General features: G+C 65.8%; 51 protein-coding genes (1 of these 51 running past the window's edge). 23 read left to right on the top strand and 28 right to left on the bottom strand.

Annotated features, from left to right (window positions below):
• Positions 1-3059, bottom strand: the 5' portion of a protein-coding gene (locus HMPREF3227_RS09295) for a DNA-directed RNA polymerase subunit beta (RefSeq protein WP_066492948.1). 439 nt of this gene lie to the left of the window's left edge; 3059 of the gene's 3498 nt are visible here — the first part of the coding sequence; its start codon is at positions 3057-3059; the stop codon falls past the left edge of the window.
• A gap of 418 nt (positions 3060-3477) precedes the next feature.
• Between HMPREF3227_RS09295 and HMPREF3227_RS09290 the strand changes: the two genes are divergently transcribed.
• Positions 3478-4452: a cell envelope lipid trafficking protein PgfA gene (locus tag HMPREF3227_RS09290; RefSeq protein ID WP_066512455.1), complete on the top strand. Its 975-nt coding sequence runs from the start codon at positions 3478-3480 to the stop codon at positions 4450-4452.
• A 76-nt stretch (positions 4453-4528) separates the two neighbouring features.
• On the opposite strand, the gene HMPREF3227_RS09285 is transcribed toward HMPREF3227_RS09290, so the two are convergent.
• The 12 genes from HMPREF3227_RS09285 to dacB form a co-directional block, all read right to left on the bottom strand.
• On the bottom strand, positions 4529-5386 hold the full coding sequence (locus tag HMPREF3227_RS09285) for a pantoate--beta-alanine ligase (protein WP_066512452.1): 858 nt from the start codon (positions 5384-5386) through the stop codon (positions 4529-4531).
• On the bottom strand, positions 5383-6051 hold the full coding sequence (locus HMPREF3227_RS09280) for a 6PGD fold domain-containing protein (RefSeq protein ID WP_066512449.1): 669 nt from the start codon (positions 6049-6051) through the stop codon (positions 5383-5385). The genes HMPREF3227_RS09285 and HMPREF3227_RS09280 overlap by 4 nt, the downstream gene beginning before the upstream one ends.
• The gene (locus HMPREF3227_RS09275) at positions 6052-7191 is read right to left on the bottom strand and encodes a DUF6779 domain-containing protein (RefSeq protein WP_066512442.1); all 1140 of its coding nucleotides are present in this window, start codon (positions 7189-7191) and stop codon (positions 6052-6054) included.
• Positions 7192-7466: 275 nt separating this feature from the next.
• On the bottom strand, positions 7467-7937 hold the full coding sequence (locus HMPREF3227_RS09270; protein WP_066512440.1) for a DUF3180 domain-containing protein: 471 nt from the start codon (positions 7935-7937) through the stop codon (positions 7467-7469).
• Complete coding sequence (gene folK, locus HMPREF3227_RS09265) at positions 7938-8423, bottom strand: 2-amino-4-hydroxy-6-hydroxymethyldihydropteridine diphosphokinase (RefSeq protein WP_066512434.1); 486 nt, start codon at positions 8421-8423, stop codon at positions 7938-7940.
• A gap of 3 nt (positions 8424-8426) precedes the next feature.
• The gene (gene folB / locus HMPREF3227_RS09260) at positions 8427-8798 is read right to left on the bottom strand and encodes a dihydroneopterin aldolase (RefSeq protein ID WP_066512430.1); all 372 of its coding nucleotides are present in this window, start codon (positions 8796-8798) and stop codon (positions 8427-8429) included.
• Positions 8798-9742, bottom strand: a complete 945-nt coding sequence (gene folP / locus HMPREF3227_RS09255; protein WP_066492926.1) for a dihydropteroate synthase — start codon at positions 9740-9742, stop codon at positions 8798-8800. Before folP ends, folB begins: the two co-directional genes overlap by 1 nt.
• A gap of 92 nt (positions 9743-9834) precedes the next feature.
• A complete protein-coding gene (folE, locus tag HMPREF3227_RS09250) occupies positions 9835-10497 on the bottom strand; it encodes a GTP cyclohydrolase I FolE (RefSeq protein ID WP_082723330.1) in 663 nt (220 codons plus the stop codon).
• Complete coding sequence (gene ftsH / locus HMPREF3227_RS09245) at positions 10490-12946, bottom strand: ATP-dependent zinc metalloprotease FtsH (RefSeq protein ID WP_066512429.1); 2457 nt, start codon at positions 12944-12946, stop codon at positions 10490-10492. The genes folE and ftsH overlap by 8 nt, the downstream gene beginning before the upstream one ends.
• A gap of 12 nt (positions 12947-12958) precedes the next feature.
• Entirely contained in the window at positions 12959-13543 is a 585-nt protein-coding gene (gene hpt, locus HMPREF3227_RS09240; RefSeq protein WP_066492923.1) for a hypoxanthine phosphoribosyltransferase, read from the bottom strand.
• Between the two features lie 21 nt (positions 13544-13564).
• Positions 13565-14464 carry a tRNA lysidine(34) synthetase TilS gene (gene tilS, locus HMPREF3227_RS09235; RefSeq protein WP_066512427.1) on the bottom strand — a complete coding sequence of 300 codons (900 nt, stop codon included), beginning with the start codon at positions 14462-14464 and terminating at the stop codon, positions 13565-13567.
• Positions 14464-15750, bottom strand: a complete 1287-nt coding sequence (dacB, locus tag HMPREF3227_RS09230; protein WP_066512424.1) for a D-alanyl-D-alanine carboxypeptidase/D-alanyl-D-alanine endopeptidase — start codon at positions 15748-15750, stop codon at positions 14464-14466. Before dacB ends, tilS begins: the two co-directional genes overlap by 1 nt.
• 66 nt (positions 15751-15816) lie before the next feature.
• On the opposite strand from dacB, the gene HMPREF3227_RS09225 reads away from it, so the two are divergent.
• Positions 15817-16290, top strand: coding sequence for an inorganic diphosphatase (locus tag HMPREF3227_RS09225; RefSeq protein WP_066492918.1), 474 nt, complete (start codon positions 15817-15819; stop codon positions 16288-16290).
• Between the two features lie 43 nt (positions 16291-16333).
• Here the strand turns inward: HMPREF3227_RS09225 and HMPREF3227_RS09220 are convergent, their stop codons facing one another.
• The gene (locus HMPREF3227_RS09220; RefSeq protein WP_141629088.1) at positions 16334-17131 is read right to left on the bottom strand and encodes an endonuclease domain-containing protein; all 798 of its coding nucleotides are present in this window, start codon (positions 17129-17131) and stop codon (positions 16334-16336) included.
• Between HMPREF3227_RS09220 and HMPREF3227_RS13355 the strand changes: the two genes are divergently transcribed.
• The 5 genes from HMPREF3227_RS13355 to HMPREF3227_RS09200 all read left to right on the top strand — a co-directional run bounded on the left by HMPREF3227_RS13355 (position 17130) and on the right by HMPREF3227_RS09200 (position 23648).
• A complete protein-coding gene (locus tag HMPREF3227_RS13355) occupies positions 17130-17351 on the top strand; it encodes a hypothetical protein (protein ID WP_156452988.1) in 222 nt (73 codons plus the stop codon). The two genes, HMPREF3227_RS09220 and HMPREF3227_RS13355, sit on opposite strands and share 2 nt — an antisense overlap.
• A gap of 488 nt (positions 17352-17839) precedes the next feature.
• Positions 17840-18130, top strand: coding sequence for a rhodanese-like domain-containing protein (locus tag HMPREF3227_RS09215; protein ID WP_066492914.1), 291 nt, complete (start codon positions 17840-17842; stop codon positions 18128-18130).
• Positions 18131-18180: 50 nt separating this feature from the next.
• A complete protein-coding gene (locus HMPREF3227_RS09210) occupies positions 18181-18639 on the top strand; it encodes a MarR family winged helix-turn-helix transcriptional regulator (protein ID WP_066512420.1) in 459 nt (152 codons plus the stop codon).
• Positions 18640-22554 (top strand): Pls/PosA family non-ribosomal peptide synthetase, encoded by a 3915-nt coding sequence (locus HMPREF3227_RS09205; RefSeq protein ID WP_082750322.1) that lies wholly within the window; start codon positions 18640-18642, stop codon positions 22552-22554.
• A 77-nt stretch (positions 22555-22631) separates the two neighbouring features.
• A complete protein-coding gene (locus HMPREF3227_RS09200; RefSeq protein WP_066512418.1) occupies positions 22632-23648 on the top strand; it encodes a CaiB/BaiF CoA transferase family protein in 1017 nt (338 codons plus the stop codon).
• A gap of 64 nt (positions 23649-23712) precedes the next feature.
• Here the strand turns inward: HMPREF3227_RS09200 and HMPREF3227_RS09195 are convergent, their stop codons facing one another.
• The 5 genes from HMPREF3227_RS09195 to HMPREF3227_RS09175 form a co-directional block, all read right to left on the bottom strand.
• The gene (locus HMPREF3227_RS09195) at positions 23713-23994 is read right to left on the bottom strand and encodes a hypothetical protein (RefSeq protein WP_066492908.1); all 282 of its coding nucleotides are present in this window, start codon (positions 23992-23994) and stop codon (positions 23713-23715) included.
• A 257-nt stretch (positions 23995-24251) separates the two neighbouring features.
• A complete protein-coding gene (gene ppk2, locus HMPREF3227_RS09190; RefSeq protein WP_066512415.1) occupies positions 24252-25151 on the bottom strand; it encodes a polyphosphate kinase 2 in 900 nt (299 codons plus the stop codon).
• Positions 25152-25504: 353 nt separating this feature from the next.
• Positions 25505-25690: a PorH family porin gene (locus tag HMPREF3227_RS09185; protein ID WP_066512412.1), complete on the bottom strand. Its 186-nt coding sequence runs from the start codon at positions 25688-25690 to the stop codon at positions 25505-25507.
• 667 nt (positions 25691-26357) lie between these two features.
• Complete coding sequence (groL, locus tag HMPREF3227_RS09180; protein WP_066512408.1) at positions 26358-27998, bottom strand: chaperonin GroEL; 1641 nt, start codon at positions 27996-27998, stop codon at positions 26358-26360.
• A gap of 280 nt (positions 27999-28278) precedes the next feature.
• Complete coding sequence (locus tag HMPREF3227_RS09175) at positions 28279-30267, bottom strand: OPT family oligopeptide transporter (protein WP_066492902.1); 1989 nt, start codon at positions 30265-30267, stop codon at positions 28279-28281.
• Between the two features lie 85 nt (positions 30268-30352).
• Between HMPREF3227_RS09175 and HMPREF3227_RS09170 the strand changes: the two genes are divergently transcribed.
• The 8 genes from HMPREF3227_RS09170 (at position 30353) to HMPREF3227_RS09135 (ending at position 39628) form a co-directional block, all read left to right on the top strand.
• A complete protein-coding gene (locus HMPREF3227_RS09170; RefSeq protein WP_066512403.1) occupies positions 30353-31723 on the top strand; it encodes a dipeptidase in 1371 nt (456 codons plus the stop codon).
• A 195-nt stretch (positions 31724-31918) separates the two neighbouring features.
• Positions 31919-34894, top strand: a complete 2976-nt coding sequence (locus tag HMPREF3227_RS09165; protein ID WP_066512398.1) for a Na+/H+ antiporter subunit A — start codon at positions 31919-31921, stop codon at positions 34892-34894.
• Positions 34891-35433, top strand: coding sequence for a Na(+)/H(+) antiporter subunit C (locus HMPREF3227_RS09160; RefSeq protein ID WP_066512393.1), 543 nt, complete (start codon positions 34891-34893; stop codon positions 35431-35433). The genes HMPREF3227_RS09165 and HMPREF3227_RS09160 overlap by 4 nt, the downstream gene beginning before the upstream one ends.
• Positions 35426-37210, top strand: coding sequence for a Na+/H+ antiporter subunit D (locus HMPREF3227_RS09155; protein ID WP_066512387.1), 1785 nt, complete (start codon positions 35426-35428; stop codon positions 37208-37210). Before HMPREF3227_RS09160 ends, HMPREF3227_RS09155 begins: the two co-directional genes overlap by 8 nt.
• Positions 37207-37761 carry a Na+/H+ antiporter subunit E gene (locus HMPREF3227_RS09150; RefSeq protein ID WP_066492892.1) on the top strand — a complete coding sequence of 185 codons (555 nt, stop codon included), beginning with the start codon at positions 37207-37209 and terminating at the stop codon, positions 37759-37761. The genes HMPREF3227_RS09155 and HMPREF3227_RS09150 overlap by 4 nt, the downstream gene beginning before the upstream one ends.
• Positions 37762-38037, top strand: coding sequence for a monovalent cation/H+ antiporter complex subunit F (locus HMPREF3227_RS09145; protein WP_066492890.1), 276 nt, complete (start codon positions 37762-37764; stop codon positions 38035-38037).
• Positions 38034-38402 (top strand): monovalent cation/H(+) antiporter subunit G, encoded by a 369-nt coding sequence (locus HMPREF3227_RS09140; RefSeq protein WP_066492889.1) that lies wholly within the window; start codon positions 38034-38036, stop codon positions 38400-38402. The genes HMPREF3227_RS09145 and HMPREF3227_RS09140 overlap by 4 nt, the downstream gene beginning before the upstream one ends.
• A gap of 11 nt (positions 38403-38413) precedes the next feature.
• Positions 38414-39628, top strand: coding sequence for a glycosyltransferase 87 family protein (locus HMPREF3227_RS09135; RefSeq protein ID WP_066512381.1), 1215 nt, complete (start codon positions 38414-38416; stop codon positions 39626-39628).
• Positions 39629-39634: 6 nt separating this feature from the next.
• On the opposite strand, the gene HMPREF3227_RS09130 is transcribed toward HMPREF3227_RS09135, so the two are convergent.
• From HMPREF3227_RS09130 to HMPREF3227_RS09120, 3 genes are read right to left on the bottom strand one after another with little or no spacing between them, the layout of a single operon-like run.
• Positions 39635-40774, bottom strand: a complete 1140-nt coding sequence (locus HMPREF3227_RS09130; protein ID WP_066512376.1) for a glutamate--cysteine ligase — start codon at positions 40772-40774, stop codon at positions 39635-39637.
• Positions 40775-40789: 15 nt separating this feature from the next.
• Positions 40790-41458, bottom strand: coding sequence for a LytR C-terminal domain-containing protein (locus HMPREF3227_RS09125; RefSeq protein ID WP_141629094.1), 669 nt, complete (start codon positions 41456-41458; stop codon positions 40790-40792).
• Between the two features lie 10 nt (positions 41459-41468).
• On the bottom strand, positions 41469-41747 hold the full coding sequence (locus HMPREF3227_RS09120; protein ID WP_181734613.1) for a DUF3263 domain-containing protein: 279 nt from the start codon (positions 41745-41747) through the stop codon (positions 41469-41471).
• On the opposite strand from HMPREF3227_RS09120, the gene HMPREF3227_RS09115 reads away from it, so the two are divergent.
• Both HMPREF3227_RS09115 and HMPREF3227_RS09110 read left to right on the top strand, forming a co-directional pair.
• Entirely contained in the window at positions 41746-42360 is a 615-nt protein-coding gene (locus HMPREF3227_RS09115) for a peptide deformylase (protein ID WP_066512360.1), read from the top strand. The genes HMPREF3227_RS09120 and HMPREF3227_RS09115 overlap by 2 nt on opposite strands.
• A gap of 12 nt (positions 42361-42372) precedes the next feature.
• Entirely contained in the window at positions 42373-43395 is a 1023-nt protein-coding gene (locus HMPREF3227_RS09110; protein WP_066512357.1) for an N-acetylglutamate synthase, CG3035 family, read from the top strand.
• 132 nt (positions 43396-43527) lie between these two features.
• On the opposite strand, the gene HMPREF3227_RS09105 is transcribed toward HMPREF3227_RS09110, so the two are convergent.
• Complete coding sequence (locus HMPREF3227_RS09105; protein WP_066512352.1) at positions 43528-45039, bottom strand: HNH endonuclease signature motif containing protein; 1512 nt, start codon at positions 45037-45039, stop codon at positions 43528-43530.
• A 144-nt stretch (positions 45040-45183) separates the two neighbouring features.
• Here HMPREF3227_RS09105 and HMPREF3227_RS09100 point away from each other — a divergent pair, with 144 nt between their 5' ends.
• Positions 45184-45975: an exodeoxyribonuclease III gene (locus tag HMPREF3227_RS09100; RefSeq protein ID WP_066492875.1), complete on the top strand. Its 792-nt coding sequence runs from the start codon at positions 45184-45186 to the stop codon at positions 45973-45975.
• On the top strand, positions 45975-47432 hold the full coding sequence (locus HMPREF3227_RS09095; protein ID WP_066512345.1) for a phospholipase D-like domain-containing protein: 1458 nt from the start codon (positions 45975-45977) through the stop codon (positions 47430-47432). The genes HMPREF3227_RS09100 and HMPREF3227_RS09095 overlap by 1 nt, the downstream gene beginning before the upstream one ends.
• 14 nt (positions 47433-47446) lie before the next feature.
• Here the strand turns inward: HMPREF3227_RS09095 and HMPREF3227_RS09090 are convergent, their stop codons facing one another.
• The 4 genes from HMPREF3227_RS09090 to HMPREF3227_RS09075 are packed head-to-tail and all read right to left on the bottom strand — an operon-like array spanning position 47447 to position 50816.
• Positions 47447-48628 (bottom strand): multidrug effflux MFS transporter, encoded by a 1182-nt coding sequence (locus HMPREF3227_RS09090; RefSeq protein WP_066492872.1) that lies wholly within the window; start codon positions 48626-48628, stop codon positions 47447-47449.
• Positions 48625-49389 (bottom strand): ABC transporter permease, encoded by a 765-nt coding sequence (locus tag HMPREF3227_RS09085; protein ID WP_066492869.1) that lies wholly within the window; start codon positions 49387-49389, stop codon positions 48625-48627. The genes HMPREF3227_RS09090 and HMPREF3227_RS09085 overlap by 4 nt, the downstream gene beginning before the upstream one ends.
• Positions 49379-50326: an ABC transporter ATP-binding protein gene (locus HMPREF3227_RS09080; protein ID WP_066492868.1), complete on the bottom strand. Its 948-nt coding sequence runs from the start codon at positions 50324-50326 to the stop codon at positions 49379-49381. Before HMPREF3227_RS09080 ends, HMPREF3227_RS09085 begins: the two co-directional genes overlap by 11 nt.
• A gap of 10 nt (positions 50327-50336) precedes the next feature.
• On the bottom strand, positions 50337-50816 hold the full coding sequence (locus HMPREF3227_RS09075) for an NUDIX domain-containing protein (RefSeq protein WP_066492968.1): 480 nt from the start codon (positions 50814-50816) through the stop codon (positions 50337-50339).
• A 50-nt stretch (positions 50817-50866) separates the two neighbouring features.
• Between HMPREF3227_RS09075 and HMPREF3227_RS09070 the strand changes: the two genes are divergently transcribed.
• From HMPREF3227_RS09070 to HMPREF3227_RS13905, 4 genes are read left to right on the top strand one after another with little or no spacing between them, the layout of a single operon-like run.
• The gene (locus tag HMPREF3227_RS09070; protein ID WP_066512342.1) at positions 50867-52249 is read left to right on the top strand and encodes a hypothetical protein; all 1383 of its coding nucleotides are present in this window, start codon (positions 50867-50869) and stop codon (positions 52247-52249) included.
• Positions 52249-53259 carry a glutamate ABC transporter substrate-binding protein gene (locus tag HMPREF3227_RS09065; RefSeq protein WP_066492865.1) on the top strand — a complete coding sequence of 337 codons (1011 nt, stop codon included), beginning with the start codon at positions 52249-52251 and terminating at the stop codon, positions 53257-53259. The genes HMPREF3227_RS09070 and HMPREF3227_RS09065 overlap by 1 nt, the downstream gene beginning before the upstream one ends.
• Positions 53256-55703 carry a serine/threonine protein kinase gene (locus HMPREF3227_RS09060; RefSeq protein WP_066492861.1) on the top strand — a complete coding sequence of 816 codons (2448 nt, stop codon included), beginning with the start codon at positions 53256-53258 and terminating at the stop codon, positions 55701-55703. Before HMPREF3227_RS09065 ends, HMPREF3227_RS09060 begins: the two co-directional genes overlap by 4 nt.
• Before the next feature lie 44 nt (positions 55704-55747).
• On the top strand, positions 55748-55879 hold the full coding sequence (locus tag HMPREF3227_RS13905) for a hypothetical protein (protein WP_255357139.1): 132 nt from the start codon (positions 55748-55750) through the stop codon (positions 55877-55879).
• Positions 55880-55983: 104 nt separating this feature from the next.
• Here HMPREF3227_RS13905 and HMPREF3227_RS09055 read toward each other — a convergent pair.
• Positions 55984-56378, bottom strand: a 395-nt coding sequence (locus HMPREF3227_RS09055) for an HNH endonuclease signature motif containing protein (protein ID WP_197429523.1), incomplete at its 5' end; no start/stop codon positions are given.

The following is a 56378-nucleotide window of genomic DNA, read 5'->3' as shown; positions in this document are numbered from 1 at the left end:
AGCATGTACATGTAGCCGACGGAAACCGGGTACTTGTACGGCTCGCCGGAGCGGCCGTCGAAGAGGCGGGCCTTGCCGTGCTCATCAACCATGACGTCGCCGTCACGGTTCGGCTTCGAGGAAGCCAGCAGGCGGGAGATCTCCTCGTTGGAGGCACCGTCGAAGACCGGGGTTGCGGTGAGCGACTCCGGCGGAACGTCGTAAAGCTCCTCCGGCAGCTTCTTCAGCAGGTCAGCGTTAGCCGGATCGTCGACGTCGACCTTCCAGCCAGCGTGTGCCAGCCAGCCGAGATGAACCTCGAGGACCTGGCCGATGTTCATACGACGCGGGACACCGTGGGTGTTGAGGATGATGTCGACCGGGGTGCCATCCTCCATGAACGGCATATCCTCCGGCGGCAGGATCTTGCCCACGACACCCTTGTTGCCGTGGCGGCCGGCGAGCTTATCGCCATCCTGGACCTTGCGCTTCTGAGCGACGTAGACGCGGATCATCTCGTTCACGCCCGGCGCCAGCTCATCGTCATCCTCGCGGGAGAAGCGAGCAACGCCGATGACCTTGCCTACCTCACCGTGCGGAACCTTCATGGAGGTGTCGCGGACCTCGCGAGCCTTCTCACCGAAGATGGCGCGCAGCAGGCGCTCTTCCGGCGTGAGCTCGGTCTCGCCCTTCGGGGTGACCTTACCGACCAGGATGTCGCCCGGGCGGACGTCCGCACCGATGCGAATGATGCCGCGGTCGTCGAGGTCGCGCAGGACGTCCTCGGAGACGTTCGGGATTTCACGGGTGATTTCCTCGGCACCGAGCTTGGTGTCGCGGGCATCGATCTCGTGCTCCTCGATGTGGATAGAGGTCAGGATGTCCTCTTCCACGACGCGCTGGTTGAGGATGATGGCGTCCTCGTAGTTGTGGCCTTCCCACGGCATGAACGCCACGAGAAGGTTGCGGCCCAGCGACATTTCGCCGTTGTGGGTACCCGGACCATCAGCCAGCACCTGGCCTGCCTCGACGCGGTCGCCGAGGGAGACGAGCGGGGTCTGGTTGTAGTTCGTGCCCTGGTTGGTGCGCTCGAACTTGCGCAGGACGTAGGTGTCACGCACACCCTCGTCATCCATGATGGTGATCATGTCTGCGGAGACGTTCTCGACCACGCCGGCCTTCGGGGTGATGATGACGTCACCCGCGTCGTAGGCCGCGCGCAGCTCCATGCCGGTACCGACGTACGCGGCCTCGGAGCGCAGCAGCGGCACAGCCTGACGCTGCATGTTCGCACCCATGAGGGCGCGGTTAGCGTCGTCGTGCTCGAGGAACGGAATCATGGCCGTTGCAACGGAGACCATCTGGCGCGGGGACACGTCCACGTAATCGACGCCGGAAGCGTCGGTCACTCCGATATCGCCGTCCTTGAGGCGGACCTCAATACGGGTTTCGGTGATCGTGCCGTCAGCGTCGTGCTCGACCTCGGCCTGCGCAATTGCGTAACGGTCCTCTTCATCAGCGGTGAGGTACTCGACTTGGCCGGTGATCTTGCCGTCAACGACCTTGTTGTACGGGGTCTCGATGAAGCCGAAGGCGTTGACGCGTGCGTACGACGCGAGCGAGCCGATGAGGCCAATGTTCGGACCCTCGGGAGTCTCGATCGGGCACATGCGGCCGTAGTGCGACGGGTGAACGTCGCGGACCTCAATGCCGGCGCGCTCACGCGACAGGCCGCCCGGGCCCAGTGCGGAGAGGCGACGCTTGTGCGTGAGACCAGACAGCGAGTTGTTGTGGTCCATGAACTGCGACAGCTGGGAGGTACCGAAGAACTCGCGGATAGCCGCGGAGACCGGACGGACGTTGATCAGCGAAGTAGGGGTGATGGACTCGGCATCCTGGGTGGTCATGCGCTCGCGCACGACGCGCTCCATACGGGACAGGCCCACGCGAACCTGGTTCTGGATGAGCTCGCCCACGGTGCGCAGACGACGGTTACCGAAGTGGTCGATGTCGTCCGTGTGGAGAGGGATCATCTCGCCGTTCGGCGCCTTCATCTCGCGCTCGCCCGCGTGCAGGCGCACGAGGTACTCGAGGGTGACAGCGATGTCTTCCTCGGTCAGGGTCATGAGACCGTCGTGGTCGCCGCCCAGGCCCAGCTTGCGGTTGACCTTGTAACGGCCGACCTTAGCGAGGTCATAACGCTTCGCACGGAAGAAGGAGTTCTCCAGCAGGGAGGTCGCAAGGTCGCGGGTGGGCTGCTCGCCCGGGCGCTGCTTGCGGTAGATCTCCAGCAGAGCCTCATCGGTGTTGGACACACCGTCGGACTCGAGGGTAGACATCATGAGCTCGGAGAAGCCGAAGCGCTCGCGGATCTGCTCTTCGGTCCACCCCAGGGCCTTGAGCAGCACCGTCACCGGCTGGCGACGCTTGCGGTCGATACGGACGCCGACGGTGTCGCGCTTGTCCACGTCGAACTCGAGCCATGCACCGCGGGACGGGATGACCTTGACGGCGTGGAGCGGACGCTCCGTGGACTTATCGATGGAGCGGTCGAAGTAGACGCCCGGGGAACGCACCAGCTGGGAGACGATGACACGCTCGGTGCCGTTGACGATGAAGGTGCCCTTCTCCGTCATCATCGGGAAATCGCCGATGAACACCGTCTGGGTCTTGATCTCCTGGGTGTCATTGTTGATGAACTCTGCCGTCACATAAAGCGGCGCAGAGTAGTTAATGTCCTTTTCCTTGCATTCGTCGACGGTGTATTTCACCGGCTCGAAACGCGGCTCAGACAGGGACAGCGACATATTGCCGGAGTAGTCCTGGATGGGCGAAAGCTCTTCCAGGATGTCTTCCAGGCCGCTGGTCACGCGGGCGTCGGCGCCGCGCTCCTCCTGCTGCTTGGCGCGCCACTCGGGCGTGCCAATGAGCCAGGCGTAGGAATCAATTTGTACGTCGAGGAGGCCCGGAAGCGAAATGGGTTCGCTGATTTTCGCGAACGAGTAACGCTTCGGGGCTCCGGGAATATTAGCCACTGACTTGGTCTGGCGCGAGACTGCCAAGATGGGTCCTTCCAGCACCTCACGCGGAACCGGGATTCAACCACTCCGTTGCTGTGATTGGCCCGAAACCGCTGGTAGATTTAGCAATTGGTCTGCTGTGGAATCACTGTAAGAAAAGAGCACAAAATCACCTTGTCAAATGGGTTTTTGTACAAGGTGTCAGCGCACATCTGAAAATGATTCCAGCGCAACGAACTAGCATAGTTGAATTTCCGCCTATTGTCCAGCCCCACACATGGGTGCGACAAGGCGGTACTGGACCGCGCGGGGCGGCCATCTCACTTCACGCACGGGGCGCAGACTCTCGTCGCGCCGTCTCATGCGGTGTGCACTTCGGAAATATACCACCGCCCCCTGGAACCGATCCAAGACACGCCGGTCAGGGCCCGCCGTGGCACTTTCAGCCGTGACCGCCCGGCCGCTAGGATGGAACACCATGTTGCCAACCTCCCGCGTCGCCTCCGCCCTCCTGCTCGGAGTAGGTGTCGCCGGCCTTTCCGCCGGTCTCGCCGCTCCGGCCTTCATCGAGGCCGAGCCCACTCTGCCGCTCGATCTGGAGCACACGACGTGGACAATGACGGACGAGAACGCCACCACGCGCCTCCTCCAGGACGGCCGCCAGCTCCAGGTACCCGTCACCGCGCAATGGCACGTCGCGCTCCAGGAGCCCGCGGATGACGAGCAGGTCACCCTCCGCGTCGGCTCGTCGTGGATGCGCTCGAGCCTGCAGGAGGAAAAGGACCGCCTCATCACCGCGCAGGTCTGGTCCTACCCCATCGATCGCCTCACTGGCGACGCGCTTGCCGATGCCGCCGTGTCCCACACCATGGCTACTCCCGTCAGCACCGTTCCGGTCACCGGCCTGTGGTGGAAGTTCCCCGCCGGCGCGGAGAAAACCTCCTACGACGTATTCGATGAGACGCTGCGCGACTCCGCCCCCGCCGTCTTCGAAGAAGAGATGGAGATGGATGGGCGCACCGTCTATCGCTACCACCAGGACATCGAGCCCACGAACGTGGCAAAGAAGTACAACACCTATCAGACCATGCTCTCCGGCGAGGACGGCACGGAGTACCTCTTCCACTCCGCCCAGCGTGACTTCTACGTAGACAAAGTCTCAGGCATGATCGTGGACCTCGACGTATCCATCAAGGACTTCTACGCCAAGGACGACGGCGTGGAGACCCAGAACGCACTCACGTTCAACTCCTCCATCTCCGAGGAAGACACCCAAGCGTTCCTCGAGCAGACCAAGAAGTTCCACCACACGAACCTCATCCACTGGATCCGCTGGGGCCTCCTCGGTGCCGGCGCGCTCATCACGCTCATCGCACTCCTGGGCATCTTCGGCGTCTTTGGCACGCGCTCGCCCAAGCAGCCAAAGCCTGCCGCAGCCCCCGCCGCCGAGTAGCGAGGAAACTCACGACAACGAAGCCGTCAGATCCGCGTGGATCTAACGGCTTCGTTGTTCTGAAATCCAGCTCTGGCTAGGCCTGGTCTTCTTCGGCGCGTGCGGCCTCGCGCTGCGCTTCCTGCTGCGCCTCGTATTCCTCGAGATTCCGGAAGCCGATGCCCAGCGGCAGGCCCACGTTGTCGATGAGCCGCACGCCGCCCACGGTCGCCGCGACAAGGAGGCGGGCGTCACCCTGTTCCGGCGCCGGTCCCAAGTCACGGCCGCGGACCTCGAGGTACTCGGGCTCCACCCCGGCCGCCCCGAGCACGGAGCGCGCCACGTCGAGGACAGCCTCCGCGCCGTGCTCCGCGGCATGGGCCCCAGCGGTGAGCGCCGCCGAGAGCGCCTCCGCCTGCTCGCGCGCGTCCTCGGCCACGCCCGCGTTGCGCAGGCTCATCGCCACCCCGTCCGGCATACGGACCGTAGGCACGCCCTGCAGGCGCACGCCCAGGTGCAGATCGTGGAGCGCCGCGTTGAGCGCGAGCAGCTCCTCGTAGTCTTTCTCCCCCGCCACGACGTCCGTCGCGCCCACGGCATTGATGAGCCGCAGCGCGCGCATGAGCGACGTCGCGAGTTCTGTCGTGTTTTCCAGGCCGTGGTCGACGGGCAGGACAAGCGTGCGCGGCGCGTCCGGGACGTAGACCCACACGACGTCGACGCCTTCGCGCGCGAGCAGCTCCTGGTCACCCTCTCCCAGCGTTTCCACCGCAACAATGACGATGCCGCCACGAATGGCCTCGGCCGCTCGGACGAGCGCCACGTGGCCTGCGTGAATGCCAGAACCCAGGGGGACAAGGACGATGGGCTTGCCCAGCTTTTTATAGGCCCGCGCAACCAACGCGACGCGAGACTCGTCGTCGAGGACCGTCGCCACGCCCAATTCGAAGCTCATCTGTTTTCCTCCTGTAGTGCCCACATCTCAATATCCTCAGCCTCTTCGACCTCGCCGAAGCGCCGCGCGACCTCCAAGTAGGAGCGCCGCAGACCCGGCTCGTGAATGTAGCCGTAGCCATCAATGACCTCCGCAGGGTCAATGTCCGCGCCCGGCTGAGTCTCCTCGTCCATGAGGAGCTCGACCTCCCGGCGCGCATCCGCGGTGAGCCGCGCGAGCATCTTCGCATACGCGACCCGGCTGGCCAACGTCGCACGCTCCGCATCGGTCTTCGCGATGGCGGTCGCGCCCATCTCTCCGAGCAGCAGCCCGGCGATGGTCTCCCCGAGCTCATCGAGCGTCGTCACGGCCCAGCGATTCACGCTCACGGGTGCGGCCGCCACGACCACGGCGCCGCGCGTCTCCAACGGGTCGAGGACCTGCACACCTGCGGCGAGCGCGGTGTGAATAACGATCTGCCCGTTCGCGATGTAGGTCTCCACGGCCTCGACAGCGCGCGGCAGCTGCGTCGCGTGGATAGCGAGGATGAGTGCCTCGACTTCCGCACAATCCGTGAGGGCGTCAATGCGCACGAGCGCGTGCCCAGCCGCAGCCAGCCCGGCCGCTAGCTCCTGGCCCGCCGCCGAGTCACCGAAGATCCCAATCCGCATGCGCGGTGCGGGCATCTACTTCCCCTTCTTCATCTGGGCCATGAGCTCCGCCACGGAGACCGCGCCCTCGCGGCCAGCGTCGCTGCGGCGACGGCCACGGCGTCCCGCAGCGGCCGCAGCGTCAGCCTTCTTCGCGTCCTGCGCTGAGTCCTGCGCTGAGTCCTGCCCGGCATCCTGTGCAGCGTCTGCGGCCTTGGCGTCCTGCGCCGTGGCCGGCTCCGTCTTCTTCGCCGCGGAATGCGCCGTGGTGGAGGCCTTCGGCGTCACGTTCGTGTCCACGCCGCCCTGGTCCCAGCGCACGGCCTGGAAGGAACCGGTGCTAAAGGTCGACTCGGGGCTGCGCTGCGTAGAGAACGTCGGCGCGTGCGGCGTCTGCTCAGAAACGAAGGACGCCGCGGACGCGGCCTGAGGCTTCGACGCAGTGTCCGCCTGAGGCGCGGATGCGGATGCAGATGAAGCAGCAGCAGTCTCCGGTGCCTCATGCGCACCGTGGCGACGGGTCGGAGTATCGGTGCCGGCGGCCTCGCGCTCGCGGATGAGCTCGGAGAGCGGGTTGTCGTGGCGCGAGCTGGCGCTGGGCTGGGTGCCGACGCGGCCCGCGATGGCATCGGCAGACGGCGCACCCGCGGAAGACTGGGTGAAGGCGACCTTGGGCTCCTCCGTCGCGCCGACCTTGTACTCAATCTCCGCAATGCGGCGGGCCTCGGCGTAGAGAGCGGCCGGCTCGTAGGTGAAGTCGCGGCCGGAGAGCTCCTCAAGCTGCGTGCGGATCTGTTGCAGCTCGTGCTTGATATCGGCAAGCAGCTCCGAATCGCCAGGCGTGGCGCCCTCAAGCGCGGACTTCTCGGCGCGGAGCTTATCCAGCTCGGCGGTGTAGAGCTCCTCGCGCAGGACGAGCTCCTGCTCGCGTTGCGCGGTCTCGCGGCGGTAGCGGGTAACGAGGAAGAAGCCCAGCACGGCGGCCCACAACGCGGCGACGAGCGCGAGCTTCATCGCTGCGGCAGAGCCCGAGATCAGCATCAAGATGGTCGCGACGACGGCGAGGACCACGAGCGCAATGAGCGCCCAGTGTGCGCGGGTGGTCGCGGTTCCGGACTCGGGCGCGGACTGCGCGCCGTCTTTGTCCGGGAATTCCTGCTGCTGTGTGGAAGTCATGGTCACCAACCTACCGTGTGCGTCCTTCGTGCCCGCACGCCCCACCCGCATGGATGGCAGGGCCTACGCGCATGTCCTAAGCCTTAAACCCTACCGCGTTTCCTCCCCCACAGTGCCCTTGAGCCGGGCGTGCCCACACACGGGGATGCACCCCCATTCGCGGACGCTTCGTGGTCGTGCGTCTCACCGACGCAGGTTCCAGGCACACAACGCGGTCCAGCACAAGGCCGTCGAGGTCCTCACCCGCACCGAGCGTGACGTCCTGCGCTAGGTGTCTACGCCGCCGCCCCATCCGCGGGCGGCGGTACCTCGCAGTAGCGTTCGAGGACAACGCCAGCCACCGCCATGGCAGCGCCGCCCAGCAGGCTGGCGAGAACACCGGGGACGTCCTCGGCCGCAGCCACGAGCTCGTGGGCATGCGGAATGACGTACACGGCCACGCCCGCATACGCCGCGCCCACGATGGCGCCGGTCCACGCGGACGCCTTGCCCAGCAGCATGAAGTTGGTAATCGTCATGGGGTTGAGCTGCGAGGTATCCAGCCCAATGCCGTGCGTATCGTCCTTCTTTGCTTCGCGCACGCGCCACGCCAGCACCGCGCACACAATGGCCATGAGCCACAGCGTGATGGAGACGGTGAGCGGGATGGTTCCCATGTAGCCGTAGAGCCGCGGGATAACGATGGCGACGGCGGCCGCCACAAACACGGCGGTGCCACTAAGCGCAGGCAAAGACGTACGTTGCATCTAGAGCTCCTCGATGGGCCCCAAGGGACGAATGGCAGCGACCTCTTCTGGGTCAAGATCCGCGATAAGCGTGTCTAGCGGGGTGCCCGCCAGCGTCGCATCAGGATCCGCCGCCAGCCACGGCACGAGCACGAAGGCGCGCTCGCGGGCATACGGGTGCGGAACCACAAGGCGCGGGTCCGTCGACGTAAACGACGAGATGTCCACGATGTCCACGTCCAGCGTGCGCGGACCCCACTTCTGGATGCGCTTGCGCTCCGCCGCCGCCTCGAGGCGCTGGCCACGACGCAGCAGACCGAGCGGCGTTTCTTCAACCTCGACGATGAGCACGGCATTCAAGAACTCGTCTTGGTTCTCCACGCCCCACGGCGGGGTGGCATAGACCGGCGAGGCCGCCACAATCTGGCCGGCGAACTCGTCAAAGACGCTGCGCAGCAGCGCCACGCGATCGTCCATGTTGGACCCGATAGACAGGACTGCGCGCATGCTTTACTTCCCCTTTCGGGAACGGCGCGCCACGACCGCGACATCGCCAAACGTGCGCGGGATGGGCGCCTTGGGTTTATGAATGGTGACCTCTACAGCATAAAGCTCTTCAAAGCGTCGCATGGCGGCATTGGCCACGTCCGTGGCGACCGTCTCGATGAGGTCCCGCGCAGGTCCCTCCACGACCTCCGCCGCGACCTCTGCGAGCTCCGCGTAATTGATGGTCTTTGTGAGGTCATCGTCCGCCGCCGCCTCCGCAAAGTTGAGCCAGCACGTGATATCCACGATAAACGGCTGCCCCGTGCGCTTCTCCTCGTCAAAGACACCGTGGTAGCCGAAGCACTCCAGGCCGGTGAGTTCAATACGGTCTGCCATTATTTCGCCTTTCCTAGCGCCGTCGTTGCTACTGTCCCGTGGTCCGCACCGTTCGCATAGCTTCCCGATGCCCCCTCTCCTCCCGCGTAGTCCTTCCCCCGCGCCCAGGCTGCCGCCACATCCACGGCATCGCGCGAGGCACCCACCTCGTGGACGCGCACGCCCCACGCGCCGAGGTGCGCCGAAATCGCCGTCACCGCCGCCGTCGCCGGGTCTGCAAGCAGCGGATTGGACTCCGCGCCGCGGTCCGCACGCACGGCGGCGAGGAAGCGCTTGCGCGAGGCTCCCACGAGCAACGGGAACGGTCCGTCCAGGAATTCCGGCAGCGCGTGGAGCAGCGCCCAGTTATCCTGTGGGCTCTTCGCAAACCCCAAACCCGGGTCGAGCACAATCGCGTCCTCGCGCACGCCCGCCTTTACCGCGGCCGCGACGAGTTCGTCGAAGACCTGGTGCACATCGCGCACGACATCCCCGCCGTGGTTCGCGGTGCCCGCCGCGGAGCCAAACTTCTCAGTCCGCCAGTGCATGAGGCACACCGTCCGGCCCGCATCCGCCATCGCGGCGAACATCTCCGGATCCGCGAGGCCGCCCGAGACGTCGTTGACCATATCCACGCCCGCTGCAGCCGCCGCGGCCGCCGTCGCCGCACGCATGGTGTCCACAGACGTGCGAATACCCTCCGCATGCAGCGCCTCGATCACCGGCACGACGCGCTCGATCTCGTCGCGCTCCTCCACGCGCACCGCGCCCGGACGCGTGGACTCACCGCCCACGTCGATCATGTCCGCGCCCGCCGCGACGAGCTCGCGCGCGTGCGCAATCGCCGTCTCGTGGTTTAACCATCGCCCGCCATCGGAGAACGAGTCCTCCGTGACGTTGACGATTCCCATGACCAACGTCCTCCCCGGGACACTCACATCACTCACGCGGGCTGCCGGCTGCATGTTCTTCCTTTCGTTCAAAGCTGTCAAAGCATTCACGTCGCACTGCATGTACTTAAAAGCGGCCACACGCTCACGCGTCCGGCCGCCTGGGATTAACTGCGGATAAGGCTCATCACTTCCGCGCGCGAGGCGGCGTTCTTCTTAAAGCCGCCGCGCACCGCCGAGGTCGTCGTGGTCGAGCCCGGCTTACGGATGCCGCGCGCCGCCATGCACAAGTGCTCGCACTCGATGACCACGATGGCCGACTGCGCGCCGAGCTTGTCCATGAGCGCGTTCGCAATCTGGCTCGTGAGCCTCTCCTGCACCTGCGGGCGCTTAGCGTACATATCCGCCAAACGCGCCAGCTTCGACAGGCCGGTCACGTGGCCGTCCTTGCCCGGGATGTACCCGATGTGCGCCTTGCCGTAGAACGGCAGCAAGTGATGCTCGCACGTCGAATAAATCGGGATATCACGCACGAGCACGAGCTCCTGGTGGCCCTCCGCGAACGTCTTCGCCAGCACCGCCGTCGGGTCCTCATGCAGGCCCGCGAACGTCTCGCGGTACGCCCGCGCCACTCGCGCCGGCGTTTCCTGCAGACCCTCGCGGTCCGGGTCTTCGCCCACCGCAATGAGCAGCTCACGCACCGCGGCCTCCGCGCGCTCCTGGTCGAACGCACGCACCGCCGGGATGTCCGGGGTCGCGCCGCCCTCCGCTGCGTCGGTCAGGGCCTCGGTCAGGGCGTCGCTCCCAGCGGTAGCCTCCGGATTAGTCATTCTTCTCTCCCTTGCTGTCCGCGGAGCCATCGGCGTATGGATTCTTCGGCGCGTCCTGGCTGCCCCACGGGCGTGCCCAGTCGCGCGGAAGCTCCTTGGTCTCTTCCGGCTGCGCGTCCTCAGCGCTCGGCTTGTGGTGGCGACCCCGCGGCGCGGCGTCGCGCACGACCGGAATCTCCGTCGTCTTATCGGTGCTCGGGCTCGGCTTCACCGGCTCCGAAGGCTCAACAACCTCCGGCTCGGAGGCAACCGTGGACGGCTCCGAAGCGGAAGCCTCGGGCGCGGGAGCCTCCGGTGCCGGCGCGGCGGGGGCATCGGCAAGCTCGATCGGCTCTTGGGTGGACTCGGGCTCGGTGCCCTCGGTGTAATCGTCGACGATATCGCCGGCGTCGCGGCCGAAGTTAAAGCCGTATTCCTCGTCGTCGCCGACGGCCAGAACCTTGCCGGCCAGGCGGCGCTCGCGTGCGGCGCGAGTGGCGTCGAGCAGGGTGCGGCGCTTGGGCAGCACCTCGCCGCGCTCTTCGGCAAGCTCGACCGGAGTCTTAATGGGCTCGCGGCCAGCCTGCTGCGGGAAGCGCTCGTCTTCGCCCTCGAAGACGTCGAAGGACTCGCGCGGCACGATGCCGTCGAAGACGCCCTCGAGGTCCGGGCGGCGCAGCGTCTCCTTTTCGAGGAGCAGCTCCACCAGCTTATCCAGGTAATCGCGGTGCTCCGCAAGGATGGCGTAGGCCTGTTCGTGCGCACGGTCGAGCAGGTAGTGCATCTGCTCGTCGATGCGCTTGGCGACGTCGTCCGAGTACTCGATGGAGCCGCCGGCCCCACCGTAGGCAAACGGGTCTCCCTGTTCCTGACCGTACTTCACGGTGCCAAGCTCCGGGCTAAAGCCGTACTCGGTGAGCATGGCACGCGCGATCTTCGTGGCGTTCTCGATATCCGAGGACGCACCCGTGGTAGGCGCGCCGAAGACGAGCTCCTCCGCGGCACGCCCGCCCAGGGCGAAGACGAGGCGCGCGAAGAGTTCGTCGCGCGTGTACATGCCCTTGTCGTCTTCCTGGGACGTCATGGCGTGGCCGCCGGTGCGACCACGCGCGAGGATGGTCACCTTATACACGCGCTCGATGTCTTTCATCGCCCACGCGGCGAGCGTGTGGCCGCCCTCGTGGTACGCGGTGACCTTCTTCTCGTGCTCGGAGATGATCTTGGACTGGCGGCGCGGGCCGCCCACCACGCGGTCCGTGGCCTCTTCCAACGCGTCCGCCGTAATGACATTTCCGCCGATGCGCGCCGTGAGCAGCGCCGCCTCGTTGAGGACGTTCGCCAGGTCCGCGCCGGACATACCGGCGGTACGCTTGGCCAGCTGCTTGACGTCGACATCTTTCGCCAAAGGTTTACCTTTGGCGTGGACCTCGAGAATCTTCTCGCGGCCGGCAAGATCCGGGTTGGTCACCGGGATCTGGCGGTCGAAGCGGCCCGGGCGCAGCAGCGCCTGGTCGAGGACGTCCGGGCGGTTGGTCGCCGCGATGAGGATGACGCCTTCGCGGTCGCCGAAGCCGTCCATCTCCACGAGGAGCTGGTTCAAAGTCTGCTCGCGCTCATCGTGGCCGCCGCCGGTACTAGCGCCACCGCGAGAACGACCCACGGCGTCGATCTCGTCAATGAAGACGATGCACGGCGACTGCGCCTTGGCCTGCTTGAACAGGTCGCGCACGCGGGAGGCACCGACACCGACGAACATCTCCACGAAGTCAGAGCCCGAGATGGAGAAGAACGGCACGCCCGCCTCGCCTGCGACGGCGCGCGCGAGCAGTGTCTTACCGGTGCCCGGAGGGCCGTAGAGCAGGACGCCGCGCGGAATCTTCGCGCCGAGCGCGTGGTAGCGTTCCGGGTCCTCGAGGAAGTCCTTGATCTCCATGAGCTCTTCCACGGCCTCGTCCGCACCGGCCACGTCCTCAAACGTGTTGGTGGGCATGTCCTTGGTGAGCTCCTTGGCCTTGGAGCCGCCAATGCCGAACAGGCCACCGGCGCCGCCCTGCATGCGCGACATAAAGAAGAAGAGCAGACCGAAGACGATGAGCATGGGCAGGATGAAAGAAATCATCGAGCCGATGAAGGACTCCTGCGTCACCTTGGTCTGGTACTTCTCCGCGCCGGAATCCTTCACGGCGTTGAAGACCTGCTCGGTGGCGCGGGCCGGGTACTTGGCGATGACCTCTTCGACGCCGTCGCGCTCCTCGACCCTGACGGGTTCGCGCAGCTTGAGACGAACCTGCTGCTCGCGGTCATCGATCTGGGCTTCCGCGACATTCTTGTCCTGCAATTGGGTCAACGCCACGGAGGTGTCGACCTGCATGTAGGAACGCGAGTCATTAGTAAAGAACGTAAACGCGTACAGCGCGATGAGCACGAGGCCCGCGATCGCGCCGTAGCGGACGATGCTGGAATTTTTCATTAAGAAGAGAGTCTAGTCCGAATATACTTCCGGCTTCAGCGTGCCCACGAACGGCAGGTCGCGGTAGTGCTCCGCGTAGTCGAGGCCGTAGCCCACGACAAACTCGTTGGGGATGTCGAAGCCGACGTCAAACATGTCAATCTCCACCTTGACAACCTCTGGCTTGCGCAGCAGCGTCACCACGTCAAGGTTGCGCGGGCGGCGGCCCTGCAGGTTGCGGATGAGCCAGCTGAGCGTGAGACCAGAGTCGATGATGTCCTCGACGATGAGGACGTCCTTACCCTGAATATCGCGGTCGAGGTCTTTCAAGATACGCACGACGCCCGAGCTCGACGTCGCGTTGCCGTAGGAGGACACCGCCATGAATTCCTGCTGGGACGGAATGCTGAGCGCACGCGCGAAGTCGGAGAGGAAGAACACCGCACCCTTGAGCACGCACACGAGGATGAGGTCTTCCTCGTTATCCGCGTACTTCGCGGAGACCTTGTCCGCCATCTCCTGCACGCGGGCTTTGATGGTCGCTTCGTCGAGAAGGACGGCTTCGAGGTCGTCGCCGTACGGGTTAGCCGGGACCCGAAAGTCCTTGGTGTCATGCATGAGGGGCTGGCTCCTTGGTTTTTACAGCTGATGCAATAGTGCCAGTTTGCCACCAACGCGCCTGACTTCCAACCTTGCGCCCACCGCAATGCCACCCTGGCCATGCCAATCCGTACACAGCTTTCCGATGCCCTCAATCCCCCACCCCGTCACCGGCGCCCCCGACGCCTGGAGCCAGGCGGCAATCGCGCGGCGGCGGCGCGCCGCAGGCAGGGCTGCGAGCTCGGCGCAATCATCGGTCGGCGCCGTATCTAACGCCACGTCGTCGTCCACCGTCTGCGCGGCCGCGCGCGCCAACGGGGCGACGGCGTCGCCGCCCACGATGTCGCCGAGCAACGGCAGGACTTCGCGGCGAATACGCACCCGCCGGAAGTCCGCGCGCTCGTTGTGCGGGTCGCGCCACGGCTCGACGCCAAGTTCTCTGCATGCGCCCTCCGTGTCAGCCCGGCGCGCCTCGAGCAGCGGGCGCAGCACCACACAGCCTTCGATCTCGGCGCGCGGCGCCATCCCGCCAGTCTGCCCCCGCAGGGCGGTGAGCAGCAGGGTCTCGGCCTGGTCCTCGGCGGTATGCGCGACGCAGACCGGCACGCCCTCGGCCGCGAGCGCTCGGTACCGCGCGACCCGCGCCTCCGCCTCGCCGCGCCCGGCGTCGACGGCGACGACCTTCGCGGCGAGTCCCCACGCGCGTGCCTGGCGCGCCGCCTCCTCCGAGACCGCGCGCGAGCCCTCCTGCAGCTGATGGTCGACGCACACGGCAACGATCTCGCCCCGCTTTTCCGCGGCGAGTGCCGCCGCCAACGCCAGCGAATCCGGCCCGCCCGACAGTCCCACGGAAAGCCGCGGATGCTCACGCGCGACGGACCGCACGGCCGCGCGCAGCCGCGCGAAATGCGGCGACTTCCGCGGCCAGAACGGACCCACTAGAACTCCCGCAAAGCCGAAGCCAGCTCATCCTGTGCCGCGCGCGCGGCCAGGATGTCGCCGTCGTTGACGAGGAACGCAAACGCAAAGACATGGCCCGACTGCCCCGGCACGATGCCCGTCAGCGCCGAGGTCCCCGTGAGCGTGCCCGTCTTCGCGCGCACGTAGCCGCGTCCCGCGAGATCCGTATACCGCGTGTACAGCGTGCCGTCGCCGCCGGCCACCGGCAGATAGCCAAGCAGCGGGCGCAGCGCGTCCTCCGTCGCCGCCTGGTTCATGATTCCCGCGAGCACGTCCGCCGGGATGCGGTTCACCTCGCTCAAGCCCGAGTTGTCTGCGATAAAGACCTGCGAGGTATCGACGCCGTGCTCGCCGAGCACCTCGAGCGTCGCCTCCGCAGCGCCCGCAAACGATGCCTCCTTGCCGCGCGCGACGGCGAGTTCGCGGCCGATAGCCTCGGCCATGACGTTATCCGAGTCCTTCCCGGCCTCCTCGGCGCGCACGGACAGCGGCTCGGACTCGATGGTCGCGACGGGTGCGGCGGCATCGGGAGCCTCGCTCATGCCCACCGTCGTCACGCCCAGGCGCTTGGCCAGCAGGTTCGCCACGTCGAGCGCCGGAGTGTGGCTGCGCGGCACGTCGCCCGTCGCCGCGCCCAGGCGTCCGCCGAAAACCATGGCCGGCTGCATCGGCGCGACGAAGCCGCCATCGACATTCTCCGGATCCCACCCCTTCGCCTGATCGTCGCCGGCCCACGCGCGTGTGTCGATGAACACCCCGCTCACCTCGGGCATGGCTTCCTTGATCTGCGCGGCCGCGGCGTCGAGTTGCGCGAGCGTGAGCCACACGTCGCCCGCGGCCTTGATGATGACCGCGTTATTGTCTCCGCGCACGATCTCCGTCGTAATCCGGTCATCCTCGCCCAGCTCCCACGTCGCCGCCGCGAGCGTGAGCACCTTCGTGCTCGACGCCGGAAGCAGCGCCTTAGCCCCGTCCTGGTCCCACACGACCTCCCCCGTCGCTGTGTCGATGACCTGGCCGCCGAAGTTACCCAAAGCCTCGTTATCGCGCGCAAGCTCGGTGAGGCGGCCTGCGACGTCGCCCAAAGGGGCATCGGCAGGCTGGGCGGGCTGGAGCGGATTCGCCGGCGCCGGCGCCTCAAAGGCCTGGCCGTGATCCAGGTCCCCGTAGGTGCGCTGGACCGCCACACCGGTCGCCGCCGTCGCCGCCACGGCCACAGCCACGACGCCGGCTGCGGACCACCACCACACACGCTTTGTACTCATTGCCTTAACCCTAGCGGGTATGATGTGAGCAGCAAACGCTAACCACTACTGACATGGAGGACAACCGTGAACGTTGAAGTCACCGTCGAGATCCCTAAGGGCTCCCGTAACAAGTACGAGGTCGACCACGAGACCGGCAAGGTTTACCTCGACCGCTACCTGTTTACCCCGATGGCCTACCCGGCTGACTACGGCTTCATCGACCAGACCCTCGGCGAAGACGGCGACCCGCTCGACGCCCTCGTCATCCTCCCGGAGCCGGTGTTCCCGGGCGTTATCGTAGAGGCTCGCATCCTCGGCGTATTCAAGATGACGGACGAGGCTGGCGGCGACGACAAGCTCCTCTGCGTCATCGACGACCCGCGCTGGGAGCGCTACCAGGACATCAACGATGTTGAGCAGTCCATCAAGGACGAGATCGAGCACTTCTTCGTCCACTACAAGGACCTGGAGCCCAACAAGGAAGTCACCGGCTCCGGCTGGGGCGACAAGGCCGAGGCTGAGAAGATCCTGCAGGAAGCTATCGAGCGCCACAAGTAAATCTTCGCTCTTACCCCGCTCCTTGGAGCGGGGTTTTCGCGTTTTAGTAGTCGCGGATCGGCCCGTCGAAGCCTCGAAATACGACGTGCCACGCGCTCGCGAGCTTATGCGCCCACGCGTTCCAATTCGGTGTGCGAGCCGTGGAGACCTGCTCCACGATCTCGTCGAGGTGGTGCGCGACGCAGCTGCCTGTATACCGCAGCGTCGTCCAGCCGCGCAGGACCGCGTCATTATTCTTCCAGTGGTCACGCACCACGGCTTGGCGGTCTTTGTGGAAGTCGAAGCCGTTGATCTCGATGGCGATCTTTTCCTTGGGCAGCACGAGGTCCCAGAAGTACGGGCCAATCTGGACGTTGCTCTCCACCTCGAGCCCACGCGCTTTAAGGGCGTGCGCCACCGTGATTTCCGCGCCGGAGTCCGTAAACAACGCGGCCGTTTTAAGGAACACGCGGCACTTCTTGGGCAGCGTGCCCACGTAGCTCAGGTGCCGCTCGAGCCGGTCCCGCCCGGTGCGGCCTGCGTACACCTTCTCCAGCAGCGCGTGTGCTTCCGGCTTCTCCATGACGCGCGTGGCGAGCACCGGCGTATGGACTCTGTGTCCAAGGAAATCGTGTGCGTTGAGGACCGTCGTGCGGTGGGCGACATAGTAGTCCGACTTTGCCATCAACCGTGGTGTTGCTACATCGAGCGGAAACGTAAGCGGTTGTTGCGCATAAATCTGCGCAGCGGTTCGGCCTGTGAAAACCGCCGTCGGATATTTCTCGGCAATGGCCTGGGCGACTATAGCCGGAGTGAGTTCGTTGTCGACGTAAAATCCTTTAGCAATACGGTGGCGTTGCATGTATTCCTCCCCCGAGATTTTTCAGTTGCCACTGCACAATAACTGGATTCCGACGGCCTCGCAGTGCAAGTCTTCCAGTTCGTTGCGAAAATTCATTCTAAATGGCAAGGAAATTTCTGATTTTCGCAAGGAACCAGGACGTTTGTGTGAGTTCCTTGCGAAAATCCTTTTGCCACAAGAATTTTGGGTGGTGTTTTCGCAAGGAACGGCCCGCGACTAAAGGGAGCCCACCCACTCAATGGAATTGGAGTCGCCATCGTATGGCCTTGGCCCCAGACGGTCTCGAACTCGACGTTGCGGTCCATCATGCCAAGGGCGAGTGCCAGGTTCATCTCGGTCGTCGCCGCGGTGTCGCCTTGTTTGATACCGGTGTGGATACGCCAGTTGGGTGCTGCCTCGGAGGAGTCGTAGCTAGAGGACGTGGGGGCTGTCTGGGAAGCGAGCCCGGCGTGCTCCCCGGGATGATGACCTTGTAAGACCAATCCGGGGCGCCATCCTTCCACGCGGCGGCGAGAACGTAGATGCCGAGCGTCTCGATGTCCGCTGCCTGCGGCGAAGAACAGTAGTAGACGTCGTTGTTGTCGTCGCGCTGGCAAGGCCGGTCACGGCCCAAAAAGGAACGTCGGTACATGATTTTTATTTAAGCCCGATCGGACACTACCCATAAGTCTGAAACGAGCATTCACACGAAAAGGTAGGCTAGCCCGCATGAAAGAAGTAGAACCGAAGGACGTGCCGCAAGGCGCGCAGCTTATCGATGTCCGCGAAAACGACGAGTGGAACCAGGTCCATGCCGCGGGTGCCACCCACATTCCGATGGGCGAGGTGCCGCAGCGCTACGCAGAGATCGATCCAGACAAGGACATCTACGTCATTTGCGCGGCAGGCGGCCGCTCGGCGCAGGTGGCGGAGTACCTCGAGCAGGCGCTCGGCTGGGACGCAATCAACGTCGCAGGCGGCACGAATGCTTGGGTTAGCCAGGGTCTGCCTACGGAGTAGCGCCGCCGAATAATTGGCTTCAACCCATCATTTGGGCTTAGTATGGTGGTATGTCTTCCACGAAAACCCACCCGATTCCTACCGCTCTGCTGGAGTCCCCGTCGTTTCAGCTCGAGCGCCTTCGCCGCCGCGTCCGCGATATGGTCGAGGCTCAGCTGAATTCGCAGGAGACGACTCTGCGCGAATTTTGGGTACTCACGTGCCTCGTCGAGGAGTCCGCGGCGAGCCAGTCTCACCTGTCTGACACGCTGGCTATCGACGCCTCGGACATGGTGCGCCTCATCGACGCCCTCGAGCAACGTGGCTGGGCCAAGCGCGAGCGCGACCCCCGCGATCGCCGCCGCCAAATCGTCGCCTCCACGAAGAAGGGCACGAAGGCCCACGGCCAGCTCGCAGAGCTCGTCACGGCTGCCGAGGACGAGGCGCTCGACGCCTCCACAAATAAGCAGCTCAAGCACCTGCGCAAGCTCGCGACCTCCATCATCTCGGCGGGGGAGGACGATTCCTAAATGGAGCCGCGCCACGCGTTGCCCGAAGATCCCCGTGATGAGCACCAGCCCGGAGCGGGGATTATTCATGTGCCCGAGTCCTATCTCCTGCGCGAGGAGGCCGCCCCGCCCCGCACGCTCGTCGACATCGTCCGCACCACGGCTGGGCTCTACCCCGACGCCGCAGCCATTGATGACGGCGAGGTCCTCACCTACGCCGAATTGCTTGCCGATGCCACCGCCTGGGCCGCCGAACTTTCGGCCCAGGGGATTGGGCGCGGCCATCGCATCGGCGTGCGCATGACCTCGGGTAGGAAGGAACTCTACCTCGCGATTTTGGCGACGCTCTTCGCGGGCGCCGCCTACGTGCCTGTCGACGCAGACGATCCGGACGAGCGCGCCGAGATGGTCTTCGGCGAGGCCGCCATTGACGGCATCTTCACCGACGAGGGCTTCCGTCGTTTAACTCCGGACGCGCACGCGGCCGGCGAGCCGCGCCCTGAGGATGACGCGTGGATCATCTTCACCTCGGGCTCGACGGGCAAGCCGAAGGGCGTGGCTGTGAGCCACCGCTCCGCCGCCGCGTTCGTGGACGCTGAGGCTTCGATTTTTCTAGCGGACCACCCTGGTGGTCCCCTAGGACCAGATGACCGCGTGCTTGCGGGCCTGTCCGTCGCCTTCGACGCGAGCTGTGAGGAAATGTGGCTCGCATGGGGCCACGGCGGCTGCCTTGTCCCGGCGCCACGCTCGCTCGTGCGCTCCGGCATGGATCTCGGCCCCTGGCTCATCCGCCGCGACATCACGGTGGTCTCCACCGTCCCGACCCTCGCGGGTCTGTGGCCCGCAGAGGCCCTCGACCACGTGCGCCTGCTCATCGTCGGCGGCGAAGCCTGTTCGCAAGAGCTCGTCGACCGCCTGGCGACCGAGGACCGCGAGATGTGGAATACCTACGGCCCCACGGAGGCCACCGTCGTGTCCTCGGCGGCGAGGCTCCTGCCTGGCCAGCCAGTGGGCATCGGGAAGCCTTTGCGCGGCTGGGACCTGGCGGTCGTGGATACCGAGGGGTTTCCCGTACAGATGGGCCAGGTGGGCGAGCTCGTCATCGCCGGCGTGGGTCTTGCGCGCTACCTCGACCCGGTCAAGGACGCCGAAAAGTACGCGCCGCTCGAGTCCATGGCGTGGGAGCGCGCATACCGCTCGGGCGACCACGTGCGCCTCGAAGAGGACGGCTTGTACTTCGTGGGTCGCGTCGACGACCAGGTGAAGATCGGCGGCCGCCGCATCGAGCTCGGCGAGGTCGAGGCCAACGTCGCGGCCCTGCCGAATGTCTACAACTCGGCCGTCGCGGTGCAGTCCACGGCTGGCGGCGAGAAGGTCCTCGTGGGCTATGTCTCGCTCGATGACCCGGACGCCGGCTTCGATGAGAACGCTGCGCGCGAGCGCCTCGCCGAATCCATGCCCGCCGCCCTCGTCCCGCGCCTGTGCGTCATGGACGAGCTGCCCGTGCGCACCTCCGGCAAGGTCGACAAAAAGGCGCTGCCGTGGCCGCTACCTGGCGTGGGCGTCGAGGCCGTGGGCCTCACCGACACCGAGGCGTGGCTCGCGCAGCTCTTCGTCGAGGTCCTCGGCGTTTCCGTCGAGGACGCGAACGCGGACTTCTTCACGCTGGGCGGCACGTCGCTCGCCGCGGCCACCCTCGTGGGCCGCATTCGCGACCGCTACCCCACCACGTCCGTGCGTGACCTCTACGATCACCCGCGTCTGGGCGCGCTCGCCGAGCTTATCGATGCCACCTCTCCGTCCGCCTCGTCCGTGACGCGCCAGCGTCACGTCGCGCGGGTGAGGTGGACCACGCGCCTCATTCAGTTCCTGGTGCAGATTCCCGTCATGACGCTCGCCGCGAGCTCGTGGCTCGCGTGGCTGCTGCTCGGTTCGAATCTGGCGGTCCTCGCCGGCATCGAGTGGGCCGTATGGTCGCCGTGGTGGCTCGTCATCGCCTTGGTGCTGGTCTTCGCCACACCGCTCGGGCGCATTCCGCTGGGCGGCTTCGGCGCGCGACTCATCACGAGCGGCATTCAGCCTGGCGAGTACCCGCGCGGCGGCTCGGTGCACCTACGCATCTGGGCGGCGGAACGCTGGGCCGACGCGTCCGGTTCGCGGTCCATCGCGGGTGCGACGTGGGTCAATAACTACGCGCGCACCCTCGGCGTGAAGATCGGCCACGGCGTCGATCTCCACTCGCTGCCGCCGGTCACGGGCCTGCTTACCATCGGCGCGCACGCGTCCATCGAGCCGGAGGTCGATCTCTCCGGCTACTGGCTCGACGGCGACATTTTGCGCGTGGGTGCCATCGAGGTAGGCAAGAACGCCCGCGTCGGCGCGCGCTCCACGCTGCTGCCTGGCACGCGCATTGGCAACGATGCCCACATCGAGGCCGGATCCACCGTGACGGGCGCGAAGAAGGTCAAGTCTGGCCAACGCTGGTCCGGTTCGCCCGCGGCAAAGGTAGGCCGCTCCAAGCACCGCTTCCCTGATGAGCACCCGCGCCGCCGCAGCCACTGGGTCGCCATCTATGGCGTCACCTCGTTCCTGCTCGCGCTGCAGCCGCTCATGGCGCTTGCCGTGGGTGCCGCCGCGACCGTGGCGCTCATCCAGCTCACCGGCGGCAACCCCTACGTGGGCGGACTGCTCTTCGCACCCGTCGGCGCCCTGGCCGCCTTCGCGTTCTTCATGGCACAAACGTGGCTGGGCGTGCGCTTCCTGCAGCTGGGACTCAAGCCCGGCGTGGCGCCGGTGCGCTCGGCGGCTGGCTGGCGCGCCTGGGGCATCGAAAGGCTCATGGATGAAGCCCGCACGACGCTCTTCCCGCTCTACGCCTCCCAGCTCACGCCGGGCTGGCTGCGCTCGCTCGGCGCACGCATTGGCCGCGACGCTGAAATTTCCACCGCCGTCATGATTCCGAAGCTCACCGAGGTCAAGGACGGCGCGTTCCTCGCGGATGACACGCTCGTGGGCGGTTACGAGCTCGGCGGCGGCTGGCTGCTCACCGGCGAGACTAAGGTGGGCAAGCGCTCGTTTGTGGGCAACTCCGGCATCACGGGCCCCGGCCGCAAGCTGGGCAAGAATTCGCTCGTGGCCGTACTCTCTTCGACGCCGAAGAAGTCCAAAGCCGGTTCCAACTGGTGGGGCTCCCCGCCGGAGCGCATGCGCCGCGTCGAGGCGCACGTCGACGGCGGCGAGGCCCTCACCTATAGCCCGGGCCTGGGCGTCAAGATCGCGCGCGGCGCGGTAGAAACCCTCCGTCTCCTCGCGCCGATGACCTCCGCGATGCTGCTCGCCGCAGTCCTCGGCGGCCTCCTGTGGCTGCTCGACGCCTATGGCCTGGCGGTTGCGTGGCTCGTCTCTGGCCTGCTGCTCATGGCCGCCGGCGCGGTGGGCGTGGCCATCACCGTGGCCGTGAAGTGGATCTGCGTCGGCCGCCACGTGCCGGGCGACCACCCACTGTGGTCCTCGTTCGTGTGGCTCAACGAGCTCCAGGACGCCTTCGTCGAATCCGTCGCCGCCCCCTGGTTCTTCCAGCACGCGGGCGGCACGGGCTCGATGAATATGGCGCTGCGCGCACTCGGCGTGCGCATCGGCCGCGGCGCATGGATCGAGTCCTACTGGTTCCCGGAGACCGACCTCATCACGGTGGGCGACGGCGCCTCCGTGGGCCCCGGAACGGTGGTTCAAACCCATCTCTTCCAGGACCGCGTCATGAGCCTCGACACCGTCACCCTCGGCGCCGGTGCGACGCTCGCGGCGCACTCGGTGGCGCTGCCGGCGGCATCGGTAGGCCGTAGCGCGACGGTGGGTCCCGGCTCGCTTGTCATGCGCGGCGACCGCGTCCCCGCGGGCACCGTGTGGCAGGGCAATCCCATCGAACCGTGGGAGTAATACCCTTGTGACCTTCGCCACCTAACGGTACGATTTCTTCCAAAATCGTACCGTTATTTTTATCAAGGCAGGTCTCTATGCTCCCCCTCACCGGCATCACCGTCGTCCACCTCGGCGGGATTGGCCCCGGCCCGTTTGCCGCAATGATTCTCGCAGACATGGGCGCGCGCGTCATCCGCGTCGTGCGCCCCGGCAATCCGGCGGACATCGTCCCGCATGGCGTTCTCTACCGCGGCCAGGAAACCCTTGAGGCCAACCTCAAGGACCCCGATGATGTCGCCCGCGTTCTCGACCTCATCACCGACGCCCAGCTCCTCATCGAGGGCTTCCGCCCCAGCGTCGCGGAGCGTCTCGGCCTCGGGCCTTCCGATGCCGCCTCCCGCAACCCCGCGCTCGTCTACGGCCGCATGACGGGCTGGGGCCAGGACGGACCGCTCGCGCAAACAGCCGGGCACGATATCAACTACATCGCCATCTCCGGCGCACTCGGCGCTATCGCCGCGCCCGACGGACGCCCCGTGCCGCCGCTGAACTTCATGGGCGACTTCGGCGGCGGCTCGATGTACCTCGTCTCCGGCCTCCTCGCCGCCCTCGTGCACGCACAGACCACCGGTGAGGGCGCCGTGGTGGACGCCAACATTGTGGACGGCGCGGCCTCCTTGACGGCAATGCTCCACGCCTTTAGGAATGCCGGCCAGTGGGGCCCAACCGGCACGAACGTGCTCGACGGCGGCGCGCCGTTCTACACCGTGTACAAGACGTCCGACGGGAAGTGGATGTCTGTAGGCGCCATCGAGCCGCAGTTCTACGCCGAACTACTACGGCTCCTCGACCTCACGAACGAACTAGCAGGGATTGACCAGAACGACCAAGCCGAGTGGCCACGCGTGGCCCAGCGCTTCGCCGAGGTCTTCGTCACGAAGACCCAGGCCGAGTGGGTAAAGATTTTCCGCGGCACCGATGCGTGCGTCGCCGAAGTCGTCTCCCCTGACGACGTACTCGACCATCCCCATCTGGCCGCCCGCGGCACCTACCGCCCCACGAGCGACGGGATGGAGCCCGCGCCCGCGCCGCGGATTTCTCCCTTGGCTTAAAACGCGAGAAGGCGGCGCCTTCCTTCCGGAAAGCGCCGCCGTGAAGCACCGTACCGCGTACTACTTAAAGAGCTGGGAAGTACGGAATCTTCTGGCCCTGGATGGTGCCGCGGCCGACGAGGGTGTTGTACACGGTGCCCCAGAAGGCCACGGAAATAGCCACGCCGAGGACCGAGGAGATGACGTAGCCGGCGGTGGAGGAACCGGTATTGGCAGCAGTAGCAGAGCCGGATGCTGCAGCGTCAGAAGACTCAGCGAGGGCGACCGGAGCAGCGACAGCGCCGCTGGTGGCCAGAGCAACGGAGGTGGCAGCAGCGATAACGCCGCGGGTGAGCTTAGAGGACATAATATTTCCTTGGGTTAAGGGGAGATACGGACGTTTTCGATTCTAAAACATTATCGCTAGGCCGCGTGTGGTTTAAGCAACAAATTTTCTAAATTGTCCGTTACATCAACGTGAACGACATGAAATAAATGAAAACAATCCGCATATGTCAAGCATCGCCCCCTCGGCACTCACCTGCATATGCAAAAAGAGCCGCTTCCAAAAGGAAGAGGCTCTTCGTTGCGTTTACCGCAGGCGCGGAATCCAGCTAAGCGTGACTAGTCGCCGATTTGGTCGCGGCCGCGCTTAACGATGTGCTCGTCCGGCTCGCCGACCACGGAGTGGTCCTTGTTCGTGTACTCGAACTTGGAGAGCACGTAGCGCATGGCGTTAATGCGGGCGCGCTTCTTGTCATTCGACTTAATGGTGATCCACGGAGACTCGTCGGTATCCGTGTAGCGGAACTGCTCTTCCTTGGCGCGAGTGTAGTCGTCCCACTTGTCGAGGGACGCGAGGTCCATCGGTGACAGCTTCCACTGGCGCACCGGGTCAATCTGGCGAATCGCGAAGCGGGTGCGCTGCTCCTTGCGGGTCACGGAGAACCACAGCTTGGTGAGCGAAATACCCGAACCCAGAATCATGTTCTCGAGCATCGGCACCTCGCGAAGGAACTCCGCGTGCTGCGACTCGGTGCAGAAACCCATGACGCGCTCGACGCCGGAGCGGTTGTACCAGGAGCGGTCAAAGAAGACGATCTCGCCGCCGGCCGGGAAGTGCTGGATGTAGCGCTGGAAGTACCACGAGGTGGACTCACGCGGCGACGGCTTCTCAAGCGCCACCGTGCGTGCGCCACGCGGATTGAGGTGTTCGTTGAAACGCTTAATGGTGCCGCCCTTGCCAGCAGCGTCGCGACCCTCAAAAATAATGATGTGGCGCTGGCCAGTTTCCTTGGTCCAGTTCTGCCACTTCAGCAGCTCAATCTGCAGGGCGCGCTTCGTCACCTCGTACTCGTCACGCGTCATGCGCTCCCCATACGGGTAGTTCTCGCGCCACGTCTCCACCGGAGAGCCATCCGGCATGATGAGCGAGGGATCATCCTCGTCAGAGTCGTCAACGACGTAGCCGTCGGTCTGTGCAAGGTCAATCTCGGGAAGCTCGTCGTCTTTAATATCAGCCATGCATGACATTTTACTCCTAAAATCGCCCTAAAGTGCCCGCATGGGAGGTGAACCCCCGGTGAAATTCACCCCTCCCCGCCCCCACTGCGCAGACCCGCCAAAAAGACGAAAACTGCAAAAGCCCGCGCACACAGCGCGGGCAGCAGTTAGTCGCTCGAGGCGAAATCTACTACTGGGTCAGACCGATGAGGTCAGAGACGTTGCCAGCCATGTCAGCGAGCTGCTTCAGCAGAAGAAGCAGCTGGCCGGTCCAGGTACCTTCGGCAGAAAGCTTGAAGAACTCCATGTGATTACTCCTTTAAGGGTTGTGAAAGTTAGGTACACGGGCGCATGCTCACGCCCGCAAGGTTGAATTAGGCCTCAGACTTGGAGGACAGGCCCTCGAAGACGCCGGAGGTCTTCTCGGTCAGGGCGTCGGAACTATTGATCATGGTGTTCATGTTGCCAGCGAACTTCGCAAAGCCAGTGAACAGGTCGTGAATAGCCTTGCCGAAGGTGGAGAAGTTGTCCAGCTGCTCGGTGACGAAAGAGAGATCCATGTGTGTCTCCTTTAGATGTACCCAACTACAGGAGTCGGGGATGTGAATAAACGGTTTTTACGACATCCCGCAGTGGATGTCACGAGGATTATTGTGGCACATTTTGCTGACGCGTCAAACGGAAATTCTGATGCAATTCTCCCATCCATACGTCGCCTAAATCACACCGTACACTTTCTCACTCACCACACAGACAACACTAAGAAACGCCCCCACCTGCACGAATATAAAATACCGCCAATTTAGTCATTCTTTTTTTGGCAGCCCCCCGTAACACCCACCACACTGTGTCCGATTTAATCGGACCGCAACCTTAAATTTGGTTAACCCGGTGTTAACCTTCAGCGAGTGAACGGGGGTGTCTAATGGGGGTAAACTTCGCCGCGGCAGCGGCTTTGGAGCGGGCTGAGTCGGCGTTCCCGCATGCTTTCGACGGCAATGAGGACACGACTGTGCAACACGGCGTGTCGTTCCAAATGTTACGGATGTTACTCAAGTAAAGCCGTCACGTGCCGCGAGAAGCCGGAGGCGCTGTGCACGCTGCGGCCGCCTGAGGGCCAGGCACGCGTACAGAACTAGCGCGGCCCCAAACGCGCAAAAGCGCCCGCCGCGCTCCTCTTTACAAGTAAGGAGTACGGCGGGCGCGTGGAGACGCGAGGGGCGGGGCTTAGAAGCCCATGCCGCCCATCTCGTCAGCGCCAGGAGCGGCCGGTGCGGCCGGCTCCGGCTTGTCAGCAACGACAGCCTCAGTGGTGAGGAAGAGCGCGGCGATGGATGCAGCGTTCTGCAGCGCAGAGCGGGTGACCTTGACTGGGTCGTTGATGCCCGCGGCCATGAGGTCCACGTACTCGCCGGTGGCGGCGTTGAGGCCTTCGCCAGCCTTAAGGTTGGCGACCTTGTCAGCCACGACGCCCGGCTCGAAGCCAGCGTTCAACGCAATCTGCTTAAGCGGTGCGGACAGTGCCTCGCGGACGATCTTCACGCCAGTGGCCTCGTCGCCCTTGAGATCAGACAGGGAGTCCAGAGCCTTGGCAGCCTGCAGGAGGGCGACGCCACCGCCGGCGACAATGCCCTCTTCGACGGCAGCCTTCGCGTTGCGGACGGCGTCCTCAATGCGGTGCTTGCGCTCGGTGAGCTCGACCTCGGTAGCAGCGCCGACCTTGAGGACGGCCACGCCGCCGGAGAGCTTAGCCAGGCGCTCCTGGAGCTTCTCACGGTCGTAGTCAGAGTCAGAGTTGTCGATCTCGGCACGGATCTGCTTGATGCGGCCGTCGATCTGCTCCTGGGAGCCGGCGCCCTGAACGATGGTGGTGTCGTCCTTGGTGACGACGACCTTGCGGGCCTGGCCGAGGAACTCGAGCTCGGCGGTCTCGAGGGAGAGGCCGACCTCCTCGGAGATGACCTGGCCGCCGGTGAGGATAGCCATGTCCTGCAGGGTGGCCTTGCGGCGGTCGCCGAAGCCCGGTGCCTTCACGGCAACGGACTTGAAGGTGCCGCGAATCTTGTTGACGACGAGGGTGGACAGGGCCTCGCCCTCGACGTCCTCAGCGATGATGAGCAGCGGCTTGCCGGTCTGCATGACCTTCTCGAGGACCGGGACGAGGTCCTTGATGTTGGAGATCTTGGAGGAGACCAGAAGGATGTACGGATCCTCGAGGACGGCCTCCTGACGCTCCATGTCAGTGGCGAAGTAGCCGGAGATGTAGCCCTTGTCGAAGCGCATACCCTCGGTAACCTCAAGGTCGACGCCGAAGGTGTTGGACTCCTCGACAGTGATGACGGAGTCCTTGTTCACGGAGCCGTTGCCCACGGTGTACATAGCCTCGGCGATCTTCTCGCCAATGGCCGGGTCAGCGGCGGAGATGCCAGCGGTCGTGGCGATCTGCTCCTGGGTCTCGACCTCCGTGGCGGAAGAGAGCAAGGCGTCAACGACGGCCTTGGTGGCGGTCTCGATGCCGCGCTTGATGCCCATCGGGTTGGAGCCGGCGGCTACGTTGCGCAGGCCCTCGCGGACGAGCGCCTGAGCCAGGACGGTAGCGGTGGTGGTGCCGTCGCCTGCGACGTCATCCGTCTTCTTGGCAACTTCCTTGACGAGCTCGGCGCCGATCTTCTCGTACGGATCCTCGAGCTCGATCTCGCGCGCGATGGACACGCCGTCGTTCGTAATGGTCGGGGCGCCCCAGGACTTCTCCAGGACGACGTTGCGGCCCTTGGGGCCGAGCGTGACCTTGACAGCGTCGGCCAGCGTGTTGAGGCCACGCTCGAGGCCGCGACGCGCCTCTTCGTCAAAGGCAATGATCTTTGCCATGTCTTTTTAACTCCTTGATTGGTGTCTTTTGTCTATGTGGTTGAAAGAAGACGACACTCAAGCGTCCCACCCTTCAAAGAGGCCCGCGACGGCGCGGCTGGCGAGTGTAAACCAACCTCAACTTCAAAGGTGCACGTTCTTAGCACTGACCATTCTCGAGTGCTAGCGACCATTCTGGCACTCGCCCGCACCGAGTGCAAGAAATGACGCGCATGCCCTGAGAGATCGCGAAAGGCCCGCCGGGAACCGGCGAGCCTGGAGCAAAGGGGGCATCGGAAAGCTAGGCGCGAGCCTTGCGGCGAGTCCACCAGTAGGTGAAGGCCACGGCCGCAATGAAGGCGATGATGCCCAGGATATCGGCGTAGGTTCCGCCGGAGAAGAACTCGAGCGGGGACGCGCCGCCGTCCGCCGCGATGAGGCCGGCGTTGACGACGCCGAAGAGGGACTCACCGACGATGAGGCCGGTGGCGAGCAGCGTGCCCAGGCGCTTCTTAGCCTCGGCGCTCTCCTGCTTGGCGGCCCAGTTGTCGTAGAACGTACCGAGGATGGCGCCGATCGGGATGATGATCGTGAGCGAGGCCGGCAGGTACATGCCCATGCCGACGGCGAGCGGCGAGAGGGAGTACTTATCCGTGGTCTTGCGCAAAACCTCGTCGATAACGATGAGGACCGCGCCGATGCCCATGCCGAGGAAGATGAGGTTCCAGTCCAGCGTGCTGTCGAAGATGCCCGAGGCGACCGAGGACATAAGCGCAGCCTGCGGGGCGGCGAGTGCGTCCTCGCCGGCGCCCTCCATGCCCTGGAAGCCGAATCCGGTGAGCATGACCTGAAGGATGGGCGGAATGACGACGGAGCCGAAGAGGACACCGATAATGAGGGCGACCTGCTGCTTCCAGGGCGTCGCGCCCACGAGCTGGCCGGTCTTCAAGTCCTGGAGGTTATCGTTCGAAATCGTGGCGATGCCGAAGATAATGGCCGCCGAGAAGAGCGTGTAGGCCACGAGCGAGAGCGGGTTCGCGTCCACGCCGCGCATGACGGCGGCGATGATGAGCGAGACCGCGACGACGGCGATGATGCCGATGGAGGAAATCGGCGAGTTCGACGCGCCGATGAGGCCGGCCATGTAACCGCAGACGGAGGCGATGACGAGACCGAGGACGAGCGTGAACAGCACGGAAACCGCGATGAGCACGAAGGCGTGCTCGTGAATATCGGTCTGCGAGAGGAAGTCCCACAACAGCAGGCCGATGGGCAGCATAAGGACCACGATGGTGGTGGCCACGTACGGGAACGGAATGTCGCGCTCCGTGACGTCCACGGCGTTGCCCGCCTTGCGGCTGCGCGAGGAAGCCAGGGACTGGGAGATGCCTTTGGCGATGGGGCCAGTGATCTTGATGAGCGTCCACACGGCAGCAATCGCCATGGTGCCGACACCGATGAAGCGGATCTCGCCGGAGAAGACCTCGTCGACGATGTCTGCCATCGCGGCGACGTCCGAGATATCGCCCGCGGTGCGGATGGGCAGCAGGATAATAAAGGAGATGAACACGCCCACGAGCATGGCGATACCGACAGGCAGGCCGACCAAGTGGCCCACGCCGATAAGCGCCATGGACAGGCTCGTACCAAGCGTCGTCGCGCCCGCGCCGAGCTTGAAGTAGCCCGCGACGGAGGACGAGATAGCCTTCATCGCGGCGAGCAGGGACATCGCGGCGGAGATGACGCCGCCCACGAGGATGACGCGCAGGCCCTTGGCGTTTTCCTCTCCTGCTTTGTCCGTGACGCCGTTTGCGCTGTCACCGTCGCCGACTTTAAGGACCTCGGCCGCAGCGACGCCCTCCGGATAGGGCAGGTCCGAGCCGGTAACGAGCGCGCGGCGCAGCGGGATGGAGTACATGACGCCGAGGATGCCGCCGATGGCACACACCGCGGCCGTCTCGAAGAAGCTGAATCCCGTCCAGTAGCCGACCATGACGAGGCCGGGGAGGACAAAGATGATGGCGGACAACGTACCGGCAGCAGACGCGATGGTCTGCACGATGTTGTTTTCCTTGATGTTGTGCCCCTTGAACTTGCGGAGCACGGCCATGGAGATGACGGCGGCGGGAATCGACGTCGCGAACGTGAGGCCCACTTTGAGGCCGAGGTAGACGTTGGCGGCGGTAAACACGAGGGTAATAAGCCCGCCGATGATGACGCCGCGCAGCGTCAATTCCGGCAACGATGCAGGCTTTTTCGCGGTCCCGGCGGGGGCTACTGGTGTGCCCATGCGAGGTCCTTTCTTTTCAAGATAAAATTCAACCTATCGAATGGTAGTCTCCATAGCCCGAATTGCCACATCTATAGTGGGAACCATGACTGATATTGCTAGCTCCGTCCGCGGCGATCGCGCCCGGATTTTCCAGGACCTGTCCCAACTCGTTGGCTTCGCCTCCGTCCACAATGAGCCTGGCCACGAGCAGGCCAACAAGGACGCCGCAGCGTGGGTTGCCGCCGCGCTTTCCGATGCCGCCTTTAGCGTCGAGTCCATCCCCACCACCGACGGCTCCATCGCCGTCCTGGGCAACCGCCCGGGTGACGAGGGTGCGAAGACCGTGCTGCTCTACTCGCACTACGACGTCGTCCCGGCCGGTGACCCGGCCGCGTGGGAGTCCGATCCCTTCACGTTGACCGAGCGCACGCACGCCGATGGCACGACGCGCTGGTTCGGCCGCGGTGCAGCGGACTGCAAGGGCAACGTCGCCGCGCACCTCGCGGCGTTGCGCGCGGTCGAGGAAGCTGGTGGCACCAAGCTGAACCTGAAGTTCCTCGTCGAGGGCTCTGAGGAGCGCGGTGGCGCCGGTCTTTCCGCGCTCATCGAGGAGCGTCCGGAGCTCTTCGCCGCAGACGCCATCCTCATCGTCGACGCCGGCAACTCCGCCGTGGGCCAGCCCACGCTCACCACATCGCTGCGCGGCGGCGGCCAGGTTCGCGTCAAGGTGACGACGGCCGAGTCCGCCGTCCACTCCGGCCAGTTCGGCGGCGCGGCCCCGGACGCCGTGAAGGCACTCATGCGCACGCTCGACTCGCTCACGGACGAGTACGGCCGCACCGTCATCGACGGCGTGGAGTGCCGCGATACCTGGGACGGCCAGGGCTACCCCGCTGACAACTTCCGTGCTGATGCGCAGCTGCTCGACGGCGTGGCCATCGCCGGCGAGGGCTCCTCCGAAGGCGCCACCGAGACCGAGATCGCCTCCATGCTGTGGTCCCGCCCGGCCGTGAGCGTCATCGGCTTTACCTCCACCCCGGTCTCCGAGGCCGTCAACGCCGTGGCCAATGTCGCCGAGGCCGCGCTCAACCTGCGCGTGCCCGCCCACATGTCCGCCGCGGACACGGAGGCCAAGCTCATCGAGCACCTCAAGAACCACGTGCCGTGGGGCGCCCACATCGAGATCACCTCATGGGACGCCAACCAGGGCTTTGCTACGGACCCCGAACTGCCCGCAGCCCGCGTGTTCGCCGAGGCTTTTTCTGAGGCTTATGGCACAGAGACGACCGCGCAGGGCATGGGCGGCTCTATCCCGCTCACCACCGAGCTACAGGAGAAATACCCCAACGCCGAGATCATCCTCTACGGGGTCGAGGAGCCCAAGGCCGTCATCCACTCCGCGAACGAGTCCGTGGACCCGACCGAGATTGAGGCCGTCGCCATCGCCGAGGCCCTCTTCCTCACCCGCTTCTAGCCGCCCCGCAGCGCGCGTTAGCCACAACGTCCGAATAAGGCCCGGATTTTTCGAGATCTGGAACCTTCGTCGGGGGTTGTGGCTATTTTCGTGCGCACGCCGCGGCGCTGTGCGCAGGGGCTGCAGTCACAACAGCCACATAGACAACAGCATTGCTGTAGTCTTGAAGCGACGTAAAACAAAAGGGAGGCGCGCGTGCTCATTCTGCTGCTCGGACTTTTCTGCACCGCAGCGGCTGCACCGCTTATCATACGCCTCTGCGGACGTGCAGGCTTTGGCCTACTCGCGCTCGTTCCGCTCGCGGGATTCATCTGGGTGCTCCAGCTCTTCGTCGAGAAACGCTTCGCCGCGGGCGCGCTCGAGCAGCGCATCGAATGGATGCCAGCGGCCCACCTCGACATCGAGCTGCGCCTCGACCCGCTGGCCGGGCTGTTCTCGCTCATCATCTTAGGCGTGGGCGCGCTCGTCCTTTTCTATTGCTGGGGCTACTTCACGCCCGCGGACGGCGCGGCGCCCCGGCGGCGTCTCGAGATGTTCGCCTCCCAGATGGTCGCCTTCGCCGCCGCCATGTTCGGCCTCGTCATCTCGGATAACTTCCTGCTCATGTACGTCTTCTGGGAAGTGACCTCGCTGCTGTCCTTCCTGCTCGTGAGCTACTACGGCGAGCGCGCCTCCTCGCGCCGCGCCGCGCAGCAGGCGCTCATGGTCACCACCCTCGGCGGCCTGGCCATGCTCATCGGCATCATCGGCTTCGGCCGCCAATCGGGCGTGTGGACGTTCAGCGGCATCGCAAGCCTTCAGGCCGATATCGCGACGACCCCGTATATCGCCTGGTCCGTGTGCCTCGTCCTCGCCGGTGCTCTGAGCAAATCCGCCATCGCGCCCGCCCACTTCTGGCTGCCCGGCGCGATGGCCGCGCCCACGCCGGTCTCCGCGTATCTCCACTCCGCCGCGATGGTCAAGGCGGGCATCTACTTGGTCGCCCGCCTCTCCCCCGAGGTCCACACCGTCCCGGCTTGGCACATCGTGGTCATCCCGCTCGGTTTGTTCACGATGCTGCTGGGCGGCTGGATGGCGCTCAAGCAGCGCGACTTAAAGCTCGTGCTTGCCTACGGCACGGTCTCCCAGCTGGGATTTATCACCTCCGTCGTCGCCATTGGTTCCCGCGAGGCGCTGCAGGCGGGGCTCGCGCTCACCTTTGCGCACTCGCTGTTTAAGGCCACCCTCTTTATGGTGGTCGGAGCCATCGACCATGCGTCGGGGACAAGGGACATCGGAAAGCTCAGCGGCCTGGGGCAGCGCCAACCGGTCTTGGCACTCATCGCTGGCGTCTCCGCGCTGTCCATGGCGGGCCTGCCGCCACTGCTCGGCTTTGTCGCCAAAGAAGCGACGCTGGAGACGGTTCTCCACGAGGAGCTGCTCACGGGCATGCCGCGCAACATGATGCTCGTCGCGGTCGTGCTCGGCTCCATCCTCACCATGGCGTACGCACTGCGCTTCCTCTGGGGCGCGTTCGCGACCAAGGGAACCGAAGGCCCGAGCACGGCCGTGAAGAAGATGCACCACGTCGGCCCCGCCCTGTGGGTCCCGCCGGCTGTGCTCACGGCGCTCACCATCTTCCTAGGCGCACAGCCGGCACCGCTATCCAATGGGCTCACGCAGCACCTCGACCCGATCTTCGGCGAGGGGTCCGCGCTCAAGCTGTGGCACGGCTGGACGCTACCGCTGGGCATCTCGGCGTTTATCATTGTGGCCGGTTGCCTCATGCACTGGCAGCGGGGACTCGTCGCCGCCGCGCAGTTCGACACCCCGGCGCTAGGCAACGCGGACGACGCATACGATGCCACCCTCGCCCGGCTCCGCCGCGCGTCCTTGCGCATTACGGCGCAGACACAGCGCGGCTCCCTGCAGTACAACCTCACCACGATTTTCGTGTGTCTCATCCTCCTCGTGACGGCAGCCCTCGTGGGCGGCGACCTCACGGATGTGCGCATGCACGTCGCGGATAACCCGTGGCAGGCCATCGCGGCCGTCCTCATGATGGCCGCGGCCATCGCGGCCACGGCCATGCACAACCGCTTGTCCGCCGTGCTGGTCGTGGGCATTTCGGGCTACGCGCTCTCCTTCATCTTTGCGCTTCACGGCGCGCCGGACCTGGCACTCACGCAGCTGCTCGTCGAGACCATCATCGTGGTGCTCTTCATGCTCGTCCTGCGCAAGATGCCCGCCAACGTCGAATGGCGCCAGGGCCCGGAGATGAACCGCCTGCGTGCGTGGCTGTCCGTCGCGGTCGGTCTCACCGTCTCGGTGGCGGGCATGTTCGCCATCAACGCGCGCACGGCCGCGCCGATTTCGGAATACATGCCGAAGCTCGCCAAGGAGATTGGCCACGGCGCGAACACGGTAAACGTGTTGCTCGTGGACATCCGCGCGTGGGATACCTTCGGCGAAGTCACCGTCCTCGTCATCGCGGCGACGGGCGTGGCCTCGCTCATCTACCGCACGCAGTCCTTCACGCGCTCCTCGCGCCGCCCCACGCTGCGTGCAGTGGGCCGCCGCTGGCTGGCCGTGGGCTCCGAGTCGGAGCAACGCCAGAACCGCTCGCTCATGATCGACGTCATCACGCGCCTGCTCTTCCCGTCCATGATGGCGCTTTCGCTCTACTTCTTCTTCGCCGGCCACAACGCGCCCGGCGGCGGTTTTGCGGGCGGCCTCGTGGCCTCGCTCGCGTTCACGCTGCGCTACCTCGCGGGCGGGCGCGAGGAGCTCGAGGAGGCTTTGCCTATCGATGCCGCCCGCCTGCTCGGCGCCGGCCTTCTTACCTCCTCGGTCTCCGTCATCGTGCCGCTGCTTTTGGGCCAGCCCCCGTTGACGACGGCGTATACGAAGCTCGAGGTGCCATTCCTCGGCGCGGTCTCGCTGCCCTCGGCGCTCATCTTCGACGCGGGCGTCTACATCATCGTCGTGGGGCTCACCATGCACATCCTTACCTCGCTTGGCGGCAAGCTCGACGAGGAAGAGGAGGCACGTAAGCAGCGCGCCCGCGACCGCAAGCGCTCGCTCCAACTACAAATGCGCCACCAAGCCGGCCGCAAGCCGACGAACGCGCCGGCACAGGCCACGGCATCCACCGCAACAGCGACGACAAGCACAGGAAAGGAGACATCATGACCGCCAATCTCCTCCTCTTGCTCGCCTCGGGCGTGTCCGTCGCGGCGGGCGTCTACCTGCTACTCGACCGCGCGATGACGAAAATGCTCATGGGCATCCTACTCATTGGCAACGGCGCGAACCTGCTCATGCTCCAGGCAGGCGGCGAGCCGGGGTCCCCGCCCATTACCGGGCGCGAATCCACGCAGTATGGCGAACAGATCGCAGACCCGCTGGCGCAGGGCATGATCCTCACGGCCATCGTCATTTCCATGGCAATGACGGGCTTCATCCTCACGCTGGCCTATCGCCAGTACCGCTACCGCACGGCGGACGTCATCGAGGACGACACGGAAGACGCAGCCATCGCGGCGAGCGTGGGCCGGTCAACCTCGACGATCTCGCCAGACGTCGACGCGTCCTCCGACCCCACGACAGGCAGGGACACGGACAAGGGCGACGCCTTCGGCCCCTCGTCCTTTGAGGAGCCGGTGAAAGGCCCAGAGAAACACCATAAGAAGAAGCCGGAAAGCACCGCGAAGGGAGACAGCGATGGCTGAGCCGCTGCACGGCCTGGCCGAGGTCGTCTACCCGTTCGTGGGTTATCTCATCCCGCTGCCGATCATCATTCCGGCGGTGGCGGCGGCGCTCGCCATGCTCTTCGCCCGCGTGCCGTGGGTACAGCGCACCCTCGCCTTCTTCGCGCTGCTCGCCAGCGCGGGCGTGGCGGCACTGCTCATCGTCATCGCGGATTTCTACGGCATCCAGGCCATCCAGGTCGGCGGATGGGACGCCCCGGTGGGTATCACGCTCGTCGCGGACCGGTTGAGCTCAATCATGCTCTTCACGTCGTCCATCGTGCTCTTCTCCGTCATGTGGTACGCCATCGCGCAGGGCATCCGGGACGGCGACCGCGACTCCCCCGTCGCGGTCTTCTTGCCCACGTACATGCTGCTGTCCATGGGTATTAACGTCTCCTTCCTCGCTGGCGACTTGTTTAACCTCTACGTTGGCTTCGAGATCTTCCTCGTGGCGTCCTACGTGCTGCTCACCCTCGGCGCGTCCCCGGCGCGCGTGCGCGCGGGCGTAGGCTACGTCATGGTGTCGATGACCTCGTCCATGGTCTTCGTCGTGGGCCTCGCGCTCGTCTACGCGGCGGTGGGCACGATGAACATGGCGCAGATCGGCGAGCGCATGAACGACATCCCGGGCGGCACGCAGGCCGCCATCTTCGGCGTGCTTCTCATCGCGTTCGGCATCAAGGCCGCCATAGTGCCGCTCGACGCGTGGCTGCCGGACTCCTACCCCACCGCGCCGGCGCTCGTCACGGCCGTCTTCGCGGGCCTTCTCACCAAGGTCGGCGTGTACGCCATCATTCGCATGCGCACCTCCGTGTTCACAGATGGCACGCTCGACACGCTGCTCATGTGGGTCGCGCTCGCCACGATGGTGGTGGGCATCCTCGGCGCCATGGCGCAGGCTGACATCAAGCGTCTGCTGTCCTTTACGCTGGTGAGCCACATCGGCTACATGATCTTCGGCGTCTCGCTCGGCTCCGCACAGGGCCTGTCCGGCGCCATCTTCTACGCGGTCCACCACATTCTGGTGCAGACGGCGCTCTTCCTCGTTGTCGGCCTTATCGAGCGCCAGGCGGGCACGTCCTCGATGCGCCGGTTGGGCTCGCTCATGTACACCGCGCCGCTTGTCGCGGTCCTCTACTTCATCCCAGCCATCAACCTGGGCGGCATCCCGCCGTTCTCGGGCTTCTTGGGCAAAATCATCCTGCTCCAGGCAGCCGCGAACGACGGCTCGCTGCTCGCGTGGGTGCTCATCGTCGGCGCCGTCGCGACCTCGCTGCTCACGCTCTACGTCATGATGGTCGTCTGGGCCAAGGCCTTCGTCCGCGACCGCGCAGACGCCCCGGATTACCATGAGCCCGCCCAGCCTGCCGATGCCCCCTCCCGCATCCCCTCCGGCATGATCGGCGCCACCACGCTGCTGGTCGCTGCCTCGGTGGCCATTACGGTGCTCGCTGGCCCCATCTCCGGCGTGACCTCGCGCGCGGCGGAGTCAGCGCAGGATGACGGCATCTACCGCTACGCAGTACTCGGCGAGACGTCCGAGAATCCCACGCGCCGTCTCGACCAAAAGGAGCGCTACGCGGAGGGCCACGAGAACGCCGAACGCGGCGCAGACTCTTTGGGCGAGCGCCGCGCCTCACTCAAGGACCCGGCGCCGGGCCTGTCCACGGCCCCGGCGACGGCAACGGCCTCGCCCACGAGCGCCGCTCCCGTTGATGAGGGCTCGGCGGACATTGAAAAGAAGGAGCCGCGATGAGAGCACAGTTGCCGCACCTCAACGAAAAAATTAGTGGCCGACTCAGTGGCGTGCAGCACCGGTTCCGCCCGTGGTTTATCGTGTGGATCCTCGTCATGTGGTGCCTGCTCATGGGCGAGCTCACCGTGGCCAATGTCGTGGGCGGCGTGCTCGTGGGCCTCGCGGTGACCTACCTCCTGCCGCTGCCTGCCATGCCGGTGGGCGGCCTTGACATCTCGTGGGGCCTGCTTGTCCGGTTCATCGGCGTGTGGCTCTGGGATTTTTTGGTGGCTTCGCTCAAGGTGGCGTGGCTGGCCATCCGGCCGGCCGCCCCGCCGCGCACGGCCATCCTCACCGCGCCCATGCGCGTGGACAACGAGTTCGTCCTGGCTCTCGCAGTCTTCCTCTACAACCTCCAGCCGGGTGGGACGGTGACGGATATTGATATCGCCGGACGCATGCTCACCGTCCACATCTTGGAAGCAGACAATGAGCTTGACATCGAGCGGGCTCTGGGGAGCATCGGCAAGCTGGAGCGCGCCATGATTGCCATCTTTGAAAGGAGCGTCTAGATGCCCGACACGCTGTATGACTGGGGCCTCGCGGTGGCCGCGGCGATGATGACGGTGTCCTTCCTCGTGATCGTCTGGCGCATCATTACCGGCCCGAACTCTCTCGACCGGCTCGTGGGCATGGATGGCTTCGTGGCCGCCTTCCAATGCGCGCTCGCCACGTATATCTGCTGGTCACTGGATACGACCGTGGTCAACGCGATGCTCGTCATCGCGCTGCTTGGCTTCATCTCGACCGTCGCCGTCACCCGCTTCCGCAGGAGGGACAACCAATGATCACCGACATCATCTCGCTCGTCCTCGTGCTCGCCGGGTCTTTCTTCGTCCTCGCGGCCGCGCTGGGCACTATACGCTTCCGTGACACGATGGCGCGCGTCCATGCGGTGGCCAAGCCGCAGACCATCGGCTTAGTCCTCGTGCTCCTGGGCGCGTTCATCCGCGTGGTCGGCTCGCCGGAGTTCAGCGTGGCACAGCGCAGCGACTTAGGATTGCTGCTCCTGCTCGGGCTCTTCGCGCTTGCGACGGCGCCGGTCACGGCACAGCGCATCACGCGTGTTGCCCGCCGCGAAGGCCTCTACGATCGTGATGAAAATATGTCCCGAAACGACCGGCCTGCCGGAAAAACGATGCGTCGCCGCTAGGATGTAGCTTCGTGAAGAAAATCAATGGTCTGCCCACTCTTGCCGTGGGGCTTACTGCCCTCGTGGCTTTCATGTTGTACCGCGTGTTCACGTACGAGGGCAACACGCCGCTCGTGTGGCGCGTGCCCATTGACCTCGACATCTACGCCCTCGCGGGCAAGGACCTCCGCGACGGCGGGCTGCTCTACGACGCCGCGTACATTGGCAAGCTGCCGTTTACCTACCCGCCGTTTGCGGGCGTGCTCTTCAAGTGGCTGTCCCTGCTCAACGACAACTGGCTCATCGGCGTGTGGCAGATCGGCACGGGTGTGGCGCTCTTCGCCGTCATCCTGCTCGTGCTGAACAACCGTTCGTATAAGCTCACGCCGCTCACCGTCTACGTGGCCTTCCTGCTCACGCTGGGCACCACGGCCATCGAGCCGGTCATGGGCACGCTCTTCTTCGGCCAAATCAACGTCTTCCTCATGCTGCTGTGCGCGCTCGACCTGCTGCCGCGCCGCTGGCGCCTGCCCGGCGTAGGCATCGGCCTGGCTGCGGGCATCAAGCTCACGCCGGCGTACATGGGCCTCGTTCTGCTCTTCCAGCGCCGCTGGTGGGCGGTCGTGGGCTGCCTCGCGACGTTTATCGCCACGGTCCTCGTGGGCTACTGGATTGTCCCGGACGCCAACGATTTCTGGACGAACGCGGTCTTTAACTCCTCGCGCATCGGCGACCACGTGAACCCGGGCGCGATGGGCTTGCGCTCCGTCCTCGAGCGCCACTTCGGTCTCGCGGGCGGCGTGGGCTGGCTGCTTGCCGTCTTCGTCACGTTCTGCCTCACTCTCGCCGCGAACCTCGTGGCGACGCGCCGCGGCAACCAGGCGCTCGTCTTCGCATTTACCGGCGTCAGCTCGTGCATGGTCTCCCCATTCGCGTGGTTCCACCACTTCGTGTGGGTCGTCCCGCTCGCCGTCGTCATCCTGCTCGGCGCGAACCAGTGGCTAGGCGAGCGCCTACCGGGCTGGGCGGCCGCGCTCGGCTCGATGGTCGCGATGTGCGTGTGCGTCATGCCCTGGATTTCCGCCGCGTTCTGGTTCGACGCGAGCTACCACAACCTCGATGACTGGACGAGCCCGCAGCCGCTCATGTCCCTCCTCTTCCCGTTCGCGGGCGGGGTCTACATGTTCTTCTACGCGGTGAGCGGCTTCTGGACGCTGCGCCGCGGCGGGCGACACGCGCGAGTCTAAGCAGTTTTAAACCAGGGGGTGGCCGGCGGCGAGCTCGTCGCAGGCGAGGTCCACGGCCGGGTTCCACGAGCGCGTCTCCTCGAAGAGGCGGCGCTGGCGCTCGTAGCCGGCGCCGTGCTCAATAATCTCTAGGATGCGGGCGAGTTCCGCGGCGCAGCCGAGCTCGCGGGCGAGCGGCGTAAGCTCCTCGACGAGGTCCGCGAGCTCATCCTTGACCCAGCGCTCGTCCGTCTCGCGCGACGTGATGACGAGGGCGTCCATGCCGTAGCGAGCGCCGCGCCACTTATTCTCGGCAACGTGCCAGGGCTGCAGGGTGGGCAGCGGCTCGCCGGCTTCCCACAGACGGTCGTAGTGGACCACGAGGCAGTGCGTGAGCGCGACGATGGCGGAGAGCTCGCGGAGGTTGGAGGCGGCATCGGAAATGCGGACCTCGACGGTGCCCCACTTGGAGGCCGGGCGGATGTCGAAGTGCATGGAGCCGGTGTGGTTGATGACGCCGGAAATCGACTGGTCGCGCATGTAGGACTGCCACTCGGCCCAGCTACCGAATTGGTAAGGCATGCCGGCGGTGGGCAGCTGCTGGTAGAGCATCGTGCGGTTGGAGGCGTAGCCCGTGTCGAGCCCGTCCCAGCCCGGCGAGCACGCGGAGATGGCGAGCAGGTGCGGGTACGTGGTCATGAGCGCATTGATGATCGGCCACACCTTGTCCTCGTGGCTCACACCGACGTGGACGTGCGTGCCCCACAGCAGCATCTGCTGGCCCCAGTAGCGCGTGCGGTTGATGATCTCCTTGTAGGAGTCCTTGTCCCCCAGCGGGTTCTTCCGGAAATCCGAGAACGGGTGGCCGCCGGAGGCCCACAGGCGCAGGCCGCGTTCCTCGGCGGCCGCGCGGACGAAGGACAGGTCGCGGGCGAGCTCCTCCATCGCCTGCGGCACCGTATCGCAGATGCCGGTGACGAGCTCGACGGTATTTTGGAGGAACTCCTTCTCCAGGTGCACCTCGGGGTGGGCGGTATTGACGGCCGCGATCACCTCCGGCCCGCGCGCGACGAGGTCGCGAGTCTGGGGATCGACAAGCGCGACCTCCCACTCGACGCCAAGCGTCGGTTTGGGGGATCGCGCAAAAATTTCAGCCGGGGTATTCACCCTTAAAATTTAACCCTATTGGTTGACCAACACGATAGTCACCGCGCCCTCAGCCATGGCTTTCTCGGGCAAGGCCTGGATATTCTCCTTCGCGACACCACTGAATTTATCTGCGAGGGTGCGCGCCTGAGCCTCGGCAACCGCGTCGCCGGCCGGGAAGAAGACGGTGGTCTCGGTGAGGATTTCATCCGCGAAGTTGCCCACCTCGCCAAGCTCGTAGCCGGCGTCAGTCACCTGCTTGGACACGTCGGCAGCCAGGCCCTGCACCGTCGAGTTGTTGAGGATGCTCACCTTGCGCTGGCTTGCCGATGCCCCCTCTCCCGCACCGTCTGCCGACACCGCCGCGTCACCTTCTCCGGCTGGGGCCGGGGCGCCAGGCGTGGCCGCGCCGTCCGCGCCGTCCGCGCCGGTCTCGCCCTGGCCCTCGGCTGGGGTGGCGGACTGGCCGTTGGCGGGGGCATCGGAAGGCTGGGCCTGGCCGGGCTGGGGCTGCTGGGCCTGGGGCGACTGGGCGGCCACGGGGGCATCGGCAGCCGTGGGCTCCGGGTTGCCGCCGCGGGTAAAGCTGTAAAGGGCCCAGAGGCCGAGTGCGACGGCGACGGCGATGAGCACCATCGCGAGGCCGCGCAGGGGCAGCCCTGCTGCCGGGGACTTCTCGTTCGTCTCAGGATTCACATTAGTCACATGCGTCACTTTAGCCGTCGGGCTGCTCCGTGGGGCGCGCGGCGCGCCGAAGATCCTCCCTCCGATCCCGCACGCGGCGCAGACGGCCCACGAGCTGCGGCGAATAGGCGAGCGCGTCGGCCGAGTCGAGCAGCCGGTTGAGCCGCTGGTGATAGCGGACGGGCGACATGTCGAAGCGCTCACGGATGGCCGCCTCCTTCGCGCCGACGGCGCGCGGGGCCTGCGCCTCGAAGTCTAAGAGGGCGGCGTCTAGGTCTGACAGCGAGCTCATGCCTAAACTGTAGGCCATGACTATTCGCCCCATCGTAATCCACGGCGATCCCGTGTTGCACCACCCCACCGAGCCGGTGACCGAGCCCATCTCCTCGCCCGAGCTCCAAGAACTCATTGCTGACATGTACGAGACCATGGAGGTCGCCCACGGCGTGGGTCTCGCCGCCAACCAGGTGGGCGTCAACAAGCGTCTGTTTGTCTACCACTGCCCGGACACGGATGGCCCGAACGGCACCGAGCTCGAGGGCGGCGGCATGCGCAAGGGTTGTGTCATCAACCCGGTGCTCGAGACCTCCGAGATCCCCAAGACCATGCCCGCCGACGATGGCTCCGAGGACGAAGGCTGCCTCTCCGTACCCGGCGAAGGCTTCCCCACCGGCCGCGCCGACTGGGCCCGCGTCACCGGCAAGGACGAGCACGGCAACGACATCTCGATTGAGGGCTACGGCTTCTTCGCCCGAATGCTCCAGCACGAGACCGGCCACCTCGACGGCTTCGTCTACACCGACGTGCTTACCGGCCGTTACAAGCGCCAGGCGAAGAAGATCATTAAGTCCAACGGCTGGACCGAACCGGGACTTACCTGGCTGCCCGGCGAAGGCCCGGATCCCTTCGGCCACGACGACTAAGCTCGCCTTCCCATGAGCTACATTTTCCGCTCCGATGCCCCGCGCGTGGGCGAGCGCGTGGTCGTGCGCCGCGACATGGGCGGCGGCATGCATTCCGATGTCATCGGACACGTCGTCTCCCTCGACCCCCTCGTCGTCCGGCCGCAGGCGGTGGGCGGCTACCCGTCCGCGCTCGAAGCCATCACCATTCCGGATGAGCAGATTCAGATCGTGAAGAAGCTCTCCCCGCGCATGGTCCGCAACTCCGACATCCGTGCGGTCGAAGTCGCCACCGCCGCGGCCTTCCCTGGCAAGGAACACACGTGGACCGCGGACGGCCAATGGCTCATGCGCGCCGGCGATGGCGTGACGGAACGCTCCAACTCCGCGACCCCGCTCGGCCCCTCCGCTGGCTTCACCCAGGTGCCACTCGCCGAAATCGAGACCTTCTACACCCGCCACGATTTGCCGCTCATCCTCGAGCTGCCCGAACGCATCGGCAAACCCGCCGAGAAGCTCGTTGCAGGCAACCCCGCATGGACGCTCGGTCCCGAAATCTCCGTCATGGTCCGCTCGCTCGCGGACCTCAGCGACCTGCCCGACCGTCCCGACGAGTGGGAGTTCCACATCGACGACCAACCCGACGACGACTGGCTGGCTCTCTATCACTTCCGCGGCCAAGCCCTGCCGCCGGAAGCGCTCGAATACCTACGCACACGCATCGAGGGCCACATGGGCTTCGGCCGCCTCGTTACCCGCGAGGGCGAGACCGTCGCCATCACGCGCGGTACGCTCACCGATTCCGGCAACGGCACACATTGGCTCGGCTACTCCGCCGTCGAGGTCGCCCCAGCCTGGCGCCGCCGCGGCCTCGCGACACAGCTGGGCATGGACATGCTCCGCTGGGGCCGTGAGCATGGCGCCGAGCGCGCCTACCTCCAAGTCCTCGGGACCAACGAGGCCGGCGTGGGCCTCTACACCAAGCTCGGCTTCATCGAGCAGCACCGCCACCGCTACGCTCACTTCACGGGCGAGCCCGGCACCGACGCCCGCTAGCCCCTGCCGTCCCTCGCCAACCATGTGCGGAGAGGCGCACGAAGCGCCACTACCCCGCCCCGGGCACACGCGAAAGGCGCCGCACGGAGCGGGGTGGGCAGGATTGGACAGGGCAGGGCGCGGGGCCATCGACTAAGCAATTCCCAGGTCGAACAGCCCACCATCTTCCGGCGGCTGGTCCGGCACGTCCGGAGATCCAGGCGGAGAAGTCTGTTCCGGCGAGGCCTCGGGGCGGGCCCGGAGACGTTCGCCCGGCGCACGACTGCGCTTGTGAGTCTCATTAAACTGCAGGTCACCGCCGTCCGGCGGGCGCCAGCCCACGGTTCCGGTGCGCAGGTCGCGCTCGAAGTGACCGAGTCCGCCCGAGCCGTCCCACTTGTCGTTGTTCGTCACGTGGCAGGGGCGGCACGCGATAGTAAGGTTCTCGATATCGGTGCGACCGCCGTTGGCGAAGGCCACGATGTGGTGGATATCGCTCATGACCAGCGGGGTATCGCAACCACGGCCGGAGCACACGAGCTCCGAGGCCGCTAGCGCGAGACGCTGCTCGAGCGTCGCCGTGCGGGTCGAGCGACCCATAGTGAGCGGCACCGGCGTGAGCCCGTCCATGAGGACCGCAAAGTCGGAACCGGCGCCGCCGGCGAGGAGGACCTCGAGCGCGTTGAGCGTGTAGCCCGTGTTCGTCTCGAAGCGGGTGTCCGCGTCAACGTGGCGCAGATCCTCGAGCGTCGTCGCGATGACGAGCGAGCCAATGCCACGAGCCTGGCGCTCGGGTGCCGAAAGATGCCCGCGGATAATGGCAAAGAACTGGTCCGCCATCCGCTGGCGCATGGTGCGCTTATCTTCTTCCGGGGCGACGACGGTGTTAGAGCCGCCGACACGGCCCGGCGCGAGCGCTGCGCGCAGGGCGGCCGCCATCTCCGCGGTGAGGTAGCCGCCGAAGGGCACGCCGCCGTCCGCGTCCTGCTGGCCCAACCAGATCGTGCGGTTCTTCCGCGCCGTGAGGCGGTCGCGACGATCCTCCGGGGTACGGCCGCGACGGTTGGCGTCCTGGACCTTAGCGCGCAGCCACTGGCGCAGATCTTTCTCAGAGCGCTTTCCTGCCTCCTTAAGCGCGAGCGCGTGGAGTTCGGCCTTGGACGGATCGCACGTATCCGAAAGACGCTCGAGCTCCTGGTCGATGACGCGCTGCTTGGACTCGCGCACACGGCGGGCACGCCCACGAGCCTCGGCGCGGGCGGCGGCGTCACGCTCCGCCTGCTCGCGGCGCTTGCGCTCCTCTTCTTCGCGGCGCGCCGCCTCTGCGGGATCCGGCGAGGGTTCCGCAGGTTCGGGCCCGGGGTCAGGAGAGGGAGCATCGAAAAGCAAACGACCCGCATTGAGGCGGGCCGTGGCGGTGGCGTGATCGATATCGAGGACGTGGGTGAGGTAGTCGATGGTGCGGGTGGAACCGACCAGGCGGCCAGCGTCCGCGAGATGTGCGAGCCAGGCAAAGCGTGCGTCGGCGAAGGCCTTCTTGGCCATGGCGCGCTCAAGTTCTTCCATGGGCTGGGAGAGCTCGGCAAATGCCGAAACCTCAACGACTGCCTGCAGCCGCTCCAGCAACGCGTCGATCTGATTGACCAGTTCCTGCGGATTATCCATCTCTACCTCCTCCCACTTACACATTCGATAATATTCACCCACCAAGCAAAGTCAAGCCTTTTTTAGAACAACTTTTCTAACCTTAAAGCCGACAGTGAGACATATTCGATAGCGACCTGGGAGAAGCAAGGTAATCTTTAGGCCATGCGCATCGCCACGTGGAATATCAACTCGGTTCGAGCCCGGACCGAACGCGCCGTCGACCTCCTTCGCAAGCACGACCTCGACGTGCTCTGCCTGCAAGAGACCAAGGTGGCGGACGACAAATTCCCGCGCGCCCCCTTCGAGGAGGCCGGGTACCACGTGAGCGCCCATGGGCTGAACCAGTGGAACGGCGTGGCCATCGTGTCCAAGGACGCGCCGGAGGACGTACACACAAGCTTCCCGCACCAGCCCGGGTTCGCAAAGGACCAGACCAAGCCGCAGAACCTCGAGGCGCGCGCGATAGGGGCGACGATCAGGGGCGTGGAAATCTGGAGCCTCTACGTGCCCAACGGCCGCGAGCTCACGGACCCGCACTACGGCTACAAGCTGGCGTTCTACTACGCCCTGGCGCGCTATGCGGAGGACAAAGCGAAGGGCAAGCTGCTGCTCACTGGCGACTTCAACGTCGCGCCCCGCGACGAGGACGTGTGGGATATCGACTTCTTCAAGGGAAAGACCCACGTATCCGAGCCGGAGCGGGCGGCGTTCGAGATGATCCTCGAGGCCGGAGTGCGAGAGCTCAAACCGAAAGAACGCTACACCTACTTCGACTACAAGTCCGCGCGCTTTGAGCGCAACCAGGGCATGAAGATCGATTTCTTGCTGGCAACGGAGGCGCTGCACGACAAGCGCACGTGGGTGGATCTTGAGGAACGCGCCGGCGAGAAGACCTCGGACCACTGCCCGCTCATCACGGAGCTGGACCTGCCGGACTTCAACGCGGTGCGCTGATGAGCCTCAATATCGATCTGTCGATGTGGCAGTTTGTTCTGCTCATCGTCGATTACACCATCAAGATTCTGGCCGTCGGCTTCGTGCCGGAGGGGCGGCGCCCGTCGAGCTCGACGGCGTGGCTGCTCGCCATTTTGCTGCTGCCCTACATCGGGCTGCCGCTGTTCCTGCTCATGGGCTCGCCATATATCAACCGGCGCCGGCACCGCATCCAAAAAGAAGCCAATGAGATGATCGAGGACGTCCACGCGGGCATGCCGGACCACCCGCACGATGAACTGCCTACGGAAATCGAGTCGCTGCTCAGGCTCAACCGCCGGCTCACCGGGTTCCCCGCCGTGCACGGCCACAACGCGGGCATCCACGCGGACTACGAGGAAGCCATCGCCGCGATGGCCCGCGCTGTCGACCGCGCCGAAAAGTACGTCTACGTCGAGATTTACATCCAATCCTGGGACACCGTCACCGCGCCCTTCTACGAGGCACTGGAGCGCGCTGCAACACGGGGCGTCGAGGTCAAGTTACTCCTCGACCAGATTGGTTCCTACAAGTACAAGGGCTACCGGAAGCTCGGAAAGAAGCTCACGAACGCGGGCATCGACTGGCATCTCACGCTACCCATCTCGCTCATCCGCGGCCGCTTCCGCCGCCCCGACCTGCGCAATCACCGCAAATTCATGGTCGTCGACGGCGAGGTGGGCTTCCTCGGATCGCTCAATATGATCCAGCGCCAGTATCGCACGAAGGACCGCGCGTGGGTCGACTACATGACGGAGCTCACCGGGCCCATCGTCGCCTCGCTGAGCGCCATCTTCGCCGTGGATTGGTACCTCGAATCAGACGACATCATCGAGCCTCAGCTCCCGCCCCACCGCGACACCTCGGCCGAGGACACGAACTACCTGCAGCTCATCCCCTCTGGGCCCGGCTACACCACGGAGCCGAACCTGCGCATGTTCAACTCCGTCATTCACCACGCCAAGCACCGCCTGGTCATGGTGAGCCCCTACTTTGTGCCGGACGAGTCCATGATGGACGCCATCACCACCGCCTGTTACCGCGACGTCGACGTCGAGCTCTACGTCTCCGCCGCCGCGGACCAGTTCATGGTCAACCACGCCCAATCCTCGTACTACCAGGCGCTTCTCGAGGCCGGCGTGCGCATTTTCCAGTTCCCCTACCCCTTCGTCCTGCACTCCAAGTTCCTCGTCGCGGACCCAGGCCACCCCAACCCGCTGTGCATGTTTGGCAGCTCCAACATGGACATGCGTTCCTTCGGCCTCAATTATGAGACCACGTTGCTCGTAGCGCAGGGCAATCTCATCGACCAGTTCGCCCAGCTCAGTGCCAACTACCGGGCCGTCTGCCACGAGCTCACCCTCGACGAGTGGAACAAGCGCGGCTTCGGCCGCCGCTACGTCGACAACGTCATGCGGCTTACCTCAGCGCTGCAATAGCTTTCCGATGCCCCCTAGCCCGCTTCGCGTGCTAGGCGAGACGTAGCCCAAAAACCCGCAGCCGCCGCAATAATCCCGCAGGTCAGGATACCGAAAGCCATCGTATGCGTAGGCTGGGATCCTAAGCCCATAAGCGGCGAGACGATGCCGCCCAACAGCGACTGGACAAAGCCCATGACCGCGGAGATGGAGCCAGCAAGCTCGCGGCGAATGCCCGTGGCCAGCGCCGTCGCGTTGCCCATGATAAACCCCACCGGGGACGTGGCGAGCAGGATGCAGGCAACGATGAGGTACCAGGGGGCATCGGCAAGCGCGGCGACGGTGAGGATGAGGCCTCCGCCAACGCACAGCAGCAGGCCAGCGCGGAGCATGGTCACGGCGCCGAAGCGTGTGACGAGGCGCGAGTTGATGGTGGTCGCGACGAGCATGCCCAACGCGTTGATGGCGAAGAGCAGCGAGTAGTGGGCGGGGCTGAAGCCGTAGACCGTCTGGAGGACGAAGGAGGACGCCGAGATATAGCTAAACAGCGCGCCGAAGCCGAAGGCCATAGCGAGGAGGAAGCCCCACACGAGCGGCATGCGCACGACGGTGAGGTAATTGCCCGCGACCGTGCGCACGAGGCCGCCGGTGCGCTCGGCCTTGCCGCCGGTCTCCGGGACGAGGAGGAACGCGAGGAGGAGCTGGACGGCGTGGAGACCGGTAAGCGTCCAGAAGATGCCGCGCCAGCCCACGGGCTCGGCGAGCAGGCCGCCGATGACCGGTGCGATGGCCGGCGCGATGCCGCCGATGGCCATGAGCACCGAGAACGTCTTCGCCGCCGCGGAGCCGCTGAGCAGGTCTGGCACGACGGAGCGCGCGAGCACGTTGCACGCGCCGCCGCCCAGGCCTTGGAGGATGCGGGCGAGGATGAGCACGCCGATGCCCGGCGCGAGGGCCGCAAGCACGGACGCCACGAGCGCCAGGCCTGCGGACCACAGCAACAGCCGGCGGCGGCCCACGACGTCCGAGACCGGACCGATAAGCAGCTGGCCGAAGGCCATGCCCACGAAGAAGCCGGTGAGCGTGAACTGCGCGACGGCCTGCTCGACGCCGAACTCGCCAGCGATGTGCGGCAGGACGGGCAGGTACATGTCAGTCGCAAAAGGCGCTGTTGCGGACAACAGCGCCAAGGTGAGCATGAGGGGGACGGGAATCATACGTCTCGTTTTACCAAGGCGGCCACGCCGCCCAGCCACAGGATGGCGGCCCAGAGCACGAAGACGACGAGGTACCAGTGCGAGTTATCCGCGAAGACGGACCACGAGCCCGCCGCGTCCGTGAGCCACGAGCGCAGCGCGTTAAACGGCGAGAAGTGCATGAGCTTCTCGCCCACTTTCGGCACGAACTGAATGAGGTTGTCCACTCCCCAGAACAGGATGAGTCCCACGGCAATCGTGCCCGCGGACTGGCGCAGCAGCAGCGCCAGGCCCTGGGCGAAGACGACCATGAGCGCCGTGCCCACCGGGTACGACCACAGCGCGCGCTGCGCGACCGGGTCTGCAAAAATGTTGTCGAAGCCGACGACCTCGTCCGCCATGAGCTGCGCGAGCCCCAGGCACGCGACGATGCCGATGAACATGAGCACCGCAGCGATGACGGCGTAGAGCACAAGCTTCGCCACGGCGACCTGCGCGCGGTGCGAGTTCGCCAGGTACAGCGGCGTGGGAAGGTTGTAGCGGTACTCCGTCGTGATGACCATGATCGCCTGAATCATGAGCACGGACAGGTTGAGCCACAACAGGCCCGAGACCACGATGGACGCGCTCGCCACCGCGGGCGCTCCGTCGAAAAGCGAGGTCAGCCGCGTAGTGAAGAACGCCCACAGCAATGAGAAGACGAAGAACAGGCCGGTCGTCCATCGGAACGACGCCGTCGTGGTGAGCTTCGTGAACTCCGCACGAATCGTATTAACGAGCATGGTGGCCTCCTTGGTTGCCCGCCGGGCGGGACTGATATTGCACGTCGTCGCGCGTGAGCTCCATAAACGCGTCCTCGAGCGAGGCGCGGCGCAGCGAAAGCTCGTCGAGCGCCACGCCCACGCTAAACGCGAGGCGACCGATGCTCTCCGTCGTCTGGTCCGGCACGATAAGCGTCGGGCGGCCTTCTTCGTCCGCGCCGCGCTCGTAGCCGATGCCTTCCGCGCTCAGCGTGCCCGCGAACGCGTCGAGGTGCTCGGCGCGCACGATGACGGACGAGCCCGAGTACTGCTTGACGAAGTCGTACGTGGGCATGTCCGCGATGAGCCGGCCGCGGCCGATGACCACGAGCTGGTCCGCCGTGAGCGCCATCTCCGAGAGCAGGTGCGAGGAAATGAGCACCGAGCGGCCCTCCGCCGCGAGCGCCTTGACGAGCGAGCGCACCCAGCGGATGCCCTCCGGATCGAGACCGTTGACGGGCTCGTCGAGGAGCAGCACCTCCGGGTCGCCGAGCAGCGCCGCCGCCAGGCCCAGGCGCTGGCCCATGCCCAGCGAGAAGCCGCCGGCCTTCTTACCCGCCACGCCGTCGAGGCCCACGATTCCCAGCACCTCGTCCACGCGCGACAGCGGCAGCCCGTTCGACTGCGCCATCCACTTCAAGTGGTTGCGCGCGCTGCGGTTGGGGTGCACGGCCTTCGCGTCGAGCAGCGCGCCCACCTTCGTGAGCGGGTTGCGCAGCTCGCCGTACGGCACGCCATCGATGAGCGCACGCCCGGCCGTCGGCCGGTCGAGCCCCAGAATCATCCGCATGGTCGTCGACTTGCCCGCGCCGTTCGGGCCCAAAAAGCCCGTGACGACGCCCGGTTTGACTTCGAACGTCACGTCATCGACCGCGCGGACCGAACCATATTGCTTGGTCAGCCCTTGAATTTCAATCATGCGGACAACACTACAGCCCCAACTCCGCCACCGCGTCCCGCAGGCCCGGCAACGCCGCCCGGAACGCCGGCAACAAATCCAACTGCTCCACCGCGTCCCCCGCCAACGGCACCCAGCGCAGCTCCTGGGATTCCTCATTCGCCACCACCGGCAGTCGACGCGAAGCCCCCGCGAGCACCGTCGTATACGTCCACCCGTCGCCCTCAAACGGCCCAGCCGTCACGAGCGAGCGGCGCACCGTGACGGACGCGGCGGGGACGCCGCACTCTTCGAAGGTCTCGCGGAGGGCGGCATCGGCAGCAGATTCACCCCGCTCGCGCGCGCCGCCGGGCACGCCCCACGTGTCGCCCTGGTTGGTCCACGCCGCGCGATGCTGGAGCAGGACGTGGCCCTCGGCGACGAGGAAGAGCCCCGCCGCACCATAGAGGCCCCACAGCTTCATGCCATCGGGTCCCGCAGCCCAGCCGTCACCTGAAAATTTTCCGCTCATGTCCGCCATACTAACCGCGCCACCCCACCGCGGCCCGTTATCCTTAAGGAATGACCACGCCCAACGCCGAGCTCGCCGATCAGTGGTTGGATGACGTCACCGAGCCCTCCCAGCCGGTCTTCGACCGTCCCACCCACCGGCTCTACGCGTGGTTTATCGGCCCGGCGCGCCTGGCTCGGCGCCTCCTCAGCTTCCTCGGCACCACGCCCGGCAAGCTCGTGGCGGTCACGCTAGCGCTCACCATCGCCATCGCCGCGGCGGGCATGTCGCTCGCGGCCAGCTCCACGGACCGGCACGCGAACCTCAATACGCTGCTCAGCTCCACTGAGCCCATGAATAACTCGGCGCACAACCTCTATACCTCGCTCTCGCTCGCGGACACGATTGCGACCACCGGCTTCGTCCAGCTGGGCGAGGGCTCCACCGACGACCGCGAGGCGTATAGCGCGGCCATCGACACCGCGACGGTCGCCGCGACAGAATCCGCGCTCGGCTCCGCAACGGATGACACGCGCATTCGCGAACTCATCCTCAACATCCAGCGGCAGCTGCCGGTGTACACGGGCATGGTGGAAACCGCGCGCGCCAACCACCGCGATGGCAACGCCGTCGCCGTCAACTACATGTCCAACGCCTCGACGCTCATGCGCGAGGACATCCTGCCGGACGCCCGCGAGCTCTTTCGCCTCACCAGCGCCAAGGTGACGCAGGAACAAAAGGCGCTCACCCGCCCGCAATGGGTGCCGCTCTCCGGCTTCGTCGCCGCCGTATTCTTCCTCCTCGCCGCGCAGTGGTGGCTGTGGCGGCTCACACGCCGCCGCTTCAACCGCGGCTTCCTCGCCGCGACGGTGCTGCTCTCCGTCGCGTTGGCCTGGGTGAGTATCACCACCATCATGATCTGGGCCGCGGGCTCGCAGCGCTTCGAGGCCGTCGCCGCGCCGTGGGAGCAGCTCACCGCCTCCCAGATTGAGGCCCAGCAAGCGCGCACAACGGAAACGCTCATGCTCGTCTCCCGCCAGGCCACCGTGGACGCGACCGTCGACTTCGACGCCACAGTCCTCGCCGTCCACCAGGCGCTGGACTCCTACGGCGCGGCCGAAGACCTCGGCGCCGGCGACGCCCAGTCCGTCGCCGATGCCCGCGGCGCCCTCAACCAATGGGCCAGCGCGCACAAGGACCTCGTGGCCGATCTCAACGCGGGCCGTTACGACTCCGCCATCACGCTGTCCACCGAGGACGGCGCCGGCAGCTTCAACGACCTCAATGACGCACTCACCCGCCTTATCGCGGACACGCGCGGCGTCCTGCGCTCCTACATCGAATCCGGCCACCAGGCCACGACGGCGCTCGGCGGCTCGGTGGGCTTCCTCACGCTGCTCGGCATCATCTGCGTCTGGCTCGGCATCCGCCCCCGACTCCAGGAGTACCTCTAATGCGCCGCCTCGCCGCCGTCCTCCTCGCCGTCCCGTTGGCCGCCTGTGCGCCCCCGCCTTCCGATGCCCCCTCCCCCGCGCCATCCGCTCCCTCCCGCATCGGCCAGCCGCTGCCGGCCGGCGCCTCGCTCGAGCCCGCGGGCTCACAGCCCGCTCGCACGGACGCGGACGCGAGCACAGATCTGCTGCGCGGCGCGGAAGGCAGCCTGCGCCCGGATGATAAGAAGCCGAAGGAGCGCGTCCCGTCCATCGTGGAGCGCGGCCGACTCATCGTGGGCGTGGACCAGTCGAATAACCTGCTCAGCTACCGCGACGCGCAGTCGGGCGAGCTGCGCGGCTTCGAGGTCTCGCTTGCGCACGAGCTCGCGCGCGATATCTTCGAAGACCCGAACCGCGTGGAGTTCCGCTACGTCACCTCCGCCGAGCGCGCCGCGGCCCTCGAGGACGGCACCGTAGACGTCGTCATCCGTTCCATGACGATTTCGGCGCAGCGCCAGCAGCAGGTCGAGTTCTCCACGCCCTACCTCACGACCCGCACGCGCCTGCTCGTGCCGGCCTCAAGCGCCATCCGCGAGCTTTCCGATGTCGCCGGCCACACCGTCTGCGCCGCCGCCGGCTCCACCTCCATCGACATCATCCGGGCGCAGGCGCCGGAGGCGGACATCCTGGCCACCCGTTCGTGGGGTGACTGCCTCATGGCGCTCCAGCTCGGCCAAGCTGACGCCATCATCACCGACGACGCCCTGCTCTCCGGCATGGCGGCGCAGGATTCCTCGACCATCATCGTGGGCGAGGCGCTCTCCCAGGAGGCCTACGGCGTCGCCGTCGCCCGCGACGCCGCGAAGACTGCGGGGCTTGTGCGCCAGGTCAATTCCACGCTCGAGCGCCTCCGTTCCAACGGCACGTGGTCGAGCCTCTACCAGGAGTGGTTCGGCGACTACCTGCCCGCGCAGTCGCTGCCCGCGCCCGTCTACCGTCCCGAACCCGCGCAGGAGGATCGTGCCCAATGACCGACCGCGACCACCCATCCCACGACGAGCCCCAACCCACCGAGGCCGTTCCCTACGATCCCTTCGCCGACGACACCGCCGCGACTGGCCCCGCGACGCAGGCCGTCGCCTACGACCCCTTCGCGGACGACGAGGACACCGGCACGACCGCCGTCGCCTTCGACCCGTTCGCCGACGACGAAGACGACGCCGGATCCACCGAAGAGGACGCGGCGATTGCTGCGCTCATCGAGTCGATGACCAACCTGCGCCCGGGCGGGGCGGCGGCGAAGGGGGCATCGGCAAGCTCACTCACCCCGAGCGAACGCGACAAGGCACTCATGACCTTCCGCGAGCGGCGCGCCGCGGCGCGCACCGAGCGCGAGGTCGCGGACGGCATGGTGCGCCTGCCCTTCGTCGTGCCCACGGACCCGCACGACGCGCTGCGCGAGCCCGAGGACAACGGGAAGACCCCGCCGCCGCAGCTCGGCCCCGGCGACATGATTGCGGGCCAATACGAAATCCTGGGCGTCATCGCGCACGGCGGCATGGGCTGGATTTACCTGGCGAAAGACCACGTCGTCTCGGAACGCATCGTCGTGTTGAAGGGCATGCAATCCCATAAGAACGCGGACGAGACGGACGCCGCCCGCGCCGAGCGCGAATTCCTCGCGGACATCACGCACCCGGGAATCGTGAAGATTTTTAACTTCGTCGACGACGCACGCGTGCCCGGCGGATTCATCGTCATGGAATACGTGGGCGGCCCCTCCCTGCGTGCTCGCCGCAACCTCCAGGACGGCGGCCTGCTGCCCATCGATATCGCGATCGCGTACATCCTCGAGGTCCTCCCCGCGCTCGACTACCTCCACGCGCGCGGCGTGGTCTACAACGACCTCAAACCCGACAACATCATTGTGACCGAGGACCAGGTCAAGCTCATCGACCTGGGCGCGGTCTCCGGCATCGGCTCCTACGGTTTTATCTACGGCACGAAGGGCTTCCAAGCCCCCGAGGTCGCCACCGCCGGCCCCTCCGTCGCCAGCGATATCTACACGGTCGGCCGCACGCTCGCCGCACTCACGCTGCGCCTGCCGCGCGACGAGAACAACATCTACTTACCCGGCGTTCCCAGCCCCACCGACGAGCCGGTCCTGCGCCACTACCTGTCCTATTACCGCCTGCTCCTCCGCGCGACGCACCCGGATCCCGCGCAGCGTTTTACCGACATCACGGAGCTGCGCACTCAGCTCTACGGCGTGCTGCGCGAAGTCATCGCCGTCCGCGACGGCATCCAGCACCCGGCGCAGCACTCGCTCTTCTCGCCGCAGCGTACAACCTTCGGCACAAAACACCTCGTCTTCCGCACGGACCAGCTCATCGACGGCATCGACCGCACCGTGCGTATTACCTCCCCCGAGGTCGCCTCCGCGCTGCCCACCCCGCTGCTCGACCGCTCCGATATCGGTGCCCCGCTCCTCCAAGGCTATTCCTACACCGAGCCGCAGGAAGCCCTCGAAACCCTGCGCCAGGCCATGCAAACACCCGAGTATAAGACCTCCGTGGAAATCCCCTTCGGCGTCGTGCGCTCGATGATCGACCTCGGCTTCATCGGCCAGGCCCGCGCGTGGCTCGACTCCATCCACGCCACCCACGGCGACAACTGGCGTTTCCACTGGTTCTCCGGCGTCACCGAGCTCCTCCTCGACCGCTATGTCCAGGCGCAGAAGCACTTCTCGCACGTGCTCACCATCCTGCCTGGCGAACCCGCGCCGAAGCTCGCCATCGCCGCCGTCAACGAGCTCATCCTCCAACAGCTCGGCTACCACGAGACCGCCCTGCTCCCCGCCGAGATCGCCCGCGCCGTCTCCGGCCTCCATACCTCGCTCGCGGCGCTGCCCAACGAAACATTCGAGGAGCATCCCGGTATCTGGGAACACATCACCGAAGATCCCACGATGCTCCGCTTCAACTCCTTGCGTCTCTACGCCGTGGTCTGGGCGACGAACCCCACCACCGTCTCCTCCGCCTTCGGCCTCGCGCGCCAACTGCGCACGGAGCACCAAGTCGAGCTCGCCGTCGCCACCCTCGACGCCGTGCCGAACGCCTCGCGCCACCACCGCATGGCGCGCCTCACCACGATCCTGCAGCTCATCATGCAGGGGCTTACCGAGTCCCGCGTGCGCCGCGCCGCCCGCCGCCTCGAGGAAATCCCCACCAACGAGCCGCGCTTCCTGCAAATCAAGGTCGCCGTCATCTCCGCCGGGCTCAACTTCCTGCGCGAGAAGCACCTCGAGCGCGCCGCCTCCCCCAACGACCTCTTCGAGTACGCGTTTACGCAGCGCGGCCTCCAGTACGGTCTCGCCGATACGCTGCGCACCCTCGCGCGCCAGGCGCCGTTCAGCCGGCACCGCTACGCGCTCGTGGACCTCGCCAACCAGGTCCGGCCCATCACGATGTTCTAGCCCACGCCCCCAGCGCGAGCAGCACCGGCACCAGCCGCCACAGCATGTCCGTCGCACTGCTTGCCGATGCCCCCTTCGCCCCCGATGTCGCATCAAAGGTCACCACTGTCTGCCCGTGGGCGCCGGGCTCGCCGACGGTGGCGTGTTCAGTGGCGTTATCGTTGGGGGCCGCGTGAACCCGCCATGAGTTGGGCGGTCGCTCAAAGGGCAGCCGAAAGCGCCGCACCGCCGGCTATATGCCTGGCGTGAACAGCCCAAAGACAGGATGTGTGCGGGGAGTTTAGGCGTTGCGGAATTCCTCCTCCAGCAGTTGCTTTTCTTCTTCCACCCACGCCGGCAATGGTCCTTCTAGCTCCGGCGCGACCGGCGTTCCCGGCGGGTGGTACCAGCCCTTGGGTGGCACCCAGTAAATCGTTCCGCGCCTTCTTAAGAACCCGCGACCATCCACCTCGTTGACGGCGTTGTGATATTGGCACGCAATCGTGAGATTCTCCGGGCTCGTCTCCCCTCCGTTGCGCCAAGCCTCAAGGTGGTGCACCTGGCAATCGTGCGCGCCCTTCGAACAGCCTGGCCACGGGCAGACGGGATTCTCACCCATGGCCATCAATCGCTGCTTTGTCGACGCAAACCGCGAAATCCGATGCAGATTCACCGGCCCGTACACCGGGTGCAACA

Source organism: Corynebacterium sp. CMW7794 (assembly GCF_001563605.1).
In the GTDB taxonomy this organism is placed as follows: domain Bacteria; phylum Actinomycetota; class Actinomycetes; order Mycobacteriales; family Mycobacteriaceae; genus Corynebacterium; species Corynebacterium phoceense.
Note: the sequence above shows the minus strand (reverse complement) of the source record. Positions and strands in the feature narration are given on the sequence as shown.

What these genes read in the sequence shown, in the direction of transcription:
- HMPREF3227_RS09085 (WP_066492869.1), bottom strand. Translation starts at nt 49,389, where the DNA reads ATGCTCGTTAATACGATTCGTGCGGAGTTCACGAAGCTCACCACGACG.
- HMPREF3227_RS09140 (WP_066492889.1), top strand. Translation starts at nt 38,034, where the DNA reads ATGATCACCGACATCATCTCGCTCGTCCTCGTGCTCGCCGGGTCTTTC.
- HMPREF3227_RS09285 (WP_066512452.1), bottom strand. Translation starts at nt 5,386, where the DNA reads ATGAGCTTCGAATTGGGCGTGGCGACGGTCCTCGACGACGAGTCTCGC.
- HMPREF3227_RS09115 (WP_066512360.1), top strand. Translation starts at nt 41,746, where the DNA reads ATGACTATTCGCCCCATCGTAATCCACGGCGATCCCGTGTTGCACCAC.
- HMPREF3227_RS13905 (WP_255357139.1), top strand. Translation starts at nt 55,748, where the DNA reads ATGTCCGTCGCACTGCTTGCCGATGCCCCCTTCGCCCCCGATGTCGCA.
- HMPREF3227_RS09200 (WP_066512418.1), top strand. Translation starts at nt 22,632, where the DNA reads ATGCTCCCCCTCACCGGCATCACCGTCGTCCACCTCGGCGGGATTGGC.
- HMPREF3227_RS13355 (WP_156452988.1), top strand. Translation starts at nt 17,130, where the DNA reads ATGTATTCCTCCCCCGAGATTTTTCAGTTGCCACTGCACAATAACTGG.
- HMPREF3227_RS09215 (WP_066492914.1), top strand. Translation starts at nt 17,840, where the DNA reads ATGAAAGAAGTAGAACCGAAGGACGTGCCGCAAGGCGCGCAGCTTATC.
- HMPREF3227_RS09100 (WP_066492875.1), top strand. Translation starts at nt 45,184, where the DNA reads ATGCGCATCGCCACGTGGAATATCAACTCGGTTCGAGCCCGGACCGAA.
- groL (WP_066512408.1), bottom strand. Translation starts at nt 27,998, where the DNA reads ATGGCAAAGATCATTGCCTTTGACGAAGAGGCGCGTCGCGGCCTCGAG.
- HMPREF3227_RS09160 (WP_066512393.1), top strand. Translation starts at nt 34,891, where the DNA reads ATGACCGCCAATCTCCTCCTCTTGCTCGCCTCGGGCGTGTCCGTCGCG.
- HMPREF3227_RS09155 (WP_066512387.1), top strand. Translation starts at nt 35,426, where the DNA reads ATGGCTGAGCCGCTGCACGGCCTGGCCGAGGTCGTCTACCCGTTCGTG.
- HMPREF3227_RS09195 (WP_066492908.1), bottom strand. Translation starts at nt 23,994, where the DNA reads ATGTCCTCTAAGCTCACCCGCGGCGTTATCGCTGCTGCCACCTCCGTT.
- folE (WP_082723330.1), bottom strand. Translation starts at nt 10,497, where the DNA reads ATGACTAATCCGGAGGCTACCGCTGGGAGCGACGCCCTGACCGAGGCC.
- HMPREF3227_RS09275 (WP_066512442.1), bottom strand. Translation starts at nt 7,191, where the DNA reads ATGACTTCCACACAGCAGCAGGAATTCCCGGACAAAGACGGCGCGCAG.
- HMPREF3227_RS09220 (WP_141629088.1), bottom strand. Translation starts at nt 17,131, where the DNA reads ATGCAACGCCACCGTATTGCTAAAGGATTTTACGTCGACAACGAACTC.
- HMPREF3227_RS09120 (WP_181734613.1), bottom strand. Translation starts at nt 41,747, where the DNA reads ATGGCCTACAGTTTAGGCATGAGCTCGCTGTCAGACCTAGACGCCGCC.
- HMPREF3227_RS09095 (WP_066512345.1), top strand. Translation starts at nt 45,975, where the DNA reads ATGAGCCTCAATATCGATCTGTCGATGTGGCAGTTTGTTCTGCTCATC.
- HMPREF3227_RS09205 (WP_082750322.1), top strand. Translation starts at nt 18,640, where the DNA reads ATGGAGCCGCGCCACGCGTTGCCCGAAGATCCCCGTGATGAGCACCAG.
- HMPREF3227_RS09150 (WP_066492892.1), top strand. Translation starts at nt 37,207, where the DNA reads ATGAGAGCACAGTTGCCGCACCTCAACGAAAAAATTAGTGGCCGACTC.
- HMPREF3227_RS09090 (WP_066492872.1), bottom strand. Translation starts at nt 48,628, where the DNA reads ATGATTCCCGTCCCCCTCATGCTCACCTTGGCGCTGTTGTCCGCAACA.
- HMPREF3227_RS09210 (WP_066512420.1), top strand. Translation starts at nt 18,181, where the DNA reads ATGTCTTCCACGAAAACCCACCCGATTCCTACCGCTCTGCTGGAGTCC.
- HMPREF3227_RS09065 (WP_066492865.1), top strand. Translation starts at nt 52,249, where the DNA reads ATGCGCCGCCTCGCCGCCGTCCTCCTCGCCGTCCCGTTGGCCGCCTGT.
- folK (WP_066512434.1), bottom strand. Translation starts at nt 8,423, where the DNA reads ATGCGCGCAGTCCTGTCTATCGGGTCCAACATGGACGATCGCGTGGCG.
- HMPREF3227_RS09105 (WP_066512352.1), bottom strand. Translation starts at nt 45,039, where the DNA reads ATGGATAATCCGCAGGAACTGGTCAATCAGATCGACGCGTTGCTGGAG.
- ftsH (WP_066512429.1), bottom strand. Translation starts at nt 12,946, where the DNA reads ATGAAAAATTCCAGCATCGTCCGCTACGGCGCGATCGCGGGCCTCGTG.
- HMPREF3227_RS09170 (WP_066512403.1), top strand. Translation starts at nt 30,353, where the DNA reads ATGACTGATATTGCTAGCTCCGTCCGCGGCGATCGCGCCCGGATTTTC.
- dacB (WP_066512424.1), bottom strand. Translation starts at nt 15,750, where the DNA reads ATGAGTACAAAGCGTGTGTGGTGGTGGTCCGCAGCCGGCGTCGTGGCT.
- folB (WP_066512430.1), bottom strand. Translation starts at nt 8,798, where the DNA reads ATGGCAGACCGTATTGAACTCACCGGCCTGGAGTGCTTCGGCTACCAC.
- HMPREF3227_RS09080 (WP_066492868.1), bottom strand. Translation starts at nt 50,326, where the DNA reads ATGATTGAAATTCAAGGGCTGACCAAGCAATATGGTTCGGTCCGCGCG.
- HMPREF3227_RS09110 (WP_066512357.1), top strand. Translation starts at nt 42,373, where the DNA reads ATGAGCTACATTTTCCGCTCCGATGCCCCGCGCGTGGGCGAGCGCGTG.
- HMPREF3227_RS09145 (WP_066492890.1), top strand. Translation starts at nt 37,762, where the DNA reads ATGCCCGACACGCTGTATGACTGGGGCCTCGCGGTGGCCGCGGCGATG.
- HMPREF3227_RS09060 (WP_066492861.1), top strand. Translation starts at nt 53,256, where the DNA reads ATGACCGACCGCGACCACCCATCCCACGACGAGCCCCAACCCACCGAG.
- HMPREF3227_RS09175 (WP_066492902.1), bottom strand. Translation starts at nt 30,267, where the DNA reads ATGGGCACACCAGTAGCCCCCGCCGGGACCGCGAAAAAGCCTGCATCG.
- hpt (WP_066492923.1), bottom strand. Translation starts at nt 13,543, where the DNA reads ATGCATGACACCAAGGACTTTCGGGTCCCGGCTAACCCGTACGGCGAC.
- HMPREF3227_RS09290 (WP_066512455.1), top strand. Translation starts at nt 3,478, where the DNA reads ATGTTGCCAACCTCCCGCGTCGCCTCCGCCCTCCTGCTCGGAGTAGGT.
- HMPREF3227_RS09270 (WP_066512440.1), bottom strand. Translation starts at nt 7,937, where the DNA reads ATGCAACGTACGTCTTTGCCTGCGCTTAGTGGCACCGCCGTGTTTGTG.
- ppk2 (WP_066512415.1), bottom strand. Translation starts at nt 25,151, where the DNA reads ATGGCTGATATTAAAGACGACGAGCTTCCCGAGATTGACCTTGCACAG.
- HMPREF3227_RS09185 (WP_066512412.1), bottom strand. Translation starts at nt 25,690, where the DNA reads ATGGATCTCTCTTTCGTCACCGAGCAGCTGGACAACTTCTCCACCTTC.
- HMPREF3227_RS09075 (WP_066492968.1), bottom strand. Translation starts at nt 50,816, where the DNA reads ATGAGCGGAAAATTTTCAGGTGACGGCTGGGCTGCGGGACCCGATGGC.
- HMPREF3227_RS09070 (WP_066512342.1), top strand. Translation starts at nt 50,867, where the DNA reads ATGACCACGCCCAACGCCGAGCTCGCCGATCAGTGGTTGGATGACGTC.
- folP (WP_066492926.1), bottom strand. Translation starts at nt 9,742, where the DNA reads ATGCAGCCGGCAGCCCGCGTGAGTGATGTGAGTGTCCCGGGGAGGACG.
- HMPREF3227_RS09280 (WP_066512449.1), bottom strand. Translation starts at nt 6,051, where the DNA reads ATGCCCGCACCGCGCATGCGGATTGGGATCTTCGGTGACTCGGCGGCG.